The organism is Bradyrhizobium sp. Ai1a-2, assembly GCF_000426245.1.
Lineage (GTDB): Bacteria > Pseudomonadota > Alphaproteobacteria > Rhizobiales > Xanthobacteraceae > Bradyrhizobium.
Window position 1 is genome coordinate 1 of sequence record NZ_AUEZ01000032.1, and the last position, 57,671, is coordinate 57,671.

The window sequence follows — 57,671 nt, forward strand, 5'->3', positions numbered from 1 at the left end:
ACTCGGCAGGTGCGCTGTATCAGACCTTCCCGCCTGCCGAAGCACGGCGCATCCTGCAGCGCATCGAGTTCCACTACACCCCCAAGCACGCAAGCTGGCTCAACATGGTCGAGATCGAGATTGGCGTATTGCGGGGACAGTGCCTCGACCGCAGGATCGACGACCCCAAGCAACTGCGCCGCGAAATCTCCGCCTGGGAGCGGCATAGAAATGCTGCCCGCTCCCGCATCAAATGGATGTTCACAATCGAAAAAGCTCGCGCCAAAATGGGACGCGCCTACCCAAACCCTTCCAAAGAGTCATAATCACCGTGCAGAGCAACTAGTCCACCGATTCCGCGATCAGGCGGATTCTGAACACGGGCTTCTTGCTCTCGTCGATCAGCTCCATCTGCCACTCGGCGTCCTGCTTGAGGCTGCGCGCGATGCTGCCGAGAAGATTGCCGCTGACCTTGGTCATCTCCGCCCACGCGGCCTCACGGCTTTCGAATTCCGACCCCTGATCAGACGCGCCAGCGAAGCGCCCGTGGCTGATCCTGAAGAAATACTGCGCCATGTGGAACTCAATTGTTGGCCCACCCCCGGCCGTCTCGGCAGAGATTAGAAGATTAGACGCTACCAAGCCATAAATTCACGAGCCCGTATCACTACGGGCTTTCGCCGCCACGTTGTCGCCTCGATCAAACGAAGTCGGCGGGACCGATGGTTGCAGTTAGAGCGTTTTCGAGCGAAGTGGACACCGGTTCGCATAGCAATCAAGTTTACGCAGATTGCGTAGACTTATCTGCGCAGAAAACGCGTCAAAACTAGAATCTAGAGCTTCGGTTCTGATTCAATCAGACCCGAAGCTCTAAGAAGCTCTAATCGGTCGAACGGCGCAATTCGGCCGCGCCTTCCGGTTGCGCCGGTTCGGGCTTCACCGGCTCGAGCCTGGTGCGCTCGACAGGCGGCGTCTCGACGCGCGTGGACACCTCCGCGCGGGAGGCGTCGGCCGAACGTGTCTGGGAGGGGCGCAGCGAACGCGGGCGCGCCACTGCGCGCGCCAGCAGCATCTGCTGCCCGCCCTGATGGCGGAATTCGCAATAGGCAAAGCCCATGCCCGACACCGAGCCGCGGAACGTGCGCTCGTCGCGCTTGTCGAGGTTGAAGCAGGGCTCGAAGGGAAGGCCCTTCAGCGAGGCGCACACGGCCTGGCCGCGAATCTGCAGGGTGTTGCCCGGCAGCCTGACGTGGCGAATTGGGCCGGAGCCGGAGAACTGGATCGAACCGGCGGCGCCCATGTCGTCGAGGATGCGGCCGGCGCCGCGGGTACCGTCAAAACAGGTGAAGGCGAATACCTTGCCGGCGACGAAGCGCCTGGCCTCTTCGGCGTTCATCATCCCGGCCAGCGCGGGCACGACCGTCGCCGCGGCCATGACCGTCCCCAACAACAGACGCGCAAGCATGAGCCACTCCACTTACCCAGCGCGGGCACCCCGCCTTTACCCGCTGCTTACCATACCAACCAAGGCAACATTGGAGCAGCTTGGTTGGTAAATTCTGAACGCCGTCAGACTATTTTTACCACGATCCGGCCGCGGACTTCGCCTGCAAGAATCTTCGGGCCATAGGAGATGGCTTGGTCCAGGCTGATTTCGTGAGTGATATCAGCTAGTTTTGCCTTGTCCAAATCGCTCGCGAGGCGGCTCCAGGCGCGCTTGCGCCGTTCGATCGGGCACATCACCGAGTCGATGCCGATAAGGCACACTCCCCGCAAAATGAACGGAGCGACCGAGGAAGGCAGGTCCATGCCGGCCGCGAGACCGCACGCGGCGACGGCGCCGCCGTATTTGGTCATCGAGAGCATGTTGGCGAGCGTGGTCGAGCCGACGCTGTCGACGCCGCCGGCCCAGCGCTCCTTCCCGAGCGCCTTGACCGGGACGGTCAACTCGCTGCGGTCGATCACCTCGGCGGCGCCGAGGCCCTGGAGGTAGGCCGCCTCTGATTGCCGCCCGGTCGAGGCGATCACGTGATAGCCGAGCTTGGACAGCACCGCGATCGCAACCGAGCCGACCCCGCCGGCAGCCCCCGTGACCACGATCGGGCCGCTCTTGGGCGTGAGCCCGTGGTCCTCCAGCGCCAGCACCGAGAGCATGGCGGTATAGCCGGCAGTGCCGATCGCCATCGCGTCACGCGCCGAGATTCCGTCGGGCAGACGCACCAGCCAGTCGCCCTTGACCCGTGCCTTCTCGGCATAGGCACCGAGATGGGTCTCGCCCATGCCCCAGCCGTTGCAGACGACCTTGTCGCCGGCCTTCCAGTCGGGATGCGAGGATTGCTCCACGGTGCCGGCGAAATCGACGCCGGCGATCATCGGGAAGCGCCGCACCACCGGCGCCTTGCCGGTCAGTGCCAGGCCGTCCTTGTAGTTCAGCGTCGACCATTCGACGCGGACGGTGACGTCGCCATCCATCAATTCCGCGTCGTCGAATTGCGTGAGCGAGGCGGTCGTGCCCTTGTCCGCTTTGTCGATCCTGATCGCCTTGAACGTCGCCACGGTGCCACTCCCTGAAAGCCTGGATATTTAAGGGAGTGTTTATCGCATCAGGCAGGCTGCGCAACCGGGCGCGACACTGGGGCTTCCACGATCGGCAGGTTGATCAGCGCCGACAGCACACCGAACAGGATCGAGAGCCACCAGATCGGCGTATAGGAACCGTATTGCTCGAACACGATGCCGCCAAGCCAGACGCCCAGGAACCCGCCAACCTGGTGGCTGACAAAGGCAAAGCCGTAGAGCGTGGCAAACCAGCGCGTGCCGAACATCAGCGCCACCAGCGCCGACGTCGGCGGCACCGTCGACAACCAAGTCAATCCGCTCACGGCGCCGAAGGCAATCGCCGAGAAGGTCGTGATCGGGAACGAGATGAAGGCGACGGTCGCCAGCGCTCGGCTGAAGTAGATCACCGACAGGATGTAGCGCTTCGGGAAGAAGTTCTGCAGCCAGCCGACGCTGAGTGAGCCAATGATGTTGAAAAGGCCGATCGCCGCGATCACCCAGCCGCCGGTCGAGGTCGGAATGCCGCGATCGACGAGATAGGCCGGCAGGTGCACGGTGATGAAGGCGAGCTGGAAGCCACAGGTGAAGAAGCCGAGCACCAGCAGCACATAGGAGCGATGGCCGAACGCTTCCGCCATCGCGGTCTTGAACGACTGCTGGTCGCCGTCCGGCACATCAGTCCTTTCCGCCGGCGGCGTCGCGAGCGCCAGCGACAGCGGTATGATCAGGAGCATCAACGCCGCAAACACGGTGAGCGCGGTCTGCCAGCCGAAATTGTCGATCATCGCCACGCCGAACGGCGCAAACAGGAACTGGCCGAACGAACCCGCCGCAGTGCCGGCGCCGAGCGCGAGGCCGCGCTTCTCCGGCGGCAGCAACTTGCTGAACGCCGACAGCACCAGGTTGAACGAGGAGCCGGACAGGCCGAAGCCGATCAGGACGCCGGCGCCGATGTCGAGCGACAGCGGGGCCTGCGAATAGCGCATCATGTAGAGGCCGGCGGCATAAAGCAGCGCACCGACGATCATCACGCGCACGAGGCCGAAGCGGTCCGCGATCGCGCCGGCGATTGGCTGGCCCAGGCCCCACAACAGGTTCTGCAACGCCAGCGCGAGGCCGAAAACGTCGCGGCCCCAGGCGAATTCACGGCTCATCGGCTGCACGAAGAAGCCGAGCGCCGAGCGCGGCCCAAAGCTCAGCAGCGCGATTGCACAGCCACAGATGATGATGATCAGCGGCGTGCGCCAGCTATCGGCGCCGGAGGAAGGTCGAAGTTCGCCGGTGGTCACAGCCATCAATTTCCCCTGCATGCTGCGTCATCGGCGGTCCCGCCCGCCAGACGAAAGGTTACAGGGGATTAATGCATTTGCATGAAAACCCCAAGGGGCCCGGAGAAAAAATTTCCAAAGCAGGGCAGCCTTGCAAGCAGGGCAGCCTTGCAAAATGACGTGGGCTCTCTCACCGTCATTGCGAGCGGAGCGAAGCAATCCATGCCCCCGCACGCCGAGAAATGGATTGCTTCGCTCCGCTCGCAATGACGGCGTCGTCCCGGCGAAGGCCGGGACCCATAGCCACAGGGAGGTGTTGTGGCGCGAGCACGTGGGTGCAGCGGAGCACACGGCAGAGGCCCGTGGTTATGGATCCCCGCTTTCGCGTGGACGACGAGCTACCGTTTCGCGCTGGCCTGCTCGGCGGAGCTTTGCGCGGCCTCGGCGAGCTCTGCCGAGATCTCCGCGGTCTCGGCCGGGTTTCCCCAGCTCGGCGCGTCGCTGCCATCGCCCCAGGCACGCGGGCGATAGAAGGTGTGGACGCCGAACTTGTACATCTTCTTCATTTCGCTGACCCAGGACGGCCGCACCCAATAGGCGTGATAGTGCGTCGACTTGTTGACCTCGGGCAGCCAGAGCCGGCCGTCGAGCATCTCCTTGGCGATCTTCTTCGCACGGTCCCACATGTCGGGCTCGCGGATGACGTCGCGGACGTTGTCGCAGGCGAAGGTGAACTGGCAGGCGAAGTGGCGGTACTTGTTCTGGTAGACCACGCCACAAACCGTGGTTGGATATTTGCCTGAGAAGGCGCGGTTCAACACCACCTGTGCCACCGCGATCTGGCCACGCACCGCCTCGCCTCTCGCTTCGAAATAGACGGCTTCGGCAAGACACTTTTCCGACTTGGCGCGCGACTTCTCGTCGAACAGGCCGAGCCGCTCGGCCGGCGTCTTGGCGTGCTGGTTGTCGGCATTGACCTCGCCCTTCGGCGCGATGCTCTCGCCCATGTCGCCGGCGCGCACCGGACCGTCGGCATCGACCGGCAGTGACGCCATCGCCTTCATGTCCGGATCGGGCGAGGCATCGGGCACGACGATCGTCGGCTCCTCGCCCGGCTGCCAGCGCTCCATGGTCTCGGGTGTTCCGAGCGACGAGCCGAAGAACAGGCTCGAGGTCTTGAATGCGAACGTATCGCGCCGTGGCGCCGTCTCGGGCGCGGCCATGGGCTGCGCGTTCGCCGGCGGGATATCGGACGTCGGCTGCGACGGCGCATATTGCGGCAACGGCGGCGCGTTGAGCGCGGCCTCCAATTCCGGATCGAGCGGCGCGTGCTCGGCGGGCGGGTGCGCAGCGGTCTTCATGCCCTTGACGGAAGAGTTCGAGGTCGAGGGATCTTCGCCTGTCGGCGCGGAGCCGCCAGGCACGGCTTCAGCCGGCGCCTGCGGTGCGACGCCGAGACGATCGCCCTTCAGCGTACGGTCGACCTTGGGGAAATCGGCGGCGACATAGCGCGGCGGCGGCGTGACGATCGGATTGCGGGTGATGGAACCGGCGAGGTCGCCGCCCTGGCTGTCGAGCCTCGCCAACCGATAGGTCGCAACTTGCGGCGAGGACGTTCCGATCGGTCGGCCGAAACTGTAGGCGGCGACGTGGATCGTGCCCATGGCGGAGAACATGCGCTTCTGCCACCGCTCAGCGACGCCGGGCTGGCGGGCAAGCAGTGACGCGATGTCCTGATATCCGATCTCGGTCGGCATCAATGCGAAGATGCTAAGACCGAGTCCGAAGAGCGCGAACCGTGCGCCCTTCGGATGGTTACGCAACACTAACATCGATACGCTCACGCAACGCTGACACCGACCGAACGCAGTCCATCCGTGCAATTCGACCAAATTTGTTGGTACTGAATTTAGGTTGCCGCGGAGTTAATCGACGTGGCTTGCGCGCTACAGGCAAGCGCTCGCAGAGATCTTGCGCGACGCATCGAACGCATTGGTAAATGCCTCGCGGATGAAAGTAGTAAATATGAGGTCAACGAAGAGAGTGAACAAAGTCTTCACGCCATTGTCCTCGCCGCATCTTCGACCGACTAGATTGAAGCGATCGACGACATCCGCGCGTGCAGCGGCGAACCTGTGCGACGTGTTGAGGCCCAGACCAATAGCGCAGCCGCGCTGAAGGCTGCTCCCAATATCGAGACGCCGGTCCACCCCGCATGGGCGTTGGCGGTCGTCGAAGCAATGGCGCCGATGGCGCTGCCGACCGAATAGAACACCATGTAGCCGCCGACGAGGCGGCTGCGCGCTTCCGGATGAAGGGCGAAGATGATGCTTTGATTGGTCACGTGGACCGCCTGGACCGCGAGGTCGAGCAGCACCACGCCGATGACGAGCGCGAGGATCGACACTGGCAACAGCACGATCAATCCCCACGATGCAGTCAGGAGCACGAGCGACAGACCCGTCGTCCATTGACCGAGACCGCGATCGGCGAGCCTGCCTGCGCTGCCTGCTGCGGCGGCGCCGGCGACGCCGACGAGACCGAAAAGACCGATCTGGCCATGCGAGAGCGAGAACGGAGGGGCACTGAGCGGAAGCACGAGCGCCGTCCAGAAGGTGCTGAACGCAGCGAAGATGAACAGTGCGAGGACGCCGCGAACGAGCAGGATGGGCTCGCGGAGGAAAAGGCTGGGGATGGACCGCAGCGTGACGAAATAGCTGTCGGAACTTTCCGGCGGAAGATGTTTCGGCAGGATGCGGAAGAGGATGCCGGCCATCGCCAATGCCAGCGCCGCCGAGGTCAGATAGACGACACGCCAACCGCCGATATCGGCGAGGATTCCGGCGACGAAGCGCGCGGCCAGGATGCCGATCACGACCCCGCTGGTGACCGTTCCGACCGCCTTCCCGCGTTCGGAAGGCAAGGCCAGCGTGGCGGCAAAGGCGACCAGCACCTGGACAACGACGGCGACGAGGCCGACCACCGCCATGCCGGCGAACAGCACGCCCTCGGTCCTGGCTGTCGCGACCGCCACAAGCGCGGCAGCCGATAGCATGCCCTGGATCACGATGAGACGACGACGATCCAGGAGATCGCCAAGCGGCACGATGAAGATCAGCCCCAACGCGTAGCCGATCTGGGTGAGCGTCACGACGAGGCCGATCGCGGCTGGCGGAATCCCGAAATCTTCGGCCATCGCATCGAGCAGCGGCTGGGCATAGTAGATGTTCGCAACGCTGAGACCTGCCGCGACGGCAAAGACCAGCGTCGTGGTTTTCGACAGCCCCCGATGTGGTTGGTCCGCCGTTACACCTGTCTCATTGCGCCCCATCGCGGCCTCCTCTTCTTCACACAATCAAGCATCTAGTCTTATGTTAAGACCAGTTGCGGCGACCAAATCTAGTTCTATTTTAGAACCAGATTTGGATGTATTCAGGCGCAAAGGAGAGCGGCGGCTATGGTGAAACGTATCAGCCTGTCGGAGGCGGATTGCCCGGTGGCGCGGGCGCTGGATGTGATCGGCGACTGGTGGTCGCTGCTGATCATCCGCGATGCGTTCGAAGGCGTGCGGCGCTTCAGCGAGTTCCAGACCGGGCTCGGCATTGCCAAGGGGATGCTGTCGACGCGTCTGCGCGATCTTGCGGAGAGGGGCGTGCTGGAGACCGCGCCGGCCTCCGACGGCAGCGCCTACAAGGAATACATCCTGACCGAGAGGGGACGCGGACTTTTCCTCGCGATCGTCGCGCTACGCCAATGGGGCGAGGACCATCTTTACCGTGCCGGCGAACGACATTCGGTGCTGGTCGATCGGGCGAACGGCGATCTGGTCGCCCGTCTTGAACTGCAGGCGTCGGATGGACGGGTGCTCGCCTGGAATGAGACGCAGGTTAGGAAGGCCGAAGCAGAGTCGGGCTGAATGCCCGCCCGAGCTTCGCTTTTCGACGCGTTTTCTTCAAGCGAACCGGTGTCCACCCTCGGATCAAGTCCGAGGGCATGCTTCGCTCGAAAACGCTCTAGTCTTCGTGCAGGAGTGCCTGCAGCCGCCGGGCCAGGTCAGCAACATGGAAGGGTTTCTCGATGATCGGAAACTCGTCCACGGCGTGATGCCGCTCCAGTGCATCTCCGGCATAACCGGAGGTGAGCAGGATCTTGATGTCCTTGGACAGCCGCCTGGCTTCGCGCGCGAGTTCGATGCCATTCATGCCGCTCGGCATCACGATGTCGCTGAACAGAAGCGCAAAGTGTTCGCCGCTCTTCAACATCTTCATGGCCTCAAGTCCGTTACGGGCACAGACAACTTCGTAGCCGAACGAACTCAACATCGCCGAGGTGACCTCGAGCAGATCTTCATTGTCGTCGACGACAAGGATCCGCTCCGTGCCTCCCGGTACCGCTCGGGGCTTGCGCTCTTGCACCGGCGCATCAGGCGCCTTGTCGGCCTTGGGCAGGTAGAGCGCGACCGTAGTTCCTGTTCCCGGTGTGCTGTCGACAGTGACGTGTCCGCCGGACTGTCGAACGAAGCCGTAGACCATGCTGAGACCAAGCCCGGTCCCCTTGCCGACTTCCTTGGTCGTGAAGAAAGGCTCGAAGATCCTGTCCCGCACTTCGGGCGGCATCCCGCAGCCGGAATCCGTGACCGCCAGCCTTACAAACTGCCCGGCCACACACTCGTCCACGGCGCCCTGCTCCAGTTCGACATTCCGCGTCTCGATCTCGAGCACGCCGCCGTCCGGCATCGCATCGCGCCCGTTGAGCGCCAGGTTGAGGAGAGCAGTCTCCAGCAGTGAAGGATCGACGTGGCACAGCCACAATTGCTCGTCCGTCCGTAGCTTGACCTCGCACCCTCCCCCAACCGCTTGCTGGATCAGACCCTGGAATTCGGCAATGAGCAGGCTCGCGTTGACGAGCTTGGGATTGAGGATCTGCCGCCGCGAGAAGGCGAGAAGCTGCGATGTCAGCTTCTCCCCTCGCTGGGTGGCGCGCCGCGCCGCCGCGGCGTACTGCCGGACCTTCGAGATGTCGCCGGCATCCTCGATGAGGTCGAGGCTGTTCGAGACCACCGTGAGCAGATTGTTGAAGTCGTGCGCGATACCGCCGGTGAGCTGACCGACCGACTCCATCTTTTGGCTCTGGTGGAATTGCTCCTCGATCAGCCGGCGCGCCTCCACCGCATGCTTGTGATCGGTGATGTCGCGGAGAAAGATCGCGAGACCCTGAGCGGAGGGAAACGCATTGATGGCGTACCAGACCTGTCGACGCGGACAGAACACTTCGAGGAATGCCGGCCGCTGCGTCGAGGTCGCCTCCAGGATCTGGTTGGTGATGTCGAGGTCGTCCGCGTCTGGAAATGCCTCCGACAATGTCATGCCCCTGACATCCTGGCCTTCTGCAATGTCGGTCAAGGCAGGTCCGTTGAGATAGGTGACGCGAAAGTCCTGACCGATGATCAGCACGCTGTCGGTGGTGCTCTCGAAAATCATCGTCATCCGGCCCGCAGCTTCCTCCGCTTTCTTCCTCGCGTCGGAGAGCTCGTGCTCGCGCTGTTCCAGCGCATCAGCCATGGTGTTGAATGCATCGGCGACCCGCGCGATTTCGGAAGTGCCGCTGATGTCCACCCGCCGGGTAAAATCGCCGAGCCGCCACCGGTTGGCGGCATCGACCAGTTGCCCGAGCGGACGACGGATGAACCGCCGGGCGCCCAAGGATGTCAGGATCAGCACTAGCGCGGTGCTCAGGATGATCAGGAAGATGCCGCGTTGCGTACCATGCTGGATTGCGGTGAAGGCCCGCTCCTTGTCCAGGCCAAAGCTGACCAGAAGGCCTCCGGAACTATCCGGCAGGGCTGCATAGCCGACGATCCGCTCGACGCCGTCGAGCTCCCTGGTGTCGGCCGCACCCGATTTCTCAAGGTGCGGTTCATGCCCCTCGCTCAGGGTCCGCCCGACAAAGTGCGCGTTGTCGGGATAGCGGGCGAGGTACCTCCCGTTGCGGTCCATGATTCCGATCGCAGCTCCCGCCGGAGCGCCCTTTCGCGCAATGTAGTCGGCGAGCCAATCCAGGCTGAGGGTTGCGATGATGGCTCCCCCCATCTGCCCGTCCTGTTCGTAGAAAGGCAATGCAAACTGAATGGCCTTTCGGCCGGATGACAGGCCCAGCGAGAACTCGCCAACGGAGAAGGCGCCGGTCTTCCGGAGGTTGGCGAAGTAGGCCCTGCCCGAGACGTTGACCGGCTTGCGATTATTGTCGGGAGTGCAGAACGTGATGCCGTTCATATCGGTGACGACAAGGGTCACGAAAGCCGGGAATCGCTGCTTGATCGCGCCCATATATTCATTGCACGCCGCGCCGTCCTTCGCCCTGATCGACGGGAGCTCCGACAGCGTGATCAGGACCTGATGGATTCCCTGAACGATCTGCTGTTGCTCCGCGGCGGCAAGTTCGGCCAGATTGAGTGCTTGGTTCTGCACTTCAATTTGGCGCGCGCGACGCAGGTCAAATTCATTATAAGCTTGGATCGCTATTGCAGGCAGCAGAGCGACAGCCACCAGCACAAGCAGCCGTGATAGAAGGGTCACTTCCCATCACGCCCCAATCCTGACGCTCGCCCGCCATCGCGCCGTTGCTGTCCTGATCTCAATTGAATACGCAAAAACAATCTGAAGCATCCCATACCAACCTCACTTTACTGGCAGAGGATTGTGAGCGCGGGTTACAGTTCGATTTCATATGACGGAAAGTTGGGTTACCGCTGTAATCCGTATTTCCTTGCCCTGCGCGCTGCAGAACCTTCCGCCAGAAAAAAGAAATGGCCGGGAAAATCCCGGCCATTTTCAAATCAGTTGCGCGAGCGCTAAGCGTCACGCCTGGCTTGCGATCGCCTTGCCGAGCGCAGCCTGGGCTGCGGCAAGCCGCGCGATCGGCACGCGGTAGGGCGAGCAGGAGACATAGTCGAGCCCGACCTCGTGGCAGAACGCGACGGAGGCAGGATCGCCGCCGTGCTCGCCGCAGATGCCGACCTTCAGGTTGGGCCGCGTCTTGCGGCCGCGCTCCACGCCGACCCTGACCAGTTCGCCGACGCCGTCGCGATCGACCGAGATGAAAGGATCGATCTCGAGGATGCCCTTGGCGATGTAGGTGCCGAGGAAGCTCGCGGCGTCGTCGCGGCTGATGCCGTAAGTGGTCTGGGTCAGGTCGTTGGTGCCGAAGGAGAAGAACTCGGCAGTCTCGGCGACCTGGCCGGCCATCAGGCAGGCGCGCGGCAGCTCGATCATGGTGCCGACCTGATAGGTCAGCTTGGCGCCGGTCTCCTTCATCACCGCATGGGCGGTGGCGTCGATCCGCGCCTTCACCAGGTCGAACTCGGCCTTGGTGGCGATCAGCGGCACCATCACCTCGAGCCCGACGGCCTTGCCGGTGCGCTTGCCGGCTTCGACCGCGGCCTCGAAGATCGCGCGCGCCTGCATCTCGGCGATTTCAGGATAGGCGATCGCCAGACGGCAGCCGCGGAAGCCGAGCATCGGATTGAACTCGGCGAGCTCGCGGGCGCGATCGGCGAGCCGGCGCGGATCGGTGTTCATCGCACGCGCGACTTCCTCGATCTCGGCCTGGGTGTGCGGCAGGAACTCGTGCAGCGGCGGATCGAGCAGGCGGATCGTGACCGGCAGGCCCTTCATGATCTCGAACAGCTCGACGAAGTCGGCGCGCTGCATCGGCAACAGCTTCGACAGCGCAGCGCGGCGCGATTGCTCGTCTTCCGAGAGGATCATCTCGCGCACCGTGCGGATGCGCGTCTCCTCGAAGAACATATGCTCGGTGCGGCAGAGGCCGATGCCCTCGGCGCCGAACTTCACCGCGGTGCGCGCATCGTCGGGGGTATCGCCGTTGACGCGGACGCCCAGCCGGCGCACGCCGTCGGCCCAACCCATCAGCGTGCCGAACTCGCCGGACAGCTCCGGCTCGATCATCGGCATGCGCCCGGCCAGCACCTGGCCGATGCCGCCATCGATGGTGATGACATCACCTGCCTTGAAGGTGCGCGAACCGACGCTCATCGTGCCGCGGCCGTAATCGACGCGGATGGCGCCGCAGCCGGAGACGCAGGGCTTGCCCATGCCGCGCGCGACCACCGCGGCATGCGAGGTCATGCCGCCGCGGGTGGTCAGGATGCCCTCGGCCGCGTGCATGCCGTGGATGTCTTCCGGACTGGTCTCGATACGGACGAGAATGACCTTGCGGCCGTCAGCCTGCAGCTTGGCCGCTTCGTCGGAGGAGAACACGATCTCGCCGGACGCCGCACCCGGCGAGGCCGGCAGGCCGGTGCAGATGATGTCGCGCGTCGCCGCCGGATCGATGGTCGGGTGCAGCAACTGGTCGAGCGAGGCCGGATCGATCCGCGCCACCGCATCTTCCTTCGAGATCAGGCCCTCATTGGCGAGCTCGACAGCGATGCGCAGCGCCGCCTTGGCGGTGCGCTTGCCGCCGCGGGTCTGCAGCATCCACAGCTTGCCCTCCTCGACCGTGAACTCCATGTCCTGCATGTCGCGGTAGTGCTTTTCGAGCAGCGTGTAGATCCGCGTCAGCTCCTTGAACGCGTCGGGCATCGCGGTTTCCATCGACGGCTTGTCGGAGCCGCTCTCCTGGCGCGCATATTCGGTGATGTCCTGCGGCGTGCGGATGCCGGCCACCACATCCTCACCCTGCGCGTTGATCAGGAATTCGCCGTAGAGCTTGCTCTCGCCGGTCGAGGGATTGCGGGTGAAGGCGACGCCGGTCGCCGACGTCTCGCCCATGTTGCCGAACACCATCGCCTGCACGTTGACGGCGGTGCCCCACGACGCTGGAATGTCGTGCAGCTTGCGGTAGGTGACCGCGCGCGCGTTCATCCAGGAGGAGAACACCGCGCCGATCGCGCCCCAGAGCTGATCGTGCGGATCCTGCGGGAACGGATGGCCGGTCTCGCGCTCAACGGCTTCCTTGTACTTGCCGACCAGCTCGACCCAGTCGTCGCCGGTCAGGTCGGTGTCCAGCGAATAGCCCTGGCTGTCCTTGAAGGCATCGAGGATGTCTTCGAAATGATGATGCTCGAAGCCGAGCACCACGTCCGAATACATCGTGATGAAGCGGCGGTAGCTGTCATAGGCAAAGCGGCGGTCGCCGGAAAGATCGGCCAGCGCCTCCACGGTCTGGTCGTTCAACCCGAGGTTGAGCACGGTGTCCATCATGCCCGGCATCGAGGCGCGGGCGCCGGAGCGCACCGAGACCAAAAGCGGGTTCTTGGCGTCGCCGAAGATCTTGCCGGTCAGCTTGCCGACATAATCAAGCGCCTTCTCGACCTGCGCCTTCAGCTCTTTCGGATAGGTCTTCTCGTGCTCGTAGAAATAAGTGCAGACCGCGGTCGGGATCGTGAAGCCGGGCGGCACCGGCAACCCCAGATTGGCCATCTCGGCGAGGTTGGCGCCCTTGCCGCCGAGCAGATTGCGCATATCGGCTTTGCCCTCGGCCTTGCCATCACCGAAGGTGTAGACCCACTTGTTCGGCTTGATCGCCGCCGCGGCCGGCTTTGACGCCGGCGCCTTGGTCACGGACTTTGCCGCGGGCTTGGCGGGAGCTTTGACGGCCGTCCTGGCAGGCGCCTTCGCAGGAGACTTGGCAGGAAACTTGGCAAGAGACTTGGCCAGAGACTTGGCAGGAGCCTTCACCGGAGCCTTCGCCGCTACTTTTGGCGCGGTCTTCTTCAGCGCCTTTCGCGCCGCCGGAGCGGCCTTGCGGGCCGGGGCGGATGGCTTTGATTTCGCTACGATTTTCTCTGCTGCTTTCTTGGACTTCGCGACGGCTTTGGCCATGGCTCTCAACAATCCGGATAGAGGGGCACGAAGAAGATGGGGGCCTTACACCACTTTGGTGTGTCGGGCGCAAGCTGCGAACCGGCTTTCGATCCTACAAATGCAACCAGCGCAAAAGCCCCATGCCGACGAGGCCCACGAAGATCAGGTAGATCGCGACGATGAAGTTCAGCAGCCGCGGCATGACCAGGATCAGAATGCCTGCGATCAGGGCCACGATGGCAGGAACATGCGCAGCGGTGATGACCATTTGAGGAAGCTCCGGCGGATTTGTTTGGGAAGGAAATCGAATCGAGGCGGGTATTGTACTGGCATCGCGTTTTCGAACGAAGTGTTACCGGTTTCGCATGAAGAAAACGCGTCAACCGAAGATCCGCCCGCCCGCCAACACGGCCCAACATTAGAGACGTTCGACAGTTCAAACGGTTCCGTCATTCACGAAAATTGCTCAAAATTGCCGCGGATACGGCCGCGTTTGTGCGGAACATCGGCGCGCGCGATGCATTGGCCTCACATCGTGCATCGGCAAAAAGCCGGCACTTGCGGGCGTCTCACAGGAGACCCGCCTTAAAGCAAAAAAATCGTCGCGAAGGAGTGAGCCATGCGAAACCGATTCTTTGCCGTTGCAGCGTTGGCGTGCGCAATCAGTGCACCGGTCGCGGCGCAAGCGCAAAGCACGGTCACGACCGGCGTTGTCGGCGGCAACACCGTTGTGGTCGAAGAAGGTGGCGGGATCACGGTCGATCAGCGGCCGGCGTTCCGTGAATATATCGTCCGCGAACGCGTACCGGACTACAGGATTTCCGAGCGCGTGACGGTCGGCACCGTGCTGCCGGACGTCGGCGTGACCTATTACGACGTGCCGCAGCGCTTCGGCGCAACCCCGTTCCGCTACACCGTCGTGAACGGCGAGACCGTGCTGGTCGAGCCGCGCTCGCGTCGCATCGTTCAGGTGATCGACTAGAGCATCATGATGAGATCGGATCGAATTGCATCCGCGATCGCGGCTGGGCTCCCTCTCCCGCTTGCGGGGGAGGGCTGGGGTGGGGGTTTCTCCGCGATTCACGCTGTCCGACCGCGGGGAGAGAGAGCCCTCACCCGGCGCTTAAGCGCCGACCTCTCCCGCAAGCGGGAGAGGTGAACACGCGGACGGGCCGATTCAACCAAAGCGCATCATGCTGATGAGCTAACTTTGGACCTGAGCGACAGTCCGGGCGCCGCGCAAGCGGATGTGCGCGACAGCGACCGGACCCAAGAGCCCCGCCTGGCCTTCCCCTCCAGGCGGGGCTCTGCTTTGTGCATGCGTAATACTTGTCATTCCGGGGTGGTCCGCAGGACCGAACTACGATGTGCAATTGCACATCGTAGAATCTCGATCGGGGGACGCCTGAGCCTCGATTACGATCGCAGCATCGAAAGCAGCGTCGATGTCGACTTGTAGTTCTTGATCGCGGCATCCTGGAATGCGGGCGTCCAGTTCGCAGCCTGCCGCTCCTCGGAGCTCATCGAAGAATAGGCGTTCAGGATGCCGAGGCTGAGCTGGCGCGGATCGCCGGTCGATTGGCTCTGCTTCAGCGCGTCGAGCACGGAAGCGCGCGTCCGCGCACTCAATTCCTGCTTGGCCGCATAGACCTCCTCGCCGGAGAAGCGATTGTCCTGGTTCAGCGCGATCGCCGACAGCGAGCGGTTGTCGAGCGGGGACAGATCGGCCAATTGCCCGGTCTTGCGCCCGGGATCATAGACCAGCTCCTTGCCGTTGCTCGCCGCCTCGCTCTTCTGGCGGTCAAGGAACGCGCGCACGTCGCTGGCGATGTCGCCGAAGTCGCGGCTTTGGCTCGGCGTGGGCGTGGCCGTGCCGGCGAGCGCGGCTGCGATCGGATCGCCGGCAATCCCCGTTGGCGCCTCCGTCGGATCTTGCTGCGTCGCCTGATAACCCTTGAACACTGCGGCGCGCTGGGCGGCCTAGGTGGCCGTCGCCTTCTCTTCCGGACTCGCGCCGTCGAGATAATCCAGCGCCGCCTTGTAGCTGACATTGTAGTCGCCGGTCAGGCGCGTGGTTGCCAGCGACGGCGCCAGCGCCGCATCGAAACGCTGCTTCAACTCGCGCGCTGCCACCGCCTGCTCGTCGGGGCTGAACTTGCCGCCATTATTGGTCGAGATCGCAAACAGTGAACGGCGGTCCAGGCTCGACAGGTCTATCGCCGTCTTGCCGTCGACCAGCGGTCCTTTCACGCCGGCCACCGTATAGAGCCGGTCGAGCGTCGTGCGCGCGTCGTTCGTGACCGTCGTAAAGTCGGGCAGCGATCCTTTTGCCAGTTGCGCGCGGGCCGCCTCCGACAAGGTCAGGTTGGTTGCGCTGTTGGACGCGAGCGGATCATTGCTTGCGCTGTCGTTGGACAATGTCGATGCCAACGACGGCGTCGCCGCCGTCCGCGCATAGGCCGAACCATATTGGGCGTAAGGATTGAGCGCCGTGCCGATGGAGGTCATCGGGAAATTCCTGCATTTGCGCGCGGGCGATTTCTTAAGAAACCGTTCACCCGTCGCGACCTTCGCAGGACGTGGTTAATGAGCCGTAAATGTTGCGGAATATTTCCGCCGCCCCCACGCCGTCATTCCGGGGCGTCCGCAGGACGAACCCGGAATGCATTTCTCGGCGTGCTCTGCCGCCCGATCCGGGCTCGCGCTTCGCGCGCCCCGGAATGACGGCGTCAAACTCAATCCTGGATCTTGGAGAAATCCGCGACCGCGCGCGTCGCCGCGCGGATCTCGTTCAACAGCTTCAGCCGGTTCTCGCGCACATCAGGGTCGTCGTCATTGACCTTGACCTTGTCGAAGAACGCATCGACCGCCGGCCGCAGCGTCGCCATCACGCTCATCGCGCCGCCAAAGTCCTCGGCCGCGACCGCGCGACTTGCCTCGCGCTTGACCTGATCGATCGCCTTCGCCAGCGCCTTCTCTTCGTCCTGCCGATAGAGCGACGGATCGGGCGCGCCATCGAACGTGCGCTTGTCCCTCTTCTCCTCGATCGCAAGGATGTTGCCCGCGCGCTTGGTGCCCGCAAGCAGGTTCTTGCCGTCCTCAGTGTCGAGGAAGTTGCCAAGCGCCTCGACGCGGCGGACGACGAGCAAGAGATCATCCTGTCCACCGAGCGAGAACACAGCGTCGACGAGATCGTGCCGCGCGCCCTGCTCGCGAAGTTGGACCTTCAGGCGATCGGCGAAGAAGGACAGAAGATCAATACATCTCTGCTCGACTCTTGTGTCGTTCCAAGCCTCAAGCCCTTTTCCTATAAAGAAGGTACCGGCGCCCGCGTTACGCCGAGTCACTGCAATAGACTGCAGTATCAAGTCGTTTTGCCAATCAAAGATAGCTACGAGATTTGAGCGAATACTATTCTCGACAATCAGCCTGATCACACCAAGCGCCGCGCGCCTCAGCGCATACGGGTCCTTGCTCCCCGTCGGCTTCTCATCCGCCGCCCAGAATCCAACCAGCGTATCGATCTTGTCCGCCAGCGCGACCGCCACGCTCACCGGATCAGTCGGCACACGATCTGCCGGCCCCTGCGGCTTGTAGTGATCCTCGCTCGCCGCAGCGACCGACGCGTCCTCGCCTTGCGCCAGCGCGTAATATTTCCCCATCAGCCCTTGCAGCTCCGGGAATTCGCCGACGACTTCCGTCAGCAGATCCGCCTTCGCCAGATGCGCGGCGCGTTTCGTCTTCTCGACGTCGGCCCCGACCAGCGGCGCGATCTCCGCGGCCAATCGCTCGATCCGCTTGATGCGCTCGCCCTGCGTGCCCAGCTTCTCGTGGAACACGATCTGGTCGAACTTCGGCAGCCGGTCCTCGAGCTTCGTCTTCAGATCCGTCTCGTAGAAGAACTTCGCATCGGAGAGCCGCGCGCGAATCACCCGCTCGTTGCCGGCGACGATGGCCTTGCCGCCGTCTGTAGCCTCGATGTTGGCGGTGAGGATGAACTTGTTGGTCAGCTTGACCGTGCTGGGATCGCTGACCACGAAGCATTTCTGGTTGTTGCGGATGGTGGCGCGGATCACCTCGCCCGGGATCGACAGGAATTCCTTGTCGAACGAGCCCATCAGCGCGACCGGCCATTCGACGAGGCCTGTGACCTCATCCAGCAGCCCCTGATCTTCGACCAGTTCAAGATTCTGCGCCTGCGCCAGCGTCTTTGCATCCGCCAGGATCATGTCCTTGCGCGTCTGCGGGTCGAGCACGACCTTGGCCGCTTTCAGCTTGGCCTCGTAGTCGTCAAAATGGCGCACGGAGATCGCAGCTGGCGCCATGAAGCGATGGCCGAATGTCGTCTGCCCCGCCTCGATGCCGTCGACCGAGAAATTCACCACATCCGGCTCCTCGGTCTCGGGGCCGAAAGTTGCCGTGATCGCATGCAGCGGACGCACCCAGGTCAGCGCGCCGGGCCTTGCCGAACGTTCGCCCCAGCGCATCGATTTCGGCCAGGGGAAGGTTCTGACGATGACAGGCAGGATTTCTGCGAGCACGTCGAGCGCGGGCCGGCCCGGCTTCTCGATCAGCGCGATATAGAAATTGCCCTTCTTGTCGGGCTGGATTTTTGCTTCGTCGATCGAGGCTAGGCCCGTGGCTTTCAGAAAGCCCTGGATCGCGGGCTCAGGCCCGCCGACGCGGGGGCCGCGGCGCTCTTCCTTCAGATCAGGCTGCCGCGCCGGGATGCCGTGCACGGAAAGCGCGAGCCGCCGCGGCGTCGCGAACGCGCGGGCGCCTTCGTAGACCAACCCCTCGGCGACGAGCTTGTCGGTCACCATGCGGCGCAGATCGTCCGCCGCCTTCGCCTGCATGCGCGCGGGGATTTCCTCGGAAAACAGTTCGAGCAGAAGATCAGGCATCAGGCGGCCCTGCCGGCTTCGGTGTGCACCCAGGCTTCGCCGCAGGCCTTCGCCAATTCGCGCACCCGCAGGATGTAGCTCTGCCGCTCCGTCACCGAGATCACGCCGCGCGCGTCGAGGAGGTTGAACACGTGGCTTGCCTTGATGCACTGGTCATAGGCGGGCAGCGCCATCAGGTGCTCCCGCTGGTTGCCGCCGTTGCGCCAGCCGGCCGCGAGATATTTCTTGCAGGCTTCCTCGGCCATCCTGAACTGCTCGAACAGCATCGCAGTATCGGCAATCTCGAAATTGTGCCGCGAATATTCCTGCTCGGCCTGCAGGAACACGTCGCCATAGGTGACTTTCTCGTCGCCTTCGCGGCCGTTGAAATTGAGGTCGTAGACGCGGTCGACGCCCTGCACATACATCGCCAGCCGCTCGAGCCCGTAAGTGAGCTCGCCCGCCACCGGCGCGCATTCGACACCCGCGACCTGCTGGAAATAGGTGAACTGCGACACTTCCATGCCGTCGCACCAGCATTCCCAGCCCAGGCCCCAGGCCCCAAGCGTCGGGCTCTCCCAGTCGTCCTCGACAAAGCGGATGTCGTGCAGCGCCGAATCGACGCCGATCGCGGCCAGCGATTTCAGATAGAGCTCCTGGATGTCTGATGGCGACGGCTTCAGGATCACCTGGAACTGGTAATAATGCTGGAGACGGTTGGGGTTCTCGCCATAGCGGCCGTCCTTCGGCCTGCGCGAGGGCTGCACATAGGCCGCGTTCCAGCGCTTCGGCCCCAGCGCGCGCAAGGTCGTGGCGGGATGGAAGGTGCCGGCGCCGACCTCCATGTCATAGGGCTGCAGGATCACGCAGCCGTAATCCGCCCAGTAGCGCTGCAGCGTCAGGATCAGTCCCTGGAACGAACGTTCCGGGCGCATATGGGCAGGCAGGGAATCCATCGTCGGCATCGGTCTCGCGATGAGGGGTTTGAAAGCGCGCGGACCGTATCGGCGGGAAGACGGGGAATCAAGGCGAACGCACCTGCCGATTGCGCGAAAGACGCATCCCGTGTGCTCCGTCATGGCCGGGCTCGTACCGGCCATCCACGTCTTTGGCACCAGCAGGAACGAAGGGCGTGGATGCCCGGGACAAGCCCGGGCATGACGAGCATCTGAGCCTAGCCCGGCCGGTAGGCGCCGGTGACGGGGTCGCGGCGAAGTGTCGGAATCTCGTTTCGGCTGACAGCCTCGGCCACGCGGGCGCGCCGCGCCTCTTCCAGTTCCTCGTTGATCCGTACGGCCGTGCGATAAGCCCAGCGGACCACGGCGAGTCCTCCCAAAACACCCGCAAAAGCGATCAGCGGTGGCATCGGTCGATCCTTGTCGTTCACCTGTCGGGCCCCCAATAGCTGGTATTTTCGCTTAAGCTGGGCCGGTCCGCAATCAACCTTTTGGTATCGGATGCGGCAAACGGCGGCAGCTTCAAAGCGTTTTCGAGCGAAGTGGACACCGGTTCGCGTGAAGAAAACGCGTCAAAACAAGAATCTGGAGCGTCGGGTCCGATTTCGATCAGAACCGACGCTCTAGAACCCGAATTTGGCCCAGATCGCGCGCGTTTCCAGCGCCGAGATCAAATCGTCCGGCAGTCCTCCGAGCTGGTCCAGCGCCGCCAGCGAACCTGCCCCGGGCGACCGCCGTCCCAGAAGCCCCGACAACAGCCCGCTTGCGGGCGCGATCACCGGCGTCAGCACCTTTTCGCCGTAGCGGGCGCGGAGCGTCGAGCGGAGGTCGCCGATCCCGTCCGCGAGGCCGAGCGCAATAGAGCTTTCGCCGGCCCAGTATTCGCCGGTGAAGAGCACATCGTCGGCGCCTTTCAGCCGGGCGCCGCGGCTCTGCTTGACCAGCGCGATGAAGATGTCGTGGATCTCGCGCTGGATCGTCTTCAGCCGCGCCACCTCTTCGGGCTTCTCGGGCAGGAACGGATCGAGCATCGCCTTGTGCTCGCCGGCGGTATAGAGCCGCCGCTCGACGCCGATCTTGCGGATCAGTTCCTGGAAACCGAAGCTGCCGCCGACGACCCCGATCGAACCGAGGATGGAGGACGGATCGCAGAAGATCTCGTCGCCCGCACAGGCGATCATGTAGCCGCCGGAGGCCGCGACGTCCTCGACAAACACCAGGACCGGCAGCTTCTTTTCGGCTGCGAGCTGCCGGATCCGCAGATAGATCTGGCGCGACTGCACCGGCGAGCCGCCGGGCGAATTGATCACCAGCGCCACTGCCTTGGCGTTGCGGATCGCGAACGCGCGTTCGAGCGTCTTCGCGACGCCGGCGAGCGTCATGCCGGGCCGCAGCGGCGTCACCGCGCCGATCACGCCCGACAGTCGCACCACCGGCACCACGGCCAATCCGCGCCGCAGCCGTGCCGGAAGCCAGCCTTCGAGCCTCTCGAGAAGGCCCGGCAATCCGGGGCGATCAATTCTTTGTTCACTCATTCCCGTTACCTCGAATTAACCGTTTTTTATCCCGCCACTGTCATCCAGTTGGTGGAACGCCCCTTGCATCGCGGTGTTCTAGCTGCAAATCGCACAGCGGAGAGCAAGATGAAAATCTATCTGCTGATTTTGCTGATCGGTACCCTGCTCGCGGCGGTTCACTTTACCGCAGCACCCGAACGGCAGTCGGACACGCTCCCGTAGCGGTAAAAGGCACCTCGACGGTCCGGCATCCTCAGCCGGCAAGCGGCAATATCCCCTTCCCCATCAAGCTCTCCTGAACCTCCTTATTTGGCACACCAGACTCGTCGTTGAGCACCAGCGCGGCATGGAGCCGCGTCGGCGCGCGCCCGCCTTTGACCGCGCGAAACAGGATGCGGCCCGCCACCGCGGTCACATCGGCGTGAACAGGCAGGATCTCGAGGCTGCCGAAGCCGCGATCGAGTGCGGCCAGCACCTCGGCAATACCGTCGGCGCGCCAGATCAGCGTCAGTTCTCCCCCGGATTTCAGGATGCGCCGCGCGGCATGGAGCCAGCTCTGCAAGGTCGTGGCCGACGCGATATGCGCGACCTCGCGCGCCCGGTCCGGCGAAGCGCGGTGGCGTTTGGAATCATTGAACGGCGGATTCATCAGCACGACATCGACGCTGTCAGGCGGCAGACCGGCGGCGGCAAAGGCCTCTGCTGATGATTCGACATCGAGCACGATCACGTCGGCGGCAATCGCATTGGCGGCGGCGTTCGCCTCGGCAAGTGCCGCGAGCCGCGCGTCGATCTCGACCAGCACCAGGTCGATGCCGGCAACGCGTTTGGCCAGCGCAAGGCCGGCGGCGCCGACGCCTGCGCCCAGATCGGCCACCCGATCTCCCCGACGCGCGCGCGTCGCGGCGGCGAGCAGCATGGCATCATGTCCGGCGCGGTGGCCGGACTTGAGTTGTCGCAGCAACAATCGACCGCCGAGAAAGGCGTCCTCGGTGAAGTCTTCACTCATCGGCGCGCAATTCATGCGCGAAACCCGCATCGACGAGCAACTCGCGCGCCGCGCGGTTGTCGTCCTCGTGGACCAGGATACGCCGCGGCAGGATGCCGAGCGAACCCTCGATGACGCTCATGTTCTGGTCCAGCACCAGATGATGGATATTGGCGCTGTCGAGCAATGCTGTGATCGCGGACACCAGCACCATGTCATTGGTTCGGACCAATTCCCGCAAGTGTTCGTTCTCCATGTTTTCATGCCCAGCGCAGACCATGCGACAGATGTCAACAGCTTGATACCCTTGCCGCCCCGGCGCGCAGTTTCTATTGTAATCCTGAGATGCGTGATCGGCTTGCCGGATCACGCCCTAGGATAGTGTGAATTCGGCAAATTTGGAGACCAGCGTGGCGGTTATTGTCCCCTTTGAAAACCCGTCGAACGCTTCGATAGACCCGCTGGTCGCCCTGGTCGCCGCCGACATGGAACGCGTCAACGCGACCATCCTGGCGCGGACCGGCTCCGAGGTCACGATGATCCCGGAGGTCGCCAACCACCTGATCTCCTCCGGGGGAAAACGCCTGCGGCCGATGCTGACCTTGGCGATGGCCCAGCTCTCAGGCTATTCCAGCGACGGCCATATCAAGCTCGCGGCGGCCGTCGAGTTCATGCATACCGCGACGCTGCTGCATGACGACGTGGTCGACGAAAGCGAGCTCCGGCGCGGCAAATTGTCGGCACGGATGCTCTGGGGCAACGAGGCGAGCGTCCTGGTCGGCGACTTCCTGCTCGGCCAGGCCTTCCGCATGATGGTCGAAGTCGGCTCGCTGCGCGCGCTCGACATCCTCTCCGCAGCCGCAGCCACCATCGCTGAGGGCGAGGTGATGCAGCTTGCCGCCGCGAAGAACACCGCGACCACCGAGGACGAATATCTGGCCGTGATCCGCGGCAAGACCGCTGAATTGTTCGCGGCCGCCTGCGAGGTCGGCCCGGTCATCGCCAACAGGCCGAAGGCGGAGCAGACCGCCTGCCGCTCGGTCGGCATGAATCTCGGCATCGCCTTCCAGCTTGTCGACGACGTGCTCGACTATGGCGGCAAGTCCGCCAAGCTCGGCAAGAACGTCGGCGACGATTTCCGCGAGGGCAAGATCACGCTGCCGGTGGTGCTGGCCTTCCGCCGCGGCAATGACAGCGAACGCGAGTTCTGGGTCCGCGCGCTGGAGCAGGGTGAAATCCACGGCGGCGATCTCGACCACGCCATCGGATTAATGACCAAGCACCGCGCGCTGGAGGACACGCTGACCCGCGCCCACCACTACGGCGCCATGGCCGTCGACGCGTTGGCGCTGTTTCCGGCCTCGCCGATGAAGACCGCCCTGGAGCAGGTCGTCGCCTTCTGCCTGGCGCGCTCGCATTGAGGGACGCGTAGGATGGGTAGAGCGCAGCGAAACTCATCATCGTGCCGCAAGTACCGATGGGTTTCGCTTCGCTCGAACCATCCTACGAAGCTGGAATCGTAGGGTGGGCGAAGCGAAGCAATCCATCTCACCACCCGAGGAGAGAAGGATTGCTTCGTCGCTATCGCTCCTCGCAATGACGGCAGAGCTAGCTCAACACGCCTGAATGCACCCACCAAATGGGGTGTTCGCGGCGCAGCTTCTCAGCCGCGCGCTGGGCGTCGGCTGTGTTCTCGTAGATCGCAAAACATGTGGCGCCGGAGCCGGACATCCGCGCGAGCCAGGCGCCATCGGTCGCGTTGAGCGCTGCGATCACCGTGCCGATCACGGGCTGGATGCGCACCGCCGGCGCTTCCAGATCGTTCGAGCTGGCGGCAAGGGCCTCAACCCACTCGTCCAGCGAGCCGCCCTGCTCCGGCCAGCCCGGCGCCTGCAGCATCACGTCGGTGGCGCCGACCAGGAGGTCGCCGGGACGCAGGCCCAGCTCCGCGAACACGTCCTTGGTGGCGACGGGGATCCGCGGATTGACCATCACGCACGGCATCTTCGGCAGGTTCAACGGCATCAGCGTCTCGCCGACTCCGGTCATGTCGCAGGCGTGCGAGGCGAGACAGACCGGCACGTCGGCGCCGGTTTGCAGCGCGACGTCGCGCAGACGCTCGTCGTCGAGGGCGAGATCGTTCAGTCGCGCGAGCAGCCGCAGCGCCGCCGCGGCATCCGCCGAACCGCCGCCGATCCCGGCGGCCACCGGCAACACTTTATCCAGCGCAAAGCTGCCGACCTTCAGGCCGGGGACGCGCTCGCCTAGCAGGCGCGCAGCCTTCAGCACGAGATTGTCAGCGGTCTCGCCGCAGGCCTCCGCCATCGGCCCTGAGGTCGTGAGCGTGAGCTCTTCGCCCGGTGTCAGCGTCAGGCGATCGGCGCAATCGGCGAACGCCACCACGCTTTCAAGGTCGTGATAGCCATCGACGCGCCGCCCGATCACCCGCAGGGTCAGGTTGACTTTGGCACGCGCGTCTTCAATCAGCGCCGGCATCGACGAACTGCCCCCCACACTCTCTTCGGCTTAGCCGCCCTTGCCGTCTTCTTTCTTCTTCTCGACGGCGGCGGCGTTATTGGAAGCGTCCTCCGGCAGACCGTTCTCGATCTTGGCCTCGATCTTCGGCAGTTCCTCGGCCTCCGGCTTGAGGTCGCGCGCATGCGCCCACTGGAATTTGGCTTCCAGCGTGCGGCCGACCCGCCAATAGGCGTCGCCGAGATGGTCGTTGATGGTCGGATCTTCCGGCTTGAGGTCGATCGCGCGCTCGAGCTGCTTCACCGCCTCGTCGTAATTGCCGATGCGGTAATAGGCCCAGCCGAGCGAATCCACGATGTAGCCGTCGTCAGGGCGCTGCTCGACGGCACGCTTGATCATCTTCATGCCTTCGTCGAGATTCATGCCCTGATCGATCCAGGAGTAGCCGAGATAGTTCAGCACATGCGGCTGCTCGGGCTGCATCTCCAGCGCCTTGCGCATGTCGGCTTCGGCCTTCGTCCACTGCTTGGAACGCTCCTCGCAGATGCCGCGGTAGTAGTAGGTGACCCAGGCGTTCTTGTCGCCGGCCGTCGGCATCGCGTCGAGCGCCTGCGTATAGGTGCCGGCGCAATCGGCGAATTTCTTGCGGCCCCGCTCGATATTGCCGAGCGCCATGATGGCCTCGATGTCCTTCGGCGATTCGGCGGCGACTTCCTTGAGAATCTTGATCGCCTCGTCGCTGCGGTCGGCGGCATCGAGATCGGTCGCGAGCTGGATCTGCGCGTTGCGCTTCAGCGGCGATGAGGCCGGCACGCGCTCATAGATCTTGATCGCCATCTGCGGCTTCTTGACGCTCTCATAGAGGTCGGCGAGCGAGAGCAGCGCGAGCGGATGGTTGGGCTGCAGGTACAGCGCAAGCTGCAGATAGACCAGCGCCAGATCCTCGCCGCCGCGGCGCGTCAGCGTCGCGCCGATGCCGTAGAGCGCTTCGGCCGCACCGGCTTGCGCCGAGTCGACCAGCGGCGGCAGTTTCTTGCCGGCCTTGGTCTCGCGGATGCCCTCCTGCACCAGCGGGTGGCGCGGCAACTTCTTGTCGAAGGCTTCGTAGAGGGAAGTCGCGGCGGCCGCATCCTTGTTGCGCGACGACCAGCGCGCATATTCGTCCACGATCCGCAACATGGAATCGTCGAGCTTGTAGGCGCGCTCGAAGCGGGTGCCCGCGTCCTTCTCCTTGCCGGACAGCTCCAGGATCATGCCGGCGTGGAGATCCTTGAACAGCGGATACCATTCCGGACCGGTGAGCTTGTCGATGTTGGCGACCGCCACCTTGCCGTCGCCCGCGCCATAGCTCGCCCAGGCTGACAGCAGCGTCGCGACCAGGTCGGTGATCGGTCCGCGGATCGACTGGTTGACGTTGAGCTGCGCGGCCGCGTATTTCTTCATCTTGAGGTCGCGTACGCCGACGACGAGCCGCGCGACGCGGTTCGACTTGTCCTGCGCAAGGATGCGGTCGGCGAGCTTGACGGCCTCGTCGATGTCGCCTTCCGCCAGCGAGGAGATGAAGGCGCGGTCGAGCAGTTCGTTGTTCTTCGGGTCGGTGCGGAGCGCCGAGCGGTAAAATGCCGCAGCGGACGCGGCGTCGCGCTCGACGCTGGCGTGGCGGGCGGCAAGATAGCTGCCGGCCGTGGTCAGCGATTTCAGGTCGTTCTTGGTCGGAAACTGCGCCGCGTTGTCGGCGGGATGATCCGGCGTCTGCGCATAGAGCGCGCCAGGTGCGGCGAGCACGGCCAGGCTGAGAGCAGCAATCGTCCAGCGGTTAAAGCGTGTAGAAAGCATCACGGTTCGCCTTGCTCCAAAGGATTTAGGGCGGGATTTACGGCGGCGATCTCTCAGGATCAGTGTCGAATGCGAACCCAAGCGGCGGCATCCCGGCCAGCGACAATGCCGTTTTTGGCCTCCAATCGCAAGGACACGGGTGGCGAATCAATTAGCAGATTAACCCTCGAAGCCGCCGATTTGACCACAAATACCGGAAACGCCTTCAGTGTGGCGGTATCGTGACGGGGCCTGCCGGATTAACGGGACCTCCACTCACGCAATCGTGGTCGCCCCGGCCCTCCTATCTCGCTGCTTGCATCGCCGCGGTCACATCGCCTCGTAGTTGGGGCCGCCGCCGCCCTCCGGCGGAACCCAGGTGATGTTACCGTTCGGGTCCTTCACGTCGCAGGTTTTGCAGTGGACGCAGTTCTGCGCGTTGATCTGGAAACGCGGGCCGGAGGCTTCCTCAACCCATTCATAGACGCCGGCCGGGCAATAGCGGTTGGACGGGCCGGCATAGACGTCGTGCTCCGACGTCTTCTGCAGGTTCATGTCCGCGACCTTGAGATGAACCGGCTGGTCCTCCTCATGGTTGGTGTTGGAGAGAAACACCGACGACAGCTTGTCGAACGAGATCTTGCCGTCCGGCTTCGGATAGGCGATCGGCGTGTGCTGTTTCGCCGGGTCCAGCGTCTTGCGGTCCGACTTGGCGTGAGACTGGGTACCGAACAGCGAGAAGCCGAGCGTGTTGCACCACATGTCGAAGCCGCCGAGCGCAACGCCGATCACGGTGCCGAATTTCGACCACAGCGGCTTGACGTTCCTGACACGATGCAGGTCCTTGCCGACGGCGGAATCGCGCCAGGCGTTTTCATAGTCCACGAGTTCGTCATTGGCGCGGCCGGCGGCGATCGCCGCCGCCACATGCTCGGCGGCGAGCATGCCGCTGCCCATCGCGTTATGCACGCCCTTGATGCGCGGCACGTTGACGAAGCCGGCCGCGCAGCCGATCAGCGCGCCGCCCGGGAACGTCAGCCGCGGCACCGACTGGTAGCCGCCCTCGGTGATCGCACGCGCGCCATAGGCGAGCCGCTTGCCGCCTTCGAGCACGCCACGGACGGAAGGGTGCGTCTTGAAACGCTGGAATTCGTCGAACGGCGAGAGATACGGATCGTCGTAATTGAGATGCACGACGAAGCCGACGGCGACACGGTTGTCGTCGTAGTGATAGAGGAACGAGCCGCCGCCGGTGGAATTGTTGAGCGGCCAGCCGAAGGAATGCTGGATCAGGCCCTTCTGGTGCTTGGCGGGATCGATCTCCCACACCTCTTTCAACCCGATGCCGAATTTCGGCGCCTCGCTCTTCGCATCGAGCTGGTACTTCGCTATCAGCTGCTTCGACAGGCTGCCGCGCGCGCCTTCGGCGAACAGCGTGTATTTGCCGACGAGCTCCATGCCGCGGGTGTAGGAATCCTTGTGCGAGCCATCCTTGGCGATACCCATGTCGCCGGTGGCGATGCCGCGCACATTGCCGTTGTCGTCATAGAGCACTTCGGCAGCAGCAAAGCCCGGATAGATCTCGACGCCCAGTGCTTCCGCCTTCGGCGCCAGCCAGCGGCAGACATTGCCGAGCGAGCCGATGTAGCAGTGATGATTGTTCATCAGCGGCGGCATCACGAAGTTCGGAAGCCGGATCGCGCCGGCCGCCGTCATCCAGTAGAAGCGGTCGTCCTTGACTTGGGTCTTCAGCGGGCAGTCGGCATCCTCGCGCCAGTCCGGAATCAATTTGTCGAGCGACACCGGGTCGATCACCGCGCCGGACAGGATATGCGCGCCGACTTCGGAACCCTTCTCCACCACGACGATGCTGAGATCGGGATTGAGCTGTTTCAGCCGGATCGCAGCCGAGAGGCCCGACGGTCCGGCGCCGACGATCACGACGTCGAATTCCATGGATTCGCGGGGCGGTAGTTCTTCGGTGCTCATGGTCTCTTCTCAGCCCGGTTGAGAACGCTTCTAATTCGTTAGGCTGCGTTGTTTCCGATTTTTGTCGCGAGGACAACCACTGAAATGCATTTCGCGACGGCGCGTTGCATCCTAAATTGCGGGTGGAGGACTTGTATCCCACCATGACGCCTGAGCCCGCCCCTACCTTGAAGCAATTGCTGGCCTTTTACCTCGAGGCCGGGGTCGATTGCGCGCTTGACGACGAGCCGGTCAACCGGCTTGCGGAGGCCGAGCCTGTTCCCGCTGCACCGCCGCGCGAGGTGGCGCCGCCGCGTGCGCAGCGCGAGATGCCGCTTGCAGCGCCGGCAGTTCCGCGCAGCGAAATCACCATCGCGCCGGATGCGGCGGTTGCGTCCGCGCGCGAGGCGGCGCGGACCGCACCGACGCTGGACGCGCTGCGGACGCTGCTTGCGAATTTCGACGGCTGCGCGTTGAAGCATACCGCGACCAAGCTTGTGTTCGCCGACGGCAATCCAGCGGCGCGGGTGATGTTTGTCGGCGAAGCGCCGGGGCGTGACGAGGATATCGAGGGGCTGCCCTTCGTCGGCCGCTCCGGCAAGCTGCTGGACCGCATGATCGCGGCGATCGGGCTCGACCGCAGCAAGGCCTACATCGCTAACGTGATCCCGTGGCGGCCGCCCGGCAACCGCACGCCGACGCCGCAGGAGACGCAGGTGTGCCTGCCCTTCATCCAGCGCCAGATCGAGCTCGTGAATCCCGACGTGCTGGTCACGCTCGGAAATCCCTCGACGCAGGCGCTGATCGGCACGCGCGAGGGCATCATGCGCACCCGCGGGAAATGGTTCGACTACGACACCGGCAGCCGCGTGATCCGCGCCATCGCCACCTTCCACCCCGCCTATCTCCTGCGCTCGCCCTCCTACAAGCGGATGTCGTGGCAGGACCTCCGCGCCATCGCCAAGGCGCTGGGGCAGCAGAGCTCCCCCTCATCCTGAGAGGCCGTAGGGTGGGCAAAGCGCAGCGTGCCCACCATCAAGCGGCGTGCTCGGAATGGTAGGCACGCTGCGCTTTGCCGACCCTACGCGCTGACGGCGAGGAGCAGGCCTACGGCCCCTTCGGCCGCACGATGGCCCAGCCGATCCTGAGCAGTGGCTGCCGGCCGTTGACCAGCCATTCGAACGATCGCGGCACTTCCGGCACCAGGCCGGGGAAACGTTGCGCGAGCTCGGGCGGCGGCATGCCCGAGGTGTCGGACGCGCGCCAGACGATCAGCCCGCCGGTCTCATTGAACTTCGCCGGCGAGAGCCAGGGCGTTCGCGGCGTTCCGTCGAGCAACAGATGCGGGCGCTGCCGGTCCATCGCGATCAGGCGCGCCAGCTCGGGATCGCCGGCCACCGCGCGCAGCCGCTGGTTGGTCCGCCGCTCAAAACTGTCGGCGAAGAAATGCCCGATCGAGGCCGCCGGCATCGAGGTCCGCACTTCGGCGGTGTCGGTCCAGGGCACGAGCAGCGTCGCCGCGACCACCGCGACGGCTGGCGCTGCAATCGCCGCCGCCCAGGCCGAGCGCAAGTACCGCTGGCGGTAGAGGTGGATGTAATCGCCGGCGTTGACCATCACGGCCAGTCCCGACAGCATCAGCGCGACGCCTGCGCCGCCGACCACGTGGTCGAGGCGGAACAGGCCGGCGAGCAGGCTGCCAATCAGCGCTGGCGCGAAGGCGAAGAAATAGACGAACTGCCGTCCCAGGGGATCGAGCGACGGCCGGTCGATGATCGGCGCCTCCTCCGGCTTGCGGGCGAACCAGGGAGAATTGACGACGAGGAGCAGCGCGATGCCGGCCATCGACACCACCAAGCCGCCGAGCAGAACGCCCGAACGCGTCACCCGCGCGCGCAAATCCGCGACATCAGGCAGCGGCGGCAGCGTCAGAACGTCCGACCGCATCAGCCAGATCAAATAAGGCAGCGCCAGCACGACCACCACCAGCAGCGCGAACAGCGGATCAAGCGACGCCAGCGTGCGGCGTCCGCGCGCGGTCGCGAGCGCAAAGACCACGACCAACAGGATCATCCCGATCGCCACCGGCGTCGTCAGCAGCAAGAGGCCGCAATCGATCGACCAGGCAAACCAGGCACTGCGACGGTTCTCGCCGAACAATTGCCAGGAATGCAGCAGCAACAGCGCCCAGAGCGGGCGCGCCAGCACCAGCGGGCCGAACTCGAGGCCGGGCGAAGAGAAGGCGGTGACCGTCATCGTCAGCAGCACCGCGAGCACCGCCTGCTGTCCGCCGACGATGGCGCGGCCAAGGTGATAAAGGCTCACGAAGGTCGCGACCGCGCAAATCTGCGCCAACAGATAGATGCCGAAGACGTGATTGCCGACGGCGCGGAATGCGATGTCGGCGAGCCAGAACGCAAGCGGCGGCCCGAGATCGGTGCCGACCTGATATTCCCGGCCGAACGCCAGCACGGTCGCGACGTCGCCGGGCGGGCTGCGATAGATCAGAAGCGGCACAAGCAGCCACAGCGCCGCCTGCGCCAGCACCACGATCCAGACCACGAGCCGTGGCCGGGCACGGATCAGTTCGATGACCAGGGAGGTGAAACGCATGTGCCCAAAATGCCCAGAACCAGCCCTGTGTGCGGCCTCGTTTGATCCGCAAACTTGATAAAGGGCGTATCAGATGGACGCAACCGGGCTAGGCGGCGGTGGCCTCGGCCTCGATGGTCGGGTCCACCGTGAAGAGATCTGGCTCGATTGTTTCCGGAAAATGCTTCTGCCGGGCGGCGATCACGGGCGCAAAGAAGCTGCGGTGATGTGCGCTCGGCCCCAAGCGATCCAGCGCCTCCAGATGTTCCGGCACCGCATAGCCCTTGTGCTGCTCGAAGCCGTAGCCCGGGCAATCCAGCGCCAGCGCGCGCATCAGCCGGTCGCGCGTCACCTTGGCGATGATGGAGGCGGCCGCGATCGACATCACGATCCCGTCGCCGCCGATCACGGCTTCGCAATCGCAGGTCACGGCGACCTTGTCGCGGCCGTCGACAAAGACATGCCTGGGCGCCTCGGGCAGCGCCTCTACGGCGCGCGCCAACGCCCAGAGCGAGGCGCGCAGAATATTGTCGCGATCGATTCGCGCGGGGGGCGCGAAGGCCACAGCGAACGCCGATGTCGCGCAGATCTGCTCGAACAGCTCTTCGCGCCGTTCCGGCGTCAGCCGCTTCGAATCATCGATGCCTTTCGGGATCCGCTTGGGGTCGAGCACCACGGCCGCGGCCACCACCGGGCCTGCCAGCGGGCCACGCCCAGCCTCGTCGCAGCCGGCAATTGGCCACACCCCGCGCTTGATCAGCGCGCGCTCACGCCGAAAGCTCGGCGGCGTCACTGCGATCACGCCCTTTGCAGGTTTGACCGGCTTTTTCTTCTCGGACTTGTCCCGACTCATGGCGCGACTGTGCTGAAGCAGCCGCCACCACGCAACCGGGAACCCGGCGCCCGTCCCCATTATTCAGCATTCCCCCGTCATTGCGGGCGCAGCGAAGCAATCCACCTCTCCGCTTGCGGAGGCATGGATTGCTTCGTCGCTACGCTCCTCGCAATGACGGAGAGGGACGCAACGACGCGCCTTAAAACAGGCTCAGTTGCTCGCCGCTTTGCTTCGGCTTGATGAAATGGTCGGTCGTCAGCTTCGAGCGGCGCTTGTTCAGGCCGAGCTTTTCGCAGGCGATCTCGAAGCGGCGGCCGATCATCCAGGCCATCGGCCCGGTGCCCTTCATCCGCGTCCCCCACTGCGAGTCGTAATCGCGCCCGCCGCGCATGTCGCGGATCAGGGTGAAGACGTGGCGGTAGCGGTCGGGATAGTTTGCGAGCAGCCATTCCCGGAACAGGTCGCGCACTTCCAGCGGCAACCGCAGCAGCACGTAGCTCGCTTCCTTGGCGCCGGCATGCGCCGCCGCATCGAGGATACGCTCGATCTCGGAATCGTTCAGCGCGGGGATCACGGGGGCGACCATCACGGTGGTGGGGATGCCGGCATCCGAAAGCCGCTTGATCGTCTCCAGCCGCTTCGGCGGTGTCGAGGCGCGCGGCTCCATGGTGCGCGCCAATTGGGCGTCGAGCGTCGTCACCGACAGCGCGACCTTGACCAGGTTGCGCCGCGCCATCCGCTGCAGGATGTCGATGTCGCGCGCCACCAGCGCCGACTTGGTGACGATGCCGACCGGATGGCCGGCACGCTCCAGCACTTCGAGGATGCCGCGCATGATCTTGTATTCGCGCTCGATCGGCTGGTACGGATCGGTGTTGGTGCCGATCGCGATCATGCGTGGCTCATAGCCGGGCGCCGCCAGCTCCTTCTCCAGCAGCGCCGGCGCATCGGGCTTTGCCAGAAGTTTCGATTCGAAATCCAGTCCCGGCGACAGGCCGAGATAGGCATGCGTCGGCCGCGCAAAGCAGTAGACGCAGCCATGTTCGCAGCCTCGGTACGGATTGATCGAGCGGTCGAAGCCGATGTCAGGTGAATCGTTGCGCGCGATCACCTTGCGTGAGGTGTCGAGCGCGACGGTGGTCTTGAACGGCGGCAGGTCTTCCAGGCTCTGCCAGCCGTCGTCGAAGGTGACGCGCGCCTCGGCCTCATAGCGGCCGCTGGCATTGGATTGCGCGCCGCGGCCGCGCCGCCGTTCGCGCTCGATCGCGACCGCGAGTTCGGGAAACGCGGAGGGTGCACCCGCCGGTGTGGAGGGCGCCGTCACCGGCGGGTGCTTGAGGGCATGAGAGGATGCTCGGCTCATGCTCTGAAGCTAGCATGCCCCTAGAACAAATCAAGAACACATTCGCGAAATTCCACAACGGCGCTGCCGCAAAAAACTGCACCACTACGGCTGTTTTGATTGTGACAAGGTGATAACGGTTTCCGAGCTTTTCACCATTTTTGAGCCAACGAAGCCTCTATTGATGCTGAGCGTGATCATTCCGACCGAGGGCGACGAGCGGACTGCCGTCGCGACCCTTGCCGCGCTGGTTCCGGGCGCCGCTGCCGGCATCGTGAAAGAGGTGCTGCTGGTCGATCGCGCCAAGGACGGCGCCAAGTCCGGCGTGATCGAGCGTGTCGCCGATGTCGCCGGCTGCCGTTTCATGGCGTTCGACGGCACCCGCGCCGCGGCGCTGGCGGCCGGCGCCCGTCAGGCCCGCTCGCCCTGGCTGATGTTCCTGCATGCCGGCGCCGTGCTGGACAACGGCTGGATCGACGAGACCACCCAGTTCATCCAGCTTGTCGCCCTGAGCGGCCGGCCGCGTGCCGGCATCTTCCGCTATGCCCGTTCGCCCTACGCCGATACCCGCCTGCGCGACAGCTTCAAGTTCGTCGCCCGCATGCTGACCGGCCCGACCGCCGAACAGGGCCTCCTGATCGCGCGCGATCACTATGAGCAGCTCGGCGGCTACCGGCCCGACGCCCGCCGTTCCGAGGCGCGGCTCTTGCGCCAGCTCGGCCGCTCCTCCCGCACCATGCTGCGCAGCCGGATCATGGTGGCGTAGGACTCTTTCTTCTCCCCGCAGGACGTGCCGTAGCCCGGGTGGAGCGCAGGGTAACCCGGGACCGCCCCCAATGCGGGTGCAGGGACCCCGGGTTACGCTGCGCTCCACCCGGGCTACCAGCCTCATCAGATACTTGCCAAGGTCAAATAATTATTTGACAATGGCAATTATTGGGGTGCCACCATGCCAGAGCCGAATTCCGCAAACCAGGTCGCCGCCGTGCGGGCGTTCACCCGCTTCTACACCCGCAAGATCGGCGTCCTCGACCAGCATCTGTTGAAAAGCCCGTTCTCGCTCAGCGAGGCACGCGTGCTCTACGAGCTTGCGCATCGCGAGGAGATATCGGCAAAGGAGATCGGGACCGAGCTCGGGCTCGATGCCGGCTATCTCAGCCGCATCCTCCAGAAATTCGATGAGGACGGGTTTGTCACCCGAACGCCCCTCGCCTCCGACCGCCGGCAATACCAGCTCGGTCTCACTGCGAAGGGGCGGCAAGCCTTCGCGAAAATCAATCGCTCCTCGCATGATGAGGTTGCCGCGATGCTGACGCGGCTTTTGCCGGACGATCGCGCTCGATTGACGGCCGCGATGGCCACGATCGAGCGGCTGCTTGGCCGGGCCGCAACCCCGCGCGCGGTGTTGCGCGATCCGCGTCCAGGCGACATGGGCTGGGTGGTGCAGAGCCAAAGCGCGCTCTACGCCAGCGAATACGGTTTCGATTCATCCTACGAGGCACTGGTCGCAGAGATCGTCGCAAAATTCCTGACCTCGTTCGACGGCTCGCGCGAACGCTGCTGGATCGCCGATCTCGATGGAACGCCGGTCGGCTCGGTGTTCCTGGTCAGGCATTCTGACGAGATCGCCAAGCTCAGGCTGCTCCTGGTCGACCCCGCCGGCCGCGGCCAGGGGCTCGGCAAGCGGCTGGTCGAGGAATGCCTCTCCTTCGCCAGGGCCTGTGGCTACCGCAAGATCACGCTCTGGACCCAGAGCATCCTGATCGCGGCGCGAAAAATCTACCAGGACGAAGGTTTCGTGCTGGTGAAAAGCGAGCCGCACCGCAGCTTCGGGCAGGACCTTGTCGGCGAGACCTGGGAGCGGCCGCTGTGAAGCTCGTGCGCCGCGATCCATCGCGGCGCGTCACGCTGGAACTTCTCGCCTTCCATATATTAGGCGGGCGCATGCGCTCCGCACCGAGGCGTACCGAAGCATGGTGCGCGCCTTGTGGGCGCGGCTGCTGACGATCCGCCATAAGCGCTGAGTGAAACTAGGCCGTCGCGCCTTGCGCCTTCGGGCGGCGCAGGTGCTCGTCCAGCCGCGGCATGATCTCGACGAAATTGCAGGGGCGCGTGCGGTAGTCGAGCTGGGCAGCCAAGATCCCGTCCCAGCCGTCGCGGCAAGCGCCGGGCGAACCGGGCAGGCAGAAGATGTAAGTCGCGCCGGCAACGCCGGCGGTGGCGCGGCTCTGGATCGTCGAGGCGCCGATCTTGGCGTGGCTCAGCATATGGAAGGCGATCGAGAAACCGTCCATCCGCTTCTCGAACAGCGGCTCGATCGCTTCCGGCGTGATATCGCGGCCGGTGAAGCCGGTGCCGCCGGTGGTGATGATCGCATCGACGCCCTCGTCCGCGATCCAGCGCTTCACGACGGCGCGGATCGCATCGACGTCGTCGGTGACGATCTCGCGCGCCGCGAGCTTGTGGCCGGCCGCGGTGATGCGATCCGCCAATGTCGTTCCGGACTTGTCGTCGGCGAGCGTCCTTGTGTCGGAAATCGTCAGCACCGCGATGTTGAGCGGAATGAACGGTTTTGATTCATCAGTGGAAGCCATGACGTAACTCGCTGCGCTCTCTGTTCTCCCTCTCCCGCTTGCGGGGGAGGGTCGGGGTGGGGGTGTCGCCGCGATTCGCGCTGTTCGAGCGTAGGGAGAGAGCCCTCACCCGGCGCTATGCGCCGACCTCTCCCGCAAGCGGGAGAGGTGAACCGCCGCGCGGCCGCGATCAAGCCAATTCCTACAGCGCGCCCTGGCCGAAGGTGTTGCAGGCCGACACCGTGCCTTGCTGGTAGCCGGTCATGAACCATTGCCTCCGCTGCTGCGCCGAGCCGTGGGTGAAGGAATCCGGCACCACCCTGCCCGTCGCCTGACGCTGCAGCGTGTCGTCGCCGATCGCGGTTGCGGTCCGGAGCGCCGCGTCGATGTCGCCGGCCTCGAGGAAGCCCGGCCGCTTCTTCTCTTCGCGGTTGACCCAGACGCCGGAGAGGCAATCGGCCTGCAACTCGACCTTCACCTGCAGCGCATTGGCCTCAGCCTTGCTGTCGGCGGCCTGCTGCAGCCGCGTCACGCGCGGGATGATGCCGAGCAGGTTCTGCACGTGATGGCCCGCCTCATGGGCGATGATATAGGCCGCGGTGAACTTGCAGGCGCTGCCCGAGCAGCCGCGGAAACGTGTCTCGACCTCGCGGAAGAAGGCGGTGTCGAGATAGATGGTCTTGTCCGGCGGGCAGTAGAACGGCCCCATCGCCGACTGCGCCATGCCGCAGCGGCCGCCATTGGTGGCGTTGCGGAACAAGACGATCTTCGGACCGGTGAAGGTCTGCCCGTTGGCCTGGAAGATCTCGCTCCAGCGATCGTCGATCTCGCCCAGGATGCCGGAGATCATGCTGCCCATTTCGTCGGTCGGCGCGCCGCTCTTGCCCGACGCCGTGCGGCGGTCGGTCTGGTAGGTCGGCGCCTGTCCGCCGCCGGTCAGGATTTCGGCGCCGCCGATCAGGATGCGCGGGTCGATGCCGAAGGCATAGCCGAGCAGCCCGAGCACGATGATGGTGCCGATGCCGAGCCCGCCGCCGCCCATGGGGAGGCCGAAGCCGCCGCCTCCGCCGCCACCATATCCGCCCTCGTCGCGACGATCCTCGACGTCGTCGCTGCGACGAAAATCATCGTAACGCATGGCGGTTTCCCCTTGATTCCTATCCTATGTAAACGCGGAACAGACGTAAAATTTCCATTCCATTAATCAATAGCCTGCCCGGCAATTATTGCCTAGTGCGATGCCGCGCCATCCGCGCATGGCTGACGCGGCCACAGCTGCACGAATCGCGTGAGCTTCTCGATTTTCGATTCCGTCGCTGGCGCAATTCGCATGATGCATGCTGCGAAGCAGCGCGCGATTTCAAATCCGAAAACGCGCAATCGAAATGCGCAGAACCTGTCACGCGGCATTTTCGATTAAGTCGATTTTTACTTTGGCGGATCATGGTGTCGCCAGTCGGTTGTTTAGTCCCGCGTCGCCGACAGCGTCGCCTGAGTCAGAGTCTTGAGTCATGGTTGAGTCGCGTCGCGGGGCGTCTGCAAGGGCGCCCCGCACTAAATTTGAGTTTACGTCTTCGAGTCGAATCGTCCTAGGCGATTGCGTCGCCGAGATGTCGAAGCTTGCAGCCGGTTCTGTCGACGTCGTGTTCGCAGACCCACCCTACAATCTGCAGCTCAAGGGCGAGCTCAAACGTCCCGACGAATCGCATGTCGATGCCGTCAACGACGCGTGGGACAAGTTTTCGTCCTTTGCCGCCTATGACGACTTCACCCGCGCCTGGCTGCTCGCCGCCCGTCGCATCATGAAGCCGTCGGCGACGATCTGGGTGATCGGCTCCTATCACAACATCTTCCGCGTCGGCGCGATCATGCAGGACCTCGGCTTCTGGCTCCTGAACGATATCGTCTGGCGCAAGTCGAACCCGATGCCGAATTTCCGCGGCCGCCGCTTCACCAATGCGCACGAGACCATGATCTGGGCCGCGCGTGATGAGAAGGCCAAGGGCTATACCTTCAATTATGAAGCGCTGAAGGCTGCGAACGAGGACGTGCAGGCGCGTTCCGACTGGCTGATCCCGCTCTGCACCGGCGAAGAGCGCCTCAAGGGCAGGGACGGCAAGAAGGTGCACCCGACGCAGAAGCCTGAACAGCTTCTCGCGCGCGTGCTGCTCTCCTCGTCGAAGCCCGGCGATCTCGTGCTCGATCCCTTCAACGGCACCGGCACCACCGGCGCCGTGGCAAAACGTCTCGGCCGCCGCTATCTCGGCATTGAGCGCGATGCGGCCTATGCCGCCGCCGCCGAAGCGCGCATCGCCGCCATCGAGCCGCTGCCGCAGGAAACGCTCGCGCCGTTCATGACCGCGCGCGAGGCGCCGCGCGTCGCCTTCTCCGAACTGATCGAGCGCGGCATGATCATGCCGGGCGCCAAGCTGGTCGACGCCAAGAAGCGGGTCGGCGCCCTCGTGCGTGCCGACGGCGCCATCATGCTCGGGGACAAGGTCGGCTCGATCCACCGCATCGGTGCGGTCGCGCAAGGCTCGGGCGCCTGCAACGGCTGGACCTTCTGGCACGTCGAGACCAAGAACGGCCTCAGGCTGATCGACGAACTGCGCGCCGAAATCCGCTCCGGGATGGCCGCGGGCTGACTTTCGCCGAACGGCAGCGTGGGCATGCTGCTTTGCCCACTGCGACTCAGCGCCCGAGATGACGCCGTGTTGAACGCTCTCGCCTTGATTCGGCGCGAATACAGGGCCTAGAATCCCCAGATCGGTCGCTGTTTCGATTGGATTGCCCGATGCGCAGGCAATACGAGACGTTGCTGTTCGTGCCGCTGTTGCCGATCTTCCTGATCGGCATGTTTCCGATGTTGCTGATTGGCCTGCTCGGCTTTTTTGGCCTCGGCATTCTCGGCGTGCTCATGGTGTCCGTCGGACTGACCAGCGCCATGGAAGCGCACAGCCATTTCAATGAGGAAGTCATCGTGAACGGCTATGGGCGGAGCACAGAGCGTGCCGTCCAGGCCACCGATCTGCAGACCGCAACGCGTTTCGCCGTGCTGCTCGATGTGGTCGGCGTAGCCCTGATCCTCGCCAGTGTGGTCAGCCTGATCTATTTCGGCTGATCGCCTGGCCGCCAAAAGCCGCGAAGCCGCCTTCACAAATTCATCGCTTGCGCGTCCCGCCGAATGTGGCGCATGAGTGCGGCCCGCGGCCCATGCGGCCCGCGTCCCGATCTGGTCGGCAACAAAACAACGGAGCCTTTGAGATGCTCAAATTCTACTTCAACGGAGCACCGAACCCGAACAAGGTCGCGCTCTTCCTGGAAGAGTCCGGCCTGCCTTACGAACTGGTACCCGTCGACACCCGCAAGGGCGATCAGTTCAAACCGGAATTCCTGAAGGTCAATCCAAACGCCAAGGTGCCGGCGATCGACGATGACGGCGTGTTCGTGTTCGACTCCAACGCCATCCTGCTCTACCTCGCCGAGAAGACCGGAAAATTCCTTCCCGCCAACACGCCGGCCAACCGCGCCGCGACGCTGTCCTGGCTGATGTTCATCGCCACCGGCCTCGGCCCCTATTCCGGGCAGGCGGTGCATTTCAAGACGGTGGCGCCAAAGGAACTGGAATACGCGCATAACCGCTACCAGTATGAGGCGCATCGTCACTACAAGATCCTTGACGACCACCTCGCCAAGAGCCGCTACATGGTCGGCGACACCTATACGATCGTCGACATGGCGTTCTGGGGCTGGGCGCGGCTGGCGGCGTTCGTGCTCGGCGAGGAAGGCTATGCGAAGTACCCGAACGTCAAGCGCCTGGTCGACGAGATCTCGGCGCGGCCGGCGGCTGCACGCGCGATCGCCTTGAAGGACAAGTTCACCTTCAAGACCGAGATGGACGAGGCGGCGAAGAACTTCATGTTCGGCCACCTCAAGGCCAAGGTGGCTTAACCCCTCCGGCGCGAGATTGGTCAGGTGGGCGGGCGCGCGGCGCGCAGTGCCCACCTGCTGATCCCGTCAGATCACCAGATCGTGCTGCCCATGGGTGGCCACAATGCTCCCGGCAAGCTCGGAGACTGGGCCGAAATGATCGGCCGCGTGATGTCCATGCAGCAATGCCTCGATTGCCTGCGTTCCCTCCGGCCCGTGGATTGCTGCAGCGTCGTCGCGATGACTGCCCGACGCTGGGTCATGGTCCACATGTCCGAGGTCGAAGCCATCCGAACCTGAGCTCTTCTCCTTGAAGTGGAACGAGTGTTCGAGCCGCGCACCGCCCGGCCCTGCACCAAACACCTCATCGGCAACAGAGACTGGCGCCAAATCGGTTGCGCCGTGCTTGGGCACCGCGTCGTCCTTACCTGCTTCGCCTGGGCAAGGATGGCCGCCGTGCTTGGCGAGGGCATGCCAATTCGCATCCACGCTCGCAACCGCTGGCCCATTCTCCTCCGATGCTTCCGAAACTCCCGGGGGCTCGCTGTTTGCGTCGCCATCGCTTGCATGGTCATGAGTCTCGGCGGCATGAATGGAGGCGGCGTTTGTCGGCAGCTCCTTATGGTCCTTGTCGTTCAACGCGTCGATGGAACTCGTTGCAGGATCAAACGTCCGGTCGTTGCCCTGTGGCCAGATCCAGCCGCCGCCGTCGGCCATCAGGCCATGCTCGATCAGTGCCGGCCCGGCTTTGTCGCTGCCGACGGTCGGCACAGCGAAGCCAGCAGGATTGCCCGTGCCATGCATCGCGGCCCCCTGACCGATCGTCGTGGCAGTGGTGCCGTCGTGCGCAGACGCCTGATCGAACACGAAGCTGCTCTCCGCTGACGCGGCAATCTGAACGAATGCGCCGTGGATCGGCGGCCCGCTCGCTGAAGTCGTTCTTGCCTCGACACTGGCGTGTTCGGTCGAACCGGTGTGAGCTTTGCCGAAGCTGATCGACCCGGCGTGGTCGGTCAAATCAATCTGACTTCCATCGATGCTAAAGCTGCGGACGACATCGGTTGGCGCCTCGGACGCGCTCGCTCCGGCGGGGAGCGCGCCGTCGGCAAGGTTCGAGCCGGACGCCAGGTCGGCCGAGGTGGCAATAGTGGCGGCCGGGGTCAGCAGATCGACCGCACTATCCGCCGCCATGATGGGTTCCGGCGCAGGCGTGGGAACGAAATCCGACGCCTGAATGGTCGCAATCCCCTGCAGATGCACCTCCAGCAGGCTGGAATCGCCGATGCTCAGGGCTTGATCCGTGGGGTTGACATACACAACGGTTTCATTCGCCGCGCTGTCGTAGAGCCAGCCGATGGTATGCGCCGGCACGGAAGTGCTGGTCGAAGTCAGCGCCAACAAGGCAAGTGCGCCGAGAGCCGTCAGATTGATCTTGTCGGACCCCGATCTGAAATCCGAGATGGTATCGAACCGAGCCGCATGGGAATCGGCCACCGACAGGTAGACGAAGCAGTCGTTTCCATTGCCGCCTGTGAGAGAGTCCGCTCCGAATCCGCCGACGATCGTATCGCATCCGTTGTTGCCGTTGATCGTGTCGTTTCCTGAGCCCCCGTAGATCGTATCGTCGCCGTCATTGCCTTTGATCGTATCGTTGCCGGAGCCCCCGTAGAGAGTGTCGGCGCAACCGGTGCCATTAACGGTGTCATTGCCGGCGCCCGCATAGACGATCTGGCCGCCATAGCCACCTCCCGCGATGTTGTCGTGTCCGGGCGTTCCATAGATATACGGCGGATCGCACCTGACGACTGATCCGGTGGCCAGATAGTCGAAATCGTTGGGGTCTGCGTCGCTGGCGCCTTTGATGGTGATCGTCACGACCTGCGCGGTGCCGTCTATGGTGGTCACCGTGAAGGTATCGGTCAGCTTATCGCAGGCGTCGAGCGCCTGCACCGTGCAGTTGTTGTTGTCGAGCGTGTAGGCCCACACGCCAGCCGCCGTCATCGTGAAGGTGCCATAGCCGCCATCGCTCTTCGTCGGCGAACAGACCGCCGTGAAGGTATTGGGCGTATTGTCAACGTCGGTATCGGCAAGCGCGCCGGTCGCGATTGGCGTGCCGGGCCCAGCCCCGCCATCCTCGATCACCGTGCCGGTCGTCGCGCCCGAAACGACGGCCGCGTCGTTGGTGCCGTTGATGGTGATCGTCACCACTTGTGCGGTGCCGTCGATGCTGGTCACCGTGAAGGTGTCGCTCAGGTGGTCGCAGACGTTGAGCGCCTGCACCGCGGCGTTGGTGTTGTCGAGCGTGTAGGTCCACACGCCGGCCGCTGTCATCGTAAAGGTGCCGTAGCCGCCATTGCTCGGCTTTGGCGAAATGACCGCCGTGAAAAGATCGGGCGGATTGTCGACGTCGGTGGCGGCGAGTTCGCCGGTCGCGGTCGGCACGCCCGGTCTGGCGTCGGCGACGCCCCCGGCCTCGATCACGCAGCCGGCGGTGGCGCCGGAAATGACGGCCGCGTCGTTGGTGCCGTTGATGGTGATCGTCACCATTTGTGCGGTGCCGTCCGCAGTGGTCACCGTGAAGGTGTCGGTCAGGTGGTCTCCGACATTGAGCGCCTGTACCGCGCTGTTGGAGTCGTTGAGCGTATAGGTCCACACACCGGCCGCGGTCATGGTGAAAGTGCCGTATCCGGCATGACTTGCCGTCGGCGACATGACCGCCGTGAAAGTGTCGGGCGCATTGTCGACGTCGCTGTCGGTGAGCTTGCCGGTCGTGGTCAGCGCCCCCGGCGCACCACTGCTCGCCTCGATCACTGTGCCGGCCTTCGCGCCGGAAATGATGGCGGCGTCATTGGTGCCGTCGATGGTGATCGTCACCACCTGAGCGGTGCCATCCACGGTGGTCACCGTGAATTTGTCGGTCAGGTGGTCGCCGACATTGAGCGCCTGCACCGCGCTGTTGGCCTCGTTGACCGTGTAGGTCCACACGCCTGCCGCCGTCACCGTGAAGGTGCCGTAGCCGCCGATGCTCGCCTTCGGCGAGTCGACCACGGTAAAGGTATTCGGCGGATTGTCGACGTCGACGTCAGTGAGCGTACCGGTCGCGGCAGGCATACCGAGCCCGGCACTGCCCGCCTCGATCACTGCGCCAGCCGTGGAGCCCGAAATGATGGCCGCGTCGTTGACGCCATTGATGGCAATTGAGAAGACCTGATTGGTTGAGAGTGTGCCGTCTGACACCGTGACAATGAAGGTCTCAGTCGTCGGCGAGGTCAGCGCATTGATCGCGGCGCTGTCCGGAACGAAGGTGTAGGCGCCCGTCGCGCTGTTGAGGTAGAGCCTGCCATAGGAACCGGCGCTCGATACATTGTATGTCACCCCTCCCAGCACCGTGCTGCCGGCGACTCCTCCACTGATGCCAAAGGTCAGTGCAGCGCCGTTGGAACTGTTGGCAGCGAAAGCTCCGCTCGTTGCAGCGAAGTGGTCAAACACCGAAGTATCGATTTCCGTCGGTCCCGTCGCGACGGTCAACACCGGCGCCGAACGCACGACAAACAGTTCAGGAACCACCATCGTGGGTAGCGGCTGCAGCGAATTATGGATCGGGAGAGTGTCGGTCTGAATAAAATCGATGCGCTGGACCGGCAGCACATTGAGCGTGGGAGGTGTGCTCGACCCGGTCGCTCCCTGTTCCTTCGCGAAGTTGGCGAGTACGTCCTGCTGGGCGGCATGCAACTCTTCCATTCGAGTCGCACTATTCGCGGTTTGGCTGACGCTGACCGAGGACCCTCTCTTGCTCAGGATGGTCGTCTCTCCGGGATCCTCGACAATGATGTGTCGCGGGATCGGCTCCTTGGTCACGAGCTCGAACACGCCGTGCTCGAGATCCTTGTATGCGATGCTGTCGTCATCGAAATATGTGGCGTCCGGCTCCGCGGCCTGGACTTCTTTCATGGCCGCGAAGGTCAAAGCCACGAGCGTCAGCGTGCCGATCCCGCCGGCATGAGCGCGGCCCCGAATGCTTCCAACTGGCGTATCAACGGTGAGGCAACCGGTTTTTGCCAGCCGTCCGGCAACGAAAGCGAAGGTCCCCCGGGTCACGCCAAACACGGCCGAATGCGAGGTGCCGCTGGAGTCGCAGATCAATTCGTTCAACACCAGACAGCTGCCGGGAGACAGGTTGAACACGGTGCCGTCGATGAACCGAATTCCGACCTGCGCGTCGGCCGCCGTCTCGATCACGTCTCCCTGATAAACAGGATCGCCAGCTATGAGTTGAACGGCAATGCCGGTTGCACGGCTGAGCGTGCAGCAACCGATCGCGGTCTGGACATGGCCTATGATCCGGGGAAGCTGGGCGACAACGGCCTTGGGGTCGCCGCCGGACTCGACGCAAGACGCAACGAACATCGCTTCGACCTCGCCTGCTCAGTACTTTCAGGCCGAGCGTGGTGCCGAACTTTTTTTCTTGCTCTGGCTTTGCCTACGCCATGAAGTCAAAATATTCCACGCGTCGGCAACCCTAGGCTAGCCCGCCGCAACATCCTGATCCAAATTTAATCAAATATATCCGTAACATCGGACGCATTCAATACATGAATTAACTTGCCCGGCGCCAGATTTAAATCGCTCTTTCCTGGAGCACGACGTCTCCTTCTCTGGAGCACTACAATTGCGGCCCACCTTAAGACGCAACGTTTTGGTGGCATTGGGCCAGATCCGGGATTAATATGACAAAAATTTAAAACGAGGTGGCCAGTCATGGCCGCCCTGACATTGTACGTACTTGCATGATTATGGCGACCCGGCTGACCATTGAAGTCAGCGACTGTCGCGCGGCAAAAAAGATCTTCTCGGGAAGGGGATCATGCGCACGCATACGATTATCGCGTCGGTGGCGAGTTTGGTTCTGGCGCTGACCAGCCTTTTGGTTGATGCAGCCCACGCGCAGATCACCCCGCCTGCGCCCGCCGTTCAGGATCTCGCATCTGCAAAACCCATCGGAACGGTTGTAACTACAACCGGTTCGGTAACGATCGAGCACGCGGGTGCGATGGTCATTCAGGCAAATGTCTCCGGGCAAGTCGTCCAAACGAAGGTTGGTGATATCGTTTACCTCGGCGATGTGGTGAAGACCGGAGCCGACGGCCGGGTGGGGATCAACTTCGCCGATGGCAGCTCGTTCAAGCTGTCGAGCAACGCCCGTATGGCATTGGACGAATTCGTGTACGACCCGAATGGGAAGGCCAACTCGACCTTGTTCAATCTGACCAACGGAACACTTACGTTTGTTGCCGGCAATATCGCGAAGACCGGCGACATGAAGGTCGATACCCCAGTCGCAACGATGGGTATTCGGGGCACGACTCCACATGTCGAAGTTTCGGACGACGGGACAGTGAAGTTTTCAACCCTTATCGAAGAGGGCAAGAACAAGGTTACGAAAAAGTCCGGCCCATCGACGGCGCAGCAATCCGAACAGAAAGCCAATCGCAAGTCCAACTTGAATATCTGCCGGGGGTGCTAGGCCGATTTTTTAGTTCCGCGGAAAATCGACGACTGCAGATTCCGCAATTTCCAAAGTCGGGAAGCCTGATATGGACGCCGGTACAAGGAGAGGCATCATTGACGGCGCGGCGTGCATGCTGATCCTGCTGTTGCTCGGTTCACCCGCGGCGGCGCAGGATGCAAAGAAGAGCAACTATCTGACCGATATTGCGTTGTGCAACGGCACGGATCACGCGCCGCCTGAAGCACGGGTCAATGGTTGCACGGCGCTCATCGCTTCCGGTCACGGCAAGACGGCGGCCTTGGCGATCGCCTATAACAATCGTGGCAACGCCTATGCGGCAAAGGGAGACTACGACCGCGCCATCCAGGATTTCGATCAATCGATCAACCTCAATCCAACTTACGTCAAGGCGTTCAATAATCGCGGCGTGGCTTACCTGAAGAAAGGTGAATACGACCTCGCCATCAAGGCTCTCGATGGCGCAATCCAGCTCAACCCCAGCTACGGCAGCGCCTTCGCAAACCGCGCCAGAGCCTATCTGAAAAAGCACGAGTACGATCGCGCGGCGCGGGACTATGACGAGGCAATTCGTCTTGAGCCCAATCTGGAAGCGGTGTGGAGCGGACGCTGTTGGACGCAGGCGATCCTCGGCGCGCTGGAGGCGGCACTGGGGGACTGCAACAAGGCGCTTCAATTGGCCTCGAACAACGCCGCAACGTATGACTCGCGCGGGCTGATCTATCTCAAAATGGGCAAATTCGATGCGGCTATCGACGACTACAGCTCTGCGCTGCAGCTCGACCCGAAGCTGGCAAGCGCACTCTATGGACGCGGGCTTGCCAGGCTGAGGACGGGTGACAAAGCGGGCAGCGGCGCCGATATTGCCTTGGCAAAGACGATCCAGGTCAAGATCGGCAACGACTTCACGCGCTATGGGGTGCAGTAGGTACCAGCTCAACCCGCCGCGCGGGCCTGCGGCGCGGGAAACTGCCCCAGCGCCTTCTCGGTCAGCACCGAGTCGCAATATTCCCTGATCTCCTTGATCTTGCCGTCCTCGAGCCGGAACACCAGGCAATAGTCATTGTCGTAGCGAACGCCGTCCCTGGTGACATTGTCGCCCTTGGCTTCAATGACGACATGGTCGCCGTCGGCGATGAAGCGATGGGCGACGGTACGCGCCCGTTCCTGCAATAGCGAACGAACGTGGCCGTGCAGGTCGTTGAGGATCGATTGCTTGCCAGTGAACGTGCGCGACCAGGAATACTGTCCGGTCACCGTCCATGTTGCATCCTCGGCGAGGCTCGCGGCGAACAGCGCGCGGTCGCGAGCCGCGGGATCAGGATTTCCGGCGGCGGCAAAGATCTGCTGCATCAGTTTCTTGTTGTCGGCTGCGCTCATGGCGACGTCTCCAGTGGGTTGCTGAGTACGCCTCCTTGTGCCGCGGCAGAGATCATTCTTCAAATCGATATCCGATATGATATCTATTCACCTGATGAATTTGAATTCGCTTGACCTCAATCTCCTAATTGCGCTCGACGCGCTGCTGCGCGACGCCAGCGTCAGCCGCGCCGCGATGCGGCTTCATTTGTCGCAGCCGGCCACAAGCCACGCGCTGCAGCGCCTGCGCGATCTGATCGGCGATCCGCTCCTGGTGCGGAGCGGCGCGCGCATGGAATTGACGCCGCGGGCGCAGGCGTTGCGCACGCCGCTGGCGCAGGCGCTCGACCAGGTGCGCGCGCTGTTCGTTCCCGACGCGTTCGATGCTATCAGCAGCGACCGGCATTTCCGGCTGATGATGCCGGATCTCGCGGTCGAGCTCTTGATGCCGCCGTTGATGGAGAAGATCACACAGATCGCGCCGCATGTAACGATCGACGTGGTGCCGTGGCGGGGGCCCGCGATCTTCACCGCCGAATTCGCGCGCACCATCGATCTCGTGATCTCGATCGGCGACGCCTTCAAGGGCTTTCACCGCCAGCGCCTCTATATCGACAGCGACGCGCTCGCGGTGCGCCGCGGCCATCCCGTGGGCGCGAGGTTGAAGAGGCGCGAAACATTCCTCGCGGCAAGACATGTCGCCGTCGTGATCCGCGGCCAGAACGAGGATCTGATCGATAGCTGGCTGCGCGCCAAGGGCATCGAGCGCCGCATCGCCCTCGTCGTGCCTGGCTACATCGAGGCGCTGCATGTCACAGCCCGCACCGACCTCGTCGCCTTCGTGCCGCGCCGCCTGATCGCGGCGCTCGCCAGGCAATTGTCCCTGCTGACCGTGACGCCGCCGCTCGATCCCGGGATCGACGAGCAGTACATGTTCTATCCCACCCGCGCCCAAATGGACCCCGGCTCGATCTGGCTCCGCCAATTGATGCTGGAGACCGGACGAGAGTTGGACAAGCGAAAAATGTAGGATGGGTAGAGCGAAGCGAAACCCATCATTCGCACGGCTTGCTCGATCGCGATGGGTTTCGCTGCGCTCTACCCATCCTACGGCATAAGCCTCGCCGTTGCCGCAAACCGCTCACGCCTCCGCTTCGAGCACCTTCTTCACCGCGGGACGCGCGGCCACGCGGTTGCGGTGATCGACCACCTTGGGCAGCGTGGCGAGATCGACGCCGTCGCCCTCCAGCCACTGTGCCATCGTAAAGAGATAGATGTCGCAGATCGAGAAGGCCTCGCCCATCACCCACGGGCCTTTCAGCATGTCGCGCTCGACCAGCGCAAAGCTGGCGCCGACCGTTTTCGGGATCATGCGCTTCATGTCGGCAAAGGAGGATTCCTCCGTAGCCCACCGATAGCCGCGCATCTTGTGGGCATGCGCGACGTGCAACGTGGAGCAGAGATAGCTGTTGAACGCCTGCGCTTGCGCGAACGCAAAGACGTCATCGAGCGGCGCGAGCTTCGCCTTCGGAAAGCTTTGTGCGATGAAGGCGAGCACTGCGGGCGTCTCGGTGAGGACGCCATGATCGGTGATCAGCGCCGGCACCCGTCCCTTCGGGTTGACCTTGAGATATTCGGCGCTGTTCTGCTGGTTGGCCTTGAAGTCGACCCGTTCGATCGTATAGGCCGCGCCGGCCTCTTCGAGCGCGATGTGCGAGGCGAGCGCGCAGGTGGCGGGGGCATAATAAAGCTTGAGCATGTTCCATCCCTCATTCAGAGGGACGGGACGTTAGCGGCGCCCTGTTGCCCCGTCCATCCCCGCGCTGATTGACGCGCTCAGCGAACGGCCTTTGCCGTCTCCACCAGGCGTGCGCTCGTCGATGCCGTCGCAAGCAAGGCGCCGTCTTCCGCCATCAGCCTGCCCTCGACGAAGGCGACGGTCTTGCCGAGCTGGGTGACCCTGGCCTCGCCGATGATCGGTCCAGGCTTTGCGGGCGCCAGGAAATTCACCGATATCGCGATCGTGGCGGTGTAGAGCTTGCCGTCGGTCATGACGAACACCGCCGGGCCCATGGTGTCGTCGAGCATCGCCGACAGCATGCCGCCCTGGATGAAGCCGGCCGGGTTGCAGAACTCCGGCTTGCCCTCGAAGCCGATCCGGATCCAGCCTTCATCCGGGCGCGCGTCGAGCAGGTGCCAGCCGAGCAGCTTGGCGCAGGGCGGCGTAACGAGACGGTCAAGCGCGGTCGCGATCATGGGAGCCTCCGTTGAGGCTCCTGCCTAACGCAAGGCTACTGCCAACGTGCTGTCAGCACTCTCACATGCCGAGCCCATGCGCGACCACCTTGCGCATCACGTTCGGGAACGCTTCATCCGCAAGGGTGGCGACCGGCACCCAGCGCATCCCCTCTGGCGCACGCGTGCGCGGTGGAACGGTCGCGGTATAGACCGCAAGCTCGAGCGGAAAATGCGTGAAGACGTGGGTGACGACGCCCGCCTTGCGGTGCCAGCGCGCAACGCCCTTCAGCGACGGCGCCTGTTCAAGCGCGGCCGCATCGTCCTGCCCGGCCAGCCATTCGGAGGTCGGCACCTCCGTCATGCCGCCGAGCAGGCCCTTCTCAGGCCGGGTGCGGACCAGGAGCTCATCGCCGCGGGTGACGACAAAGGCCGCGCCCGAGCGCAGTGCACCACTCTTCTTCGGCGCCTTGCGCGGAAAACTCTCCTGATCGCCACGGGCGCGCGCCGCACAGTCGTCGTTGAGTGGGCACAGCGCGCAGGCCGGCTTCTTCGGCGTGCAGATCGAGGCGCCCAGATCCATCAGCGCCTGCGCGCTATCGCCGGCGCGAGACTTCTCGTCGCCCGCGCGAGACGTCTCGTCGCCGGCGCGAGCGGGGCCGAGCAAGGTGCTCGCCAACTGCTGGATCAGCGGCTTGGCCTGCGGCAACGCCTCCTCGACTGCGAACAGCCGCGACACCACACGCTCGATATTGCCATCGACCGGCATGGTGCGGCGGTCGAAGGCGATCGCTGCGATCGCGGCGGCCGTATACGGCCCGATCCCCGGCAGCGTGCGAAGCCCCTCCTCGCTATCAGGAAAGATGCCGCCATGGTCGCGCAGCACCGCAACCGCACAAGCGTGCAGGTTGCGAGCGCGGGAATAGTAGCCGAGCCCGGCCCACATCCGCAGCACGTCGTCCAGCGAGGCGCGCGCCAGCGCCGCGACATCGGGCCATCGCGATACGAACTTCTCGAAGTAGGGCCCGACGGCCTTGACGGTCGTCTGCTGCAGCATGATCTCCGACAGCCACACCCGGTACGGATCGGCCCGCTCGCCGGCAGGCGCCCGCCACGGCAGCCGGCGGCGATGCCGGTCATACCAGGCAAGCAGCAGCGTGGGCCGCACGGCGCCATCCTGAGCGACGTCGTCCGACTTTCTTTTCCTGATCAAGTTCAAGGGAGACACAATATTCGGATCAACGATCAATTGCGGATATGTTTCGTCTGGGATGAAGGAGGACCTGCGCATGTCGAAATCGTCGACTACCACAGCTAAGAGCAGCCTGCTTCATAACCCGCATCCGGGCGAGATCCTGCTGGAGGAATTCCTTAGACCCATGGGCCTTAGCCAGAACGCCCTTGCGCGTGCCGTCCATGTCGCGCCCCGACGGATCAACGAGATCGTGCTTGGAAAGCGCGATGTTACCGCCGACACCGACCTTCGGCTTGCCCGCTATTTCGGCTTGTCCGAAGGATTTTTCCTCGGCCTGCAGATGGATTACGACCTGATGCAGCGGCGACGGGAGATCGACCGCGACCTGAAGGCGATCCGTCCGCGTGCGGCATGACGGCAGCGTGACACCGATGTTATAAAGCCCCATGTCAAAGCCCGGCCCGATCAGCGCAAAGCCGCTTTCTATCCTGCTCAACGACGTCTTCTCGGACGCCTATGCCAAGCAGGGATTCGCCGCGCGCGAACTGGTGACGCGGTGGGCGGAGATCGCTGGCCCCGAAATCGCGCGGTATTCGGAGCCGATCAGGATGCAATGGCCGCGGCCGGTGGAGGGGCAGCCGCAGGAGCCGGCAACGCTGGTGCTCCGGGTCGAGGGGCCGATGGCGCTGGAGATTCAGCATTCCTCCGACCGCATCCTGGAGCGGGTCAACCGCTTCTTCGGCTGGCACGCGGTCGGCCGGCTGGCGTTGCGGCAGGCTCCGTTATCGCGGCGGGAACGCGCGGCACGGCCGCGGCCGCCGGACGCCAGAGCGGTGGCGGCGGTCGAAAAAACCCTGTCCGCCGTGGAGGACGAGGCGCTGCGCGCCGCGCTCGCGCGATTGGGGGCCGCGATCAAGCGAAATTGAGACTTTTTTGCGCGGCGGGCCTTGGAGCGCAGCATTGCCACAATCACCATTTCAAGCTAGCGAAAGCTCGCTTTTTTAGACCTCTTTTTGGGCGTGCATGCGCCAATTCGGGAGCCGATCTTGATCATCACGCGCCGCGCCTTCACCGCCGCTCTGTCACTGACTGGTCTTGCCGCCCTGATCGGTCTCTCGCCGCTGCGCCTGATTTCGGAGGCGATGGCGCAGACCGCCGCCGATGTCGCCAAGCCGCAATCGCTGCCTGACATGGCGCTCGGCCCGCAGAACGCCCCGGTGACCATCACCGAGTACGCCTCCATGACCTGCCCGCACTGTGCGAACTTCAACGAGACGGTGTTCCCGAAGATCAAGTCGGAATACATCGACACCGGCAAGATCCGCTACGTGTTCCGCGAATTCCCGCTCGACATCAAGGCCGCCGCCGGGTCGATGCTGGCGCGCTGCATCGCCAAGGACGACGCGCCGAAATATTTCGCGGTCATCGACCTGTTGTTCCGCCAGCAGAACGACTGGGTGATGAAGAACACCACGGAGACGCTGACGCGAATCGGCAAGCAGGCCGGCCTCAGCCAGCAGCAGGTGGAGGAATGCCTGAAGGACCAGGCGCTGCTCGACAAGATCGCCGCCGACCAGAAATACGCCAATGACGTGTTGAAGGTGAATTCGACGCCGACCTTCTTCATCAACGGTGAGATGCTGAAGGGCGAAACCTCGTTCGACGAATTCAGCAAGCGCATCAATTCGTTGTTGAAAAGCTGATTCGTCCACAGCTATTCGTTGGCGCGCGCTAAACCGAGCAAAAGCCTTGGGAAAAGCCTGAGGCGGCGGTTGCCGGTGCGCCCCGGCCTCGCCATTGTCACGGCCACGAGAGCCGCAGCGAGCGGACCGCCTAGATACCGACATTGCCATCCATGGTATTGTCACGGCAGGGAGATTCGCGCCCGGCCAACAGAGATTTGTGTTCATGAAGCTCACGCGCCTACGCCTCCACGGTTTCAAGTCGTTCGTTGAACCCACCGACTTCATGATCGAGCCCGGCCTCACCGGCGTGGTCGGGCCGAACGGCTGCGGCAAGTCCAATCTGGTGGAAGCGCTGCGCTGGGCGATGGGCGAAACCTCGCACAAGTCGCTGCGCGCCGCCGACATGGACGCGGTGATCTTCGCCGGTTCCGGCAATCGCCCCGCGCGCAACCACGCCGAAGTCGTGATGACGATCGACAATTCCGATCGCACCGCGCCGGCTGCGGTCAATGACAGCCAGCTCCTGGAAATCTCCCGCCGCATCGAGCGCGAGGCGGGTTCCGTCTATCGCATCAACGGCCGCGACGTGCGTGCGCGCGACGTGCAGCTCCTGTTCGCCGATGCCGCGACCGGCGCGCGGTCGCCGGCGCTGGTGCACCAGGGCAAGATCGGCGAGATCATCCAGGCCAAGCCGGAACAGCGCCGCCGCGTGCTGGAAGATGCTGCCGGCGTCGCCGGCCTGCATGCGCGCCGCCATGAAGCGGAACTGCGGCTGAAGGCGGCCGAAACCAACCTCACCCGCGTCGAGGACGTGATTGGCCAGCTCTCCGGCCAGATGGACGGCCTGAAGAAGCAGGCGCGGCAGGCGATTCGCTACCGCGAGGTCGCATCGAAGGTCCGCAAGTCCGAGGCGATGCTGTTCCATCTGCGCTGGATCGAGGCTCATGCAGACGTCAACGACGCCGCCCAGACGCATGATCTCGCCGTTCGCGAGGCAGCCGAGCGCACCCGCGAGCAGGCGGAATCCGCCCGCATCCAGGCGATCCGCGCCGCCGAACTGCCGGCGCTGCGCGAGGCGGAAGCTCGCGCCGCGGCAGGCCTGCAGCGGCTCAACAATGCGCGCGAGATGCTCGACCGCGAGGAGCAGCGTGCCAAGGAGCGCGTTTCCGAGCTCGACCGGCGGCTGGCACAATTCGTCGCCGACATCGCGCGCGAGCAGCAGCAAACGGCTGACGCCGATGTCGCGCTACAGCGGCTCGACACCGAGGACGCCGAGCTGAAGGAAGAGATCAAGTCGCGGGTCGAGCAGCGTTCCGGCGTCGACGAGCGCGTCGCGGAAGCGGAAGCCGTGCTCGCCGAAACCGAACGCCGGTTCACCGAGCTGACCACAGAGCTCGCCGACCTCGCCGCCAAGCGCAACCAGCTCGAAGCAGGCGTGCGCACCCATCGCGACCGGCTCGCCCGGCTCGACCAGGAGATCGCCAACGTCCAGGCCGAGGACGAGCGGCTCGCGCAGGAGACCGGCGCACTGGGCGACATCGATCTGCTCGCGGCCGCGGTCGAGACCGCGCAGCAGACGCTGGCCGAAGCCGAAGCCACCGTGCAGGCGAGCGAAACCGGTCACGTCGTGGCCCGGCAGACGCTGGAAGCCTCCCGCAGTCCGCTGACGGAAGCGGAAAAGCGCGTGCAACGGCTGGAGACCGAGGCGCGCACCATCTCCAAGATCGTCAATGGCGAGACCAAGAATCTATGGCCGCCGATCATCGACGGCATCACGGTCGCCAAGGGCTATGAGAAGGCGATAGGCGCCGCGCTCGGCGACGATCTCGATGCACCCGTCGATCCCTCGGCACCGATGCGCTGGACCAACGTCCCGGCCGGCGAGGATCCGGCGCTGCCCGAAGGCGTCGATTGCCTCGCCAACCATGTGCAGGCGCCGTCGGAATTGGCGCGCCGCCTCGCCCAGATCGGCGTCGTTGCTAAGGAGCGCGGCGCGGAGCTGGTCTCGCAATTGAAGACCGGCCAGCGGCTGGTGTCGCTCGAGGGCGATGTCTGGCGTTGGGACGGCTTTGTCACCGCCGCCCACGCCCCGACCGGCGCGGCGCGGCGCCTGGCCGAGCGTGCCCGCCTCGTCGACATCGAGCATGAGCTCGAGCAGGCGCGCGCTGAGGTGATCGCAAAACGGCAGGCGCTGGAAAATGCGGAAGCCGAATTGCGCGCCGCCTCTGCCGCCGAGACCGCCGCGCGCGAGGCGGGACGTGCCGCGCGCCGCGAAACCGATGCCGCGCGCGAGCGTCATGCCGCAGCCGAGCGCGAGATCAACCGCCACGCCGCACGCAAGTCGGCGCTGACGGAAGCGCAGAATCGCCTTGCCGCCGACCGTGCCGAAGCCGAGGCCGCGCACGAGAACGCCGATGCGGCGCTCGCCGAATTGCCGCCGAGCGTCGAGGCTGAAACCCAGCTCGCCGCCGTGCGCGCCGAGATCGAGAACCAGCGCCGCGTGGCCGCCCAGGTGCGCGCCGAAGCGCAGGCGCTCGCCCGCGAAGCCGAGCTGGCCGACCGCCGCGTGCAGGCGATCCTCGCCGAGCGCAACGAGTGGCAGAACCGCAAGGCAAGCGGAGCCTCCCAGATCGGAACGATCGAGGCCCGCATCACCGAGGTCACCGCCGAGCGTGAGGAACTCGCCAATGCGCCGGAGGTGTTTGCGGAGAAACGCAGCGCGCTGATCAGCGAGATCGAGTACGCCGAGAATGATCGCCGCGCCGCCGCCGACGCGCTCGCCGCTGCCGAATCCGCGATGGCGGAGACCGACCGCGCCGCCAAGGCTTCACTGGAAGCACTCTCCAGCGCTCGCGAAGCGACGGCGCGTGCCGAGGAGCGGATGGAAGGAACGCGACGTCGGCTTGCCGACATCGAGCGCGAAATCCATGACATGCTCGAGGTCGAACCGCAGGCCGTGGCCGGCCTTGCCGAGATCGAGCCGGGTGCCGAACTGCCGCCGGTCGGCCAGATCGAGGAAGAGCTCGAAAAAATGCGCCGCGATCGCGAGCGCCTCGGCGCTGTCAATCTGCGCGCCGAGGAAGAGCTGCGCGAGGTGGAGACCCAGCACACTGCGCTCACCACCGAGCGCGACGACCTGGTGGAGGCGATCAAGCGCCTGCGCCAAGGTATCCAGAGCCTCAACCGCGAGGCGCGCGAGCGGCTTCTCACCTCCTTCGAGACTGTCAACAACCACTTCAAGCGCTTGTTCGTCGAGCTGTTCGGCGGCGGCGAGGCCGCGCTGCATTTGATCGAGAACGACGATCCGCTCGAGGCCGGCCTCGAGATCATCGCGAAACCGCCGGGCAAGAAACCGCAATCGCTGTCGCTGCTCTCGGGCGGCGAGCAGGCGCTGACCGCGCTGGCGCTGATCTTCGCGGTGTTCCTGACCAATCCCTCGCCGATCTGCGTGCTGGACGAGGTCGACGCGCCGCTGGACGATCACAACGTGGAGCGCTTCTGCAACCTGTTGCACGAGATGACGGCTTCGACCGAAACGCGCTTCATCACCATCACCCACAATCCGATCACCATGGCGCGGATGAACCGGCTGTTCGGCGTCACCATGGCCGAGCGCGGCGTCTCACAACTGGTCTCGGTCGACCTCGAAGGCGCAGTCGACATCCTGGATCAGCACGTGGCGTAGGCTTCGCTCTGCCCATTGACGTCATCATCCGCGAAGGCGGATGATCCAGTAAGCGGCGCTGTTCGTGAAACTCGCATCCGCCTCGGCGTACTGGATGCCCCGCCTGCGCGGAGCATGACAGAGAATAGATGATCTCGCCCGACCTTCCCGTCGAACTCAAAGCGGCACTCGACGCGAAGCTGCAGGGGTTCTCGCGCAACGAGGCGGCAAGCCGCGCCGCCGCGATCTCGCGGACCTATCGCGACGGCGGCGGCTCGGGCACGATCAAATCAGAAACCGATGCGCTTGCCTATGTGCTGGCGCGGATGCCCGCGACCTACGCCGCCATCGTCGCAAGCCTCAATGCGTTCGTCGAGATCAGGCCGGATTTCGCGCCGTCGTCGCTGCTCGATATCGGCGCCGGACCGGGCACCGCGAGTTGGGCGGCGGCGCAAACCTTCCCGTCGCTGCAACGGTTCGTCCTGCTTGACGCCAACGCCACGTTGCGCGCGCTGGCGCTTGAGCTCGCCGGCACGCGGCTGCGCGACGCGCGCTATGAGCTTGGGCCGGCGCGGAAGCTGCTCGCCGATGCCGAGCCGGCGGACCTCGTCGTCGCGAGCTACATGGTCGGCGAGATCGACGAGGCCGAGCGAACCGCGCTCGCCGGGCTGATGTGGGAGAAGACGGGCGAGGTGCTTGTGATCGTCGAACCCGGCACGCCCGCGGGCTATGCGCGAATCATCGCGCTGCGGGCGCAACTGATCGCGGCCGGCGCACATGTTGTGGCGCCCTGCCCGCATGACGAAGAATGTCCACTTGAGGCGCCGGACTGGTGCCATTTCAGCCAGCGGCTCTCACGCTCGCGCGCGCACATGCAGGTGAAGGGTGCGGAAGTGCCGTTCGAGGACGAACGGTTTGCCTATGTCGCGCTGACGCGAACTCCGGCGCCGAACCGCCCCTCCCGTGTGCTGGCCCAGCCGGTGGTCGGCAAGGCGGACGTGACCGCAAAGCTCTGTACCCCGGAAGGCCTTTCGATCGCAAAGATCCCCCGTCGCGCCAAGGCCGACTACGCCCGCGCCCGGCGTTGGCGATGGGGCGATGCTGTGACAGGCGCTTGAACTAATTCCCTGCCCGGTCCGACCAACGCATGCCTGCCGCCGGGCAGGCTGACGCGCGCCGCCATTTTCGTCTAGGCTCGACGCGCAATCCCATCAGGAGTTTTTCCATGTCGACCGGCTGGATCCTTCTCGGCGTCATCGTCGTCCTCGTGCTGTTTGCGTTTTCCGCCTACAACCGGTTGGTGGCGCTGAGCCAGCGCGTCAACCAAGCCTTTGCCGACATCGACGTCCAGCTCAAGCAGCGCCACGACCTGGTGCCGAACCTGGTCGAGACCGTGAAGGGCTATGCGGCGCACGAGCGCGGCACGCTGGACGACGTGATCAAGGCGCGCAACTCCGCGATATCGGCGCAGGGACCGGCGCAGGTCTCCGCCGCCGAGAACCAGCTCAGCGGCGCACTCGGCCGGCTGATCGCGCTGTCGGAAGCCTATCCGGACCTGAAGGCCAACGCCAATTTCCAGCAGCTTGCCAGCGAGCTTTCCGACCTCGAGAACAAGATCGCGGCCAGCCGCCGCTTCTTCAACAACGCGGTCCAGGAATACAACACCGGCATCCAGCAGATGCCGGCCGCTCTGTTTGCCGGCATGTTCGGCTTCACGCGGAAGGACTTCTTCGACCTCGGCGCCAGCCGCACCGAAGTCGAGACCGCGCCTAGCGTGAAGTTCTAAAGGCCTCACGCCTCCGGCGAGCAGCAGCGCATCATGGCCGCCTACGGACTCTACACCCATATCGCATCGAACAAGCTCCGTTCGACGCTCCTGCTCGCCGGGCTGTTCGTCCTGATCTACGTGCTGGTCTATGCCGGCGCGCTGGTCGCGGAAGTCATAATCGATAGCGGCCGCTCGGCCGACGATTACCTGATGCGGGCGCTGCGCGACCTGATCTCGGCTTTCCCCTATGCCACGGTCGGCGCGGCGCTCTGGATCGTGATCGCCTATTTCTTCCACCAGAACATGATCGACGCCGTCACCGGCGGCGAGAGCGTGACGCGGCAGCAACAGCCGCGGCTCTATAATCTCCTGGAGAATCTCTGCATCTCGCGCGGCATCCCGATGCCGAAGCTGAAGATCATGGACAGCCCCGCACTGAACGCCTTTGCGAGCGGGCTGAACCAGCGCCAATATGCCGTCACGGTCACCACGGGCCTGTTGCGGGCGCTGAACGACCAGGAAATCGAGGCCGTGCTCGGCCACGAACTCACCCATATCCGCAACGGCGACGTGCAGCTGATGGTGATCGCGGTCATCATCGCCGGCGCGGTCGGCTTCTTCGGCGAACTCTTCTTCCGGATGTTCACCAACCTGTCGTGGAACTCCACCGGCGACTGGTCGTCCTCCCCTTCGTCGTCATCGTCCTCCTCCTCGTCTTCGTCCGATCGCAAGGG

Annotated in this window: 48 protein-coding genes and 2 pseudogenes (1 of these 50 running past the window's edge); 21 read left to right on the forward strand and 29 right to left on the reverse strand. The window is 64.2% G+C overall.

The window, feature by feature from the left end; all coding sequences use genetic code 11:
• Positions 1 to 305, forward strand: a 305-nt coding sequence (locus tag K288_RS46080) for a transposase (protein WP_043160329.1), incomplete at its 5' end; no start/stop codon positions are given.
• Between the two features lie 16 nt (positions 306 to 321).
• Here the strand turns inward: K288_RS46080 and K288_RS0120480 are convergent.
• From K288_RS0120480 to K288_RS46085, 6 genes are all read right to left on the reverse strand, one after another.
• Positions 322 to 555, reverse strand: a complete 234-nt coding sequence (locus tag K288_RS0120480) for a hypothetical protein (RefSeq protein ID WP_027581242.1) — start codon at positions 553 to 555, stop codon at positions 322 to 324.
• Between the two features lie 304 nt (positions 556 to 859).
• Complete coding sequence (locus K288_RS0120485) at positions 860 to 1,444, reverse strand: hypothetical protein (RefSeq protein WP_027581243.1); 585 nt, start codon at positions 1,442 to 1,444, stop codon at positions 860 to 862.
• 104 nt (positions 1,445 to 1,548) lie between these two features.
• Positions 1,549 to 2,535, reverse strand: coding sequence for an MDR family oxidoreductase (locus K288_RS0120490; protein WP_027581244.1), 987 nt, complete (start codon positions 2,533 to 2,535; stop codon positions 1,549 to 1,551).
• A gap of 47 nt (positions 2,536 to 2,582) precedes the next feature.
• Complete coding sequence (locus K288_RS0120495; RefSeq protein ID WP_027581245.1) at positions 2,583 to 3,833, reverse strand: MFS transporter; 1,251 nt, start codon at positions 3,831 to 3,833, stop codon at positions 2,583 to 2,585.
• A 371-nt stretch (positions 3,834 to 4,204) separates the two neighbouring features.
• Positions 4,205 to 5,638: a cell wall hydrolase gene (locus tag K288_RS0120500; protein WP_027581246.1), complete on the reverse strand. Its 1,434-nt coding sequence runs from the start codon at positions 5,636 to 5,638 to the stop codon at positions 4,205 to 4,207.
• 257 nt (positions 5,639 to 5,895) lie between these two features.
• Positions 5,896 to 7,137: an MFS transporter gene (locus K288_RS46085; RefSeq protein ID WP_051334640.1), complete on the reverse strand. Its 1,242-nt coding sequence runs from the start codon at positions 7,135 to 7,137 to the stop codon at positions 5,896 to 5,898.
• Positions 7,138 to 7,263: 126 nt separating this feature from the next.
• On the opposite strand from K288_RS46085, the gene K288_RS0120510 reads away from it, so the two are divergent.
• On the forward strand, positions 7,264 to 7,722 hold the full coding sequence (locus K288_RS0120510; protein WP_027581247.1) for a helix-turn-helix domain-containing protein: 459 nt from the start codon (positions 7,264 to 7,266) through the stop codon (positions 7,720 to 7,722).
• A 97-nt stretch (positions 7,723 to 7,819) separates the two neighbouring features.
• On the opposite strand, the gene K288_RS0120515 is transcribed toward K288_RS0120510, so the two are convergent.
• The 3 genes from K288_RS0120515 to K288_RS50735 all read right to left on the reverse strand — a co-directional run bounded on the left by K288_RS0120515 (position 7,820) and on the right by K288_RS50735 (position 13,898).
• Positions 7,820 to 10,273 (reverse strand): ATP-binding protein, encoded by a 2,454-nt coding sequence (locus tag K288_RS0120515; RefSeq protein WP_244443189.1) that lies wholly within the window; start codon positions 10,271 to 10,273, stop codon positions 7,820 to 7,822.
• Between the two features lie 390 nt (positions 10,274 to 10,663).
• On the reverse strand, positions 10,664 to 13,648 hold the full coding sequence (gene ppdK, locus K288_RS0120520; RefSeq protein ID WP_027581249.1) for a pyruvate, phosphate dikinase: 2,985 nt from the start codon (positions 13,646 to 13,648) through the stop codon (positions 10,664 to 10,666).
• Positions 13,649 to 13,742: 94 nt separating this feature from the next.
• Positions 13,743 to 13,898 (reverse strand): DUF3096 domain-containing protein, encoded by a 156-nt coding sequence (locus tag K288_RS50735; RefSeq protein WP_080663951.1) that lies wholly within the window; start codon positions 13,896 to 13,898, stop codon positions 13,743 to 13,745.
• Between the two features lie 351 nt (positions 13,899 to 14,249).
• Here K288_RS50735 and K288_RS0120530 point away from each other — a divergent pair, with 351 nt between their 5' ends.
• Entirely contained in the window at positions 14,250 to 14,612 is a 363-nt protein-coding gene (locus K288_RS0120530) for a DUF1236 domain-containing protein (protein WP_027581250.1), read from the forward strand.
• Between the two features lie 434 nt (positions 14,613 to 15,046).
• On the opposite strand, the pseudogene K288_RS46090 reads toward K288_RS0120530, so the two are convergent.
• The 7 genes and pseudogenes from K288_RS46090 to K288_RS0120570 all read right to left on the reverse strand — a co-directional run bounded on the left by K288_RS46090 (position 15,047) and on the right by K288_RS0120570 (position 22,215).
• Positions 15,047 to 16,138: pseudogene (locus tag K288_RS46090) on the reverse strand (hypothetical protein).
• Between the two features lie 227 nt (positions 16,139 to 16,365).
• Positions 16,366 to 18,534, reverse strand: coding sequence for a glycine--tRNA ligase subunit beta (glyS, locus tag K288_RS0120540; RefSeq protein WP_027581251.1), 2,169 nt, complete (start codon positions 18,532 to 18,534; stop codon positions 16,366 to 16,368).
• Complete coding sequence (locus tag K288_RS0120545) at positions 18,534 to 19,469, reverse strand: glycine--tRNA ligase subunit alpha (protein WP_027581252.1); 936 nt, start codon at positions 19,467 to 19,469, stop codon at positions 18,534 to 18,536. The genes glyS and K288_RS0120545 overlap by 1 nt, the downstream gene beginning before the upstream one ends.
• 218 nt (positions 19,470 to 19,687) lie before the next feature.
• Positions 19,688 to 19,879, reverse strand: a complete 192-nt coding sequence (locus K288_RS0120550) for a hypothetical protein (protein ID WP_027581253.1) — start codon at positions 19,877 to 19,879, stop codon at positions 19,688 to 19,690.
• A gap of 213 nt (positions 19,880 to 20,092) precedes the next feature.
• A complete protein-coding gene (locus K288_RS0120555) occupies positions 20,093 to 21,004 on the reverse strand; it encodes a S49 family peptidase (RefSeq protein ID WP_027581254.1) in 912 nt (303 codons plus the stop codon).
• A gap of 235 nt (positions 21,005 to 21,239) precedes the next feature.
• Complete coding sequence (locus K288_RS0120565) at positions 21,240 to 21,995, reverse strand: methyltransferase (protein ID WP_027581255.1); 756 nt, start codon at positions 21,993 to 21,995, stop codon at positions 21,240 to 21,242.
• Positions 21,988 to 22,215: a DUF2007 domain-containing protein gene (locus K288_RS0120570; RefSeq protein ID WP_027581256.1), complete on the reverse strand. Its 228-nt coding sequence runs from the start codon at positions 22,213 to 22,215 to the stop codon at positions 21,988 to 21,990. Before K288_RS0120570 ends, K288_RS0120565 begins: the two co-directional genes overlap by 8 nt.
• A 169-nt stretch (positions 22,216 to 22,384) precedes the next feature.
• On the opposite strand from K288_RS0120570, the gene K288_RS0120575 reads away from it, so the two are divergent.
• Positions 22,385 to 23,395, forward strand: coding sequence for a polyprenyl synthetase family protein (locus K288_RS0120575; RefSeq protein WP_027581257.1), 1,011 nt, complete (start codon positions 22,385 to 22,387; stop codon positions 23,393 to 23,395).
• Between the two features lie 187 nt (positions 23,396 to 23,582).
• Here K288_RS0120575 and K288_RS0120580 read toward each other — a convergent pair whose 3' ends face one another.
• The 3 genes from K288_RS0120580 to K288_RS0120590 all read right to left on the reverse strand — a co-directional run bounded on the left by K288_RS0120580 (position 23,583) and on the right by K288_RS0120590 (position 28,253).
• On the reverse strand, positions 23,583 to 24,470 hold the full coding sequence (locus K288_RS0120580; RefSeq protein WP_027581258.1) for a 4-(cytidine 5'-diphospho)-2-C-methyl-D-erythritol kinase: 888 nt from the start codon (positions 24,468 to 24,470) through the stop codon (positions 23,583 to 23,585).
• Positions 24,471 to 24,500: 30 nt separating this feature from the next.
• Entirely contained in the window at positions 24,501 to 26,285 is a 1,785-nt protein-coding gene (locus K288_RS0120585) for a tetratricopeptide repeat protein (RefSeq protein ID WP_027581259.1), read from the reverse strand.
• A 309-nt stretch (positions 26,286 to 26,594) separates the two neighbouring features.
• Complete coding sequence (locus K288_RS0120590; RefSeq protein WP_027581260.1) at positions 26,595 to 28,253, reverse strand: electron transfer flavoprotein-ubiquinone oxidoreductase; 1,659 nt, start codon at positions 28,251 to 28,253, stop codon at positions 26,595 to 26,597.
• Positions 28,254 to 28,396: 143 nt separating this feature from the next.
• Between K288_RS0120590 and K288_RS0120595 the strand changes: the two genes are divergently transcribed.
• The gene (locus K288_RS0120595; RefSeq protein WP_027581261.1) at positions 28,397 to 29,230 is read left to right on the forward strand and encodes a uracil-DNA glycosylase; all 834 of its coding nucleotides are present in this window, start codon (positions 28,397 to 28,399) and stop codon (positions 29,228 to 29,230) included.
• A 109-nt stretch (positions 29,231 to 29,339) separates the two neighbouring features.
• Here the strand turns inward: K288_RS0120595 and K288_RS0120600 are convergent, their stop codons facing one another.
• The 3 genes from K288_RS0120600 to K288_RS0120610 form a co-directional block, all read right to left on the reverse strand.
• Positions 29,340 to 30,845, reverse strand: coding sequence for a glycosyltransferase family 39 protein (locus tag K288_RS0120600; RefSeq protein WP_027581262.1), 1,506 nt, complete (start codon positions 30,843 to 30,845; stop codon positions 29,340 to 29,342).
• An 88-nt stretch (positions 30,846 to 30,933) separates the two neighbouring features.
• Positions 30,934 to 31,677, reverse strand: coding sequence for a ribonuclease HII (locus K288_RS0120605; protein ID WP_027581263.1), 744 nt, complete (start codon positions 31,675 to 31,677; stop codon positions 30,934 to 30,936).
• Positions 31,678 to 31,858: 181 nt separating this feature from the next.
• The gene (locus tag K288_RS0120610; protein ID WP_027581264.1) at positions 31,859 to 33,022 is read right to left on the reverse strand and encodes a PA0069 family radical SAM protein; all 1,164 of its coding nucleotides are present in this window, start codon (positions 33,020 to 33,022) and stop codon (positions 31,859 to 31,861) included.
• Between the two features lie 163 nt (positions 33,023 to 33,185).
• On the opposite strand from K288_RS0120610, the gene K288_RS0120615 reads away from it, so the two are divergent.
• Together K288_RS0120615 and K288_RS0120620 are read left to right on the forward strand one after the other, a co-directional pair.
• Entirely contained in the window at positions 33,186 to 33,767 is a 582-nt protein-coding gene (locus K288_RS0120615) for a glycosyl transferase (protein WP_027581265.1), read from the forward strand.
• Between the two features lie 183 nt (positions 33,768 to 33,950).
• The gene (locus K288_RS0120620; protein ID WP_027581266.1) at positions 33,951 to 34,874 is read left to right on the forward strand and encodes a helix-turn-helix domain-containing GNAT family N-acetyltransferase; all 924 of its coding nucleotides are present in this window, start codon (positions 33,951 to 33,953) and stop codon (positions 34,872 to 34,874) included.
• A gap of 157 nt (positions 34,875 to 35,031) precedes the next feature.
• Here K288_RS0120620 and moaB read toward each other — a convergent pair whose 3' ends face one another.
• Entirely contained in the window at positions 35,032 to 35,595 is a 564-nt protein-coding gene (gene moaB / locus K288_RS0120625) for a molybdenum cofactor biosynthesis protein B (protein ID WP_027581267.1), read from the reverse strand.
• A 181-nt stretch (positions 35,596 to 35,776) separates the two neighbouring features.
• The gene (locus tag K288_RS0120630; protein WP_027581268.1) at positions 35,777 to 36,712 is read right to left on the reverse strand and encodes a neutral zinc metallopeptidase; all 936 of its coding nucleotides are present in this window, start codon (positions 36,710 to 36,712) and stop codon (positions 35,777 to 35,779) included.
• Positions 36,713 to 37,085: 373 nt separating this feature from the next.
• Here K288_RS0120630 and K288_RS0120645 point away from each other — a divergent pair, with 373 nt between their 5' ends.
• The 3 genes from K288_RS0120645 (at position 37,086) to K288_RS0120655 (ending at position 39,525) form a co-directional block, all read left to right on the forward strand.
• On the forward strand, positions 37,086 to 38,219 hold the full coding sequence (locus K288_RS0120645; protein WP_027581269.1) for a site-specific DNA-methyltransferase: 1,134 nt from the start codon (positions 37,086 to 37,088) through the stop codon (positions 38,217 to 38,219).
• Positions 38,220 to 38,368: 149 nt separating this feature from the next.
• Positions 38,369 to 38,695 (forward strand): hypothetical protein, encoded by a 327-nt coding sequence (locus K288_RS0120650; RefSeq protein ID WP_027581270.1) that lies wholly within the window; start codon positions 38,369 to 38,371, stop codon positions 38,693 to 38,695.
• A gap of 143 nt (positions 38,696 to 38,838) precedes the next feature.
• Positions 38,839 to 39,525: a glutathione S-transferase N-terminal domain-containing protein gene (locus K288_RS0120655; RefSeq protein WP_027581271.1), complete on the forward strand. Its 687-nt coding sequence runs from the start codon at positions 38,839 to 38,841 to the stop codon at positions 39,523 to 39,525.
• 66 nt (positions 39,526 to 39,591) lie between these two features.
• Here K288_RS0120655 and K288_RS46095 read toward each other — a convergent pair whose 3' ends face one another.
• Positions 39,592 to 43,911, reverse strand: a complete 4,320-nt coding sequence (locus K288_RS46095) for a VCBS domain-containing protein (protein ID WP_064737339.1) — start codon at positions 43,909 to 43,911, stop codon at positions 39,592 to 39,594.
• A 457-nt stretch (positions 43,912 to 44,368) separates the two neighbouring features.
• Between K288_RS46095 and K288_RS0120665 the strand changes: the two genes are divergently transcribed.
• Positions 44,369 to 45,028, forward strand: a complete 660-nt coding sequence (locus K288_RS0120665; protein ID WP_027581272.1) for a FecR domain-containing protein — start codon at positions 44,369 to 44,371, stop codon at positions 45,026 to 45,028.
• Between the two features lie 115 nt (positions 45,029 to 45,143).
• The gene (locus tag K288_RS0120670) at positions 45,144 to 45,959 is read left to right on the forward strand and encodes a tetratricopeptide repeat protein (protein WP_244443190.1); all 816 of its coding nucleotides are present in this window, start codon (positions 45,144 to 45,146) and stop codon (positions 45,957 to 45,959) included.
• 8 nt (positions 45,960 to 45,967) lie between these two features.
• On the opposite strand, the gene K288_RS0120675 is transcribed toward K288_RS0120670, so the two are convergent.
• Positions 45,968 to 46,411, reverse strand: coding sequence for a nuclear transport factor 2 family protein (locus tag K288_RS0120675; protein WP_027581274.1), 444 nt, complete (start codon positions 46,409 to 46,411; stop codon positions 45,968 to 45,970).
• A 94-nt stretch (positions 46,412 to 46,505) separates the two neighbouring features.
• Here K288_RS0120675 and K288_RS0120680 point away from each other — a divergent pair, with 94 nt between their 5' ends.
• A complete protein-coding gene (locus K288_RS0120680; protein WP_027581275.1) occupies positions 46,506 to 47,420 on the forward strand; it encodes a LysR family transcriptional regulator in 915 nt (304 codons plus the stop codon).
• 111 nt (positions 47,421 to 47,531) lie between these two features.
• Here K288_RS0120680 and K288_RS0120685 read toward each other — a convergent pair whose 3' ends face one another.
• The 3 genes from K288_RS0120685 to mutY form a co-directional block, all read right to left on the reverse strand.
• The gene (locus tag K288_RS0120685) at positions 47,532 to 48,149 is read right to left on the reverse strand and encodes a glutathione S-transferase N-terminal domain-containing protein (RefSeq protein WP_027581276.1); all 618 of its coding nucleotides are present in this window, start codon (positions 48,147 to 48,149) and stop codon (positions 47,532 to 47,534) included.
• Between the two features lie 77 nt (positions 48,150 to 48,226).
• Complete coding sequence (locus K288_RS0120690) at positions 48,227 to 48,646, reverse strand: PaaI family thioesterase (RefSeq protein ID WP_027581277.1); 420 nt, start codon at positions 48,644 to 48,646, stop codon at positions 48,227 to 48,229.
• A 61-nt stretch (positions 48,647 to 48,707) separates the two neighbouring features.
• Entirely contained in the window at positions 48,708 to 49,838 is a 1,131-nt protein-coding gene (gene mutY / locus K288_RS0120695) for an A/G-specific adenine glycosylase (RefSeq protein WP_244443191.1), read from the reverse strand.
• A gap of 3 nt (positions 49,839 to 49,841) precedes the next feature.
• Here mutY and K288_RS54815 point away from each other — a divergent pair.
• The 8 genes and pseudogenes from K288_RS54815 to K288_RS0120730 form a co-directional block, all read left to right on the forward strand.
• A pseudogene (locus K288_RS54815) lies at positions 49,842 to 49,943 on the forward strand (type II toxin-antitoxin system RelE/ParE family toxin); the annotation flags it as partial.
• Positions 49,915 to 50,235: a HigA family addiction module antitoxin gene (locus K288_RS0120700; protein ID WP_027581279.1), complete on the forward strand. Its 321-nt coding sequence runs from the start codon at positions 49,915 to 49,917 to the stop codon at positions 50,233 to 50,235. The pseudogene K288_RS54815 and the gene K288_RS0120700, both read left to right, overlap by 29 nt.
• Positions 50,236 to 50,266: 31 nt before the next feature.
• Positions 50,267 to 50,746 (forward strand): DciA family protein, encoded by a 480-nt coding sequence (locus K288_RS0120705; protein ID WP_027581280.1) that lies wholly within the window; start codon positions 50,267 to 50,269, stop codon positions 50,744 to 50,746.
• Between the two features lie 120 nt (positions 50,747 to 50,866).
• The gene (locus tag K288_RS0120710) at positions 50,867 to 51,523 is read left to right on the forward strand and encodes a DsbA family protein (RefSeq protein ID WP_027581281.1); all 657 of its coding nucleotides are present in this window, start codon (positions 50,867 to 50,869) and stop codon (positions 51,521 to 51,523) included.
• A 205-nt stretch (positions 51,524 to 51,728) separates the two neighbouring features.
• A complete protein-coding gene (gene smc, locus K288_RS0120715) occupies positions 51,729 to 55,190 on the forward strand; it encodes a chromosome segregation protein SMC (RefSeq protein WP_027581282.1) in 3,462 nt (1,153 codons plus the stop codon).
• A 128-nt stretch (positions 55,191 to 55,318) separates the two neighbouring features.
• Entirely contained in the window at positions 55,319 to 56,287 is a 969-nt protein-coding gene (locus K288_RS0120720) for a small ribosomal subunit Rsm22 family protein (RefSeq protein WP_027581283.1), read from the forward strand.
• Positions 56,288 to 56,394: 107 nt separating this feature from the next.
• Positions 56,395 to 56,955: a LemA family protein gene (locus K288_RS0120725; RefSeq protein WP_027581284.1), complete on the forward strand. Its 561-nt coding sequence runs from the start codon at positions 56,395 to 56,397 to the stop codon at positions 56,953 to 56,955.
• A 33-nt stretch (positions 56,956 to 56,988) separates the two neighbouring features.
• Positions 56,989 to 57,671, forward strand: partial view of a M48 family metalloprotease gene (locus K288_RS0120730; protein ID WP_027581285.1) — the 5' portion only. Its footprint extends 505 nt past the window's final position; only the first 683 of its 1,188 coding nucleotides appear in the window; it begins with the start codon at positions 56,989 to 56,991; its stop codon lies off the right edge, out of view.

Excerpts from the sequence above, each read along its gene's own strand:
- K288_RS0120480 (WP_027581242.1), bottom strand. The coding sequence starts at position 555 with ATGGCGCAGTATTTCTTCAGGATCAGCCACGGGCGCTTCGCTGGCGCG.
- K288_RS0120485 (WP_027581243.1), bottom strand. The coding sequence starts at position 1,444 with ATGCTTGCGCGTCTGTTGTTGGGGACGGTCATGGCCGCGGCGACGGTC.
- K288_RS0120495 (WP_027581245.1), bottom strand. The coding sequence starts at position 3,833 with ATGGCTGTGACCACCGGCGAACTTCGACCTTCCTCCGGCGCCGATAGC.
- K288_RS0120500 (WP_027581246.1), bottom strand. The coding sequence starts at position 5,638 with ATGTTAGTGTTGCGTAACCATCCGAAGGGCGCACGGTTCGCGCTCTTC.
- K288_RS46085 (WP_051334640.1), bottom strand. The coding sequence starts at position 7,137 with ATGGGGCGCAATGAGACAGGTGTAACGGCGGACCAACCACATCGGGGG.
- K288_RS0120510 (WP_027581247.1), top strand. The coding sequence starts at position 7,264 with ATGGTGAAACGTATCAGCCTGTCGGAGGCGGATTGCCCGGTGGCGCGG.
- ppdK (WP_027581249.1), bottom strand. The coding sequence starts at position 13,648 with ATGGCCAAAGCCGTCGCGAAGTCCAAGAAAGCAGCAGAGAAAATCGTA.
- K288_RS50735 (WP_080663951.1), bottom strand. The coding sequence starts at position 13,898 with ATGGTCATCACCGCTGCGCATGTTCCTGCCATCGTGGCCCTGATCGCA.
- K288_RS0120530 (WP_027581250.1), top strand. The coding sequence starts at position 14,250 with ATGCGAAACCGATTCTTTGCCGTTGCAGCGTTGGCGTGCGCAATCAGT.
- glyS (WP_027581251.1), bottom strand. The coding sequence starts at position 18,534 with ATGCCTGATCTTCTGCTCGAACTGTTTTCCGAGGAAATCCCCGCGCGC.
- K288_RS0120545 (WP_027581252.1), bottom strand. The coding sequence starts at position 19,469 with ATGGATTCCCTGCCTGCCCATATGCGCCCGGAACGTTCGTTCCAGGGA.
- K288_RS0120550 (WP_027581253.1), bottom strand. The coding sequence starts at position 19,879 with ATGCCACCGCTGATCGCTTTTGCGGGTGTTTTGGGAGGACTCGCCGTG.
- K288_RS0120555 (WP_027581254.1), bottom strand. The coding sequence starts at position 21,004 with ATGAGTGAACAAAGAATTGATCGCCCCGGATTGCCGGGCCTTCTCGAG.
- K288_RS0120565 (WP_027581255.1), bottom strand. The coding sequence starts at position 21,995 with ATGAGTGAAGACTTCACCGAGGACGCCTTTCTCGGCGGTCGATTGTTG.
- K288_RS0120580 (WP_027581258.1), bottom strand. The coding sequence starts at position 24,470 with ATGCCGGCGCTGATTGAAGACGCGCGTGCCAAAGTCAACCTGACCCTG.
- K288_RS0120585 (WP_027581259.1), bottom strand. The coding sequence starts at position 26,285 with ATGCTTTCTACACGCTTTAACCGCTGGACGATTGCTGCTCTCAGCCTG.
- K288_RS0120590 (WP_027581260.1), bottom strand. The coding sequence starts at position 28,253 with ATGAGCACCGAAGAACTACCGCCCCGCGAATCCATGGAATTCGACGTC.
- K288_RS0120595 (WP_027581261.1), top strand. The coding sequence starts at position 28,397 with ATGACGCCTGAGCCCGCCCCTACCTTGAAGCAATTGCTGGCCTTTTAC.
- K288_RS0120600 (WP_027581262.1), bottom strand. The coding sequence starts at position 30,845 with ATGCGTTTCACCTCCCTGGTCATCGAACTGATCCGTGCCCGGCCACGG.
- K288_RS0120605 (WP_027581263.1), bottom strand. The coding sequence starts at position 31,677 with ATGAGTCGGGACAAGTCCGAGAAGAAAAAGCCGGTCAAACCTGCAAAG.
- K288_RS0120610 (WP_027581264.1), bottom strand. The coding sequence starts at position 33,022 with ATGAGCCGAGCATCCTCTCATGCCCTCAAGCACCCGCCGGTGACGGCG.
- K288_RS0120615 (WP_027581265.1), top strand. The coding sequence starts at position 33,186 with ATGCTGAGCGTGATCATTCCGACCGAGGGCGACGAGCGGACTGCCGTC.
- K288_RS0120620 (WP_027581266.1), top strand. The coding sequence starts at position 33,951 with ATGCCAGAGCCGAATTCCGCAAACCAGGTCGCCGCCGTGCGGGCGTTC.
- moaB (WP_027581267.1), bottom strand. The coding sequence starts at position 35,595 with ATGGCTTCCACTGATGAATCAAAACCGTTCATTCCGCTCAACATCGCG.
- K288_RS0120630 (WP_027581268.1), bottom strand. The coding sequence starts at position 36,712 with ATGCGTTACGATGATTTTCGTCGCAGCGACGACGTCGAGGATCGTCGC.
- K288_RS0120645 (WP_027581269.1), top strand. The coding sequence starts at position 37,086 with ATGGTTGAGTCGCGTCGCGGGGCGTCTGCAAGGGCGCCCCGCACTAAA.
- K288_RS0120650 (WP_027581270.1), top strand. The coding sequence starts at position 38,369 with ATGCGCAGGCAATACGAGACGTTGCTGTTCGTGCCGCTGTTGCCGATC.
- K288_RS0120655 (WP_027581271.1), top strand. The coding sequence starts at position 38,839 with ATGCTCAAATTCTACTTCAACGGAGCACCGAACCCGAACAAGGTCGCG.
- K288_RS46095 (WP_064737339.1), bottom strand. The coding sequence starts at position 43,911 with ATGTTCGTTGCGTCTTGCGTCGAGTCCGGCGGCGACCCCAAGGCCGTT.
- K288_RS0120665 (WP_027581272.1), top strand. The coding sequence starts at position 44,369 with ATGCGCACGCATACGATTATCGCGTCGGTGGCGAGTTTGGTTCTGGCG.
- K288_RS0120670 (WP_244443190.1), top strand. The coding sequence starts at position 45,144 with ATGCTGATCCTGCTGTTGCTCGGTTCACCCGCGGCGGCGCAGGATGCA.
- K288_RS0120675 (WP_027581274.1), bottom strand. The coding sequence starts at position 46,411 with ATGAGCGCAGCCGACAACAAGAAACTGATGCAGCAGATCTTTGCCGCC.
- K288_RS0120680 (WP_027581275.1), top strand. The coding sequence starts at position 46,506 with ATGAATTTGAATTCGCTTGACCTCAATCTCCTAATTGCGCTCGACGCG.
- K288_RS0120685 (WP_027581276.1), bottom strand. The coding sequence starts at position 48,149 with ATGCTCAAGCTTTATTATGCCCCCGCCACCTGCGCGCTCGCCTCGCAC.
- K288_RS0120690 (WP_027581277.1), bottom strand. The coding sequence starts at position 48,646 with ATGATCGCGACCGCGCTTGACCGTCTCGTTACGCCGCCCTGCGCCAAG.
- K288_RS0120700 (WP_027581279.1), top strand. The coding sequence starts at position 49,915 with ATGTCGAAATCGTCGACTACCACAGCTAAGAGCAGCCTGCTTCATAAC.
- K288_RS0120705 (WP_027581280.1), top strand. The coding sequence starts at position 50,267 with ATGTCAAAGCCCGGCCCGATCAGCGCAAAGCCGCTTTCTATCCTGCTC.
- smc (WP_027581282.1), top strand. The coding sequence starts at position 51,729 with ATGAAGCTCACGCGCCTACGCCTCCACGGTTTCAAGTCGTTCGTTGAA.
- K288_RS0120720 (WP_027581283.1), top strand. The coding sequence starts at position 55,319 with ATGATCTCGCCCGACCTTCCCGTCGAACTCAAAGCGGCACTCGACGCG.
- K288_RS0120725 (WP_027581284.1), top strand. The coding sequence starts at position 56,395 with ATGTCGACCGGCTGGATCCTTCTCGGCGTCATCGTCGTCCTCGTGCTG.